Raw genomic sequence first — 57,671 nt, 5'->3', positions numbered from 1 at the left:
GCGGATGTCGAAGTTGTGGGCTTCGACCTTGCTCTGAGCGTTGGCGACGGCGCGCGTGATCAGGCGGTGCTCGATCGGCTCGCCCTCTTCCATACCCAGACGGGTCATCAGGCCCTGGATGCGCTCGGCGCCGAAGATGCGCAGGAGGTCGTCTTCCAGCGACAGATAGAAGCGCGAGGCCCCGGGGTCGCCTTGGCGCCCGGCGCGGCCGCGCAACTGGTTGTCGATGCGGCGGCTCTCATGGCGCTCGGTGCCGATGATGTACAGGCCGCCGGCAGCGATCACTTTCTCGTGCTCGTCGGCGCAAAGCGCGCGATAGCGCGTCATCGCCTCGTCGTAACGGCTGCGGAACTCCTCGGGGGCCTGGTCGATCTGCTCGCGGACGTCTTCCACCGCCTTGGTGTACTTCCGGCGCGTCGCTTCGTATTCGCGCTGGGCCTCAGCTACGGCCTGCTCGTAAGGCTGGCGGTGTTCGAGATAGGCGGCTTCGGCTTCCTTGTAAGCGCGCTCGGCGGCGGCGTAGGCGTCGCGGGCGGCCTCGAAGCCGTCGTCGTCGCCGGCAGTGCGCGTGAGCACCTTTTGCAGGGCGCGTTCGTAGTCGAGCCGCACGCGATCGAACGGGGTGCGAGCGGCGGCCACCGCGGTGGCGCCACCGGCGCCGTTGCGGCCGGCTTCGGCCAGTGCCTCGCGTAGCTCTTGCAGGTTGCGCGCGAAGCGCTGCTGGCCCTCTTCGCCGAAATGCGGTCCGGTGACGCGGTCGAAGGCCTGCAGCGACTCGCCGTAGGCGGTCACGGCTTGCTCGCCGGCCTGGGCCGCGGCGCGCTCCACGGAGGCGGATTCCAGCACCGCCGCCAGGGCGGCATCGTAGTCGCGCCGGGCACGCCAGAAGGAGGCTTCGAGGTAGCTGCGGTGGGCGGCGGTCAATTCATCGAGGGCCTTGGCCTGGGCCTGCTCGAACGGATCCCACAGGGGCTGGTACTGCTTCAAAGCCCGCTGCACGGTTTCGTCGTAACGCTCGCGCAGCTGTTGCAATGCGTCTTCGTAGCGGTGGTGGCCGTCGGGCAGCGCCGCGGTGCGCCGCACCCATTCGTTCTCCAGCTCGGCGCGGGCCAAGAACTCGGGGTTGCCGCCGAGCAGGATGTCGGTGCCGCGTCCGGCCATGTTGGTGGCGATGGTGACGGCCTTGAAGCGCCCGGCCTGGGCGATGATGTTGGCCTCGGCCTCGTGGTTGACGGCGTTGAGCACGTTGTGCTTGACGCCGTCCTTCTTCAGCAGCTTCGACAGGTGTTCGGATTTCTCCACCGACACCGTGCCGACCAGCACCGGCTGCCCGCGCTCGTAGCACTCGGCGATGTCGTCGATAACGGCGATGAACTTCTCGCGCTCGGACTTGTACACCACATCCGGGTGATCGACGCGGACCATGGCGCGATTGGGCGGCACCACAATCACATCGAGTTTGTAGATGTTTTTGAACTCGACCGCTTCGGTGTCGGCCGTACCGGTCATGCCGGCCAGCTTCTTGTACATGCGGAAGTAGTTCTGGATGGTGATGGTGGCGAGGGTTTGGTTTTCGCGCTCGATGCGCACCCCTTCCTTGGCTTCGACCGCTTGGTGCAGGCCGTCGGACCAGCGCCGGCCGGGCATCAGGCGGCCGGTGAACTCGTCGACGATGATCACCTGACCGTCCTTGACGATGTAATCGACGTCGCGCTTGAACAGGGTGTGGGCGCGCAGGCCTTGGTTGACGTGGTGGAGGACTTGGATTTGCGACGGCTCGTAGAGGTTGGCGATACCGAGCATGCGCTCGACCTTGGCGACGCCGCTTTCGGTCAGCACCACGTTGCGGCTCTTCTCGTCCACCGTGTAGTCGCCCTGGGCCTCAACCTCGGCGCGATCCTCCTGGCGCACGTCGCCGCGGACGACGGCCCCGCGCCGCAGCCGCGGGATGATGCGGTCGATGAGGTAATATTTGTCGGTCGACTCCTCAGCCGGGCCGGAGATGATCAGCGGCGTACGGGCTTCGTCGATCAGGATGTTGTCGACCTCGTCGACGATGGCGTAGTTGACCTCGCGCTGGACGTACTCGTCGAGGCTGAACTTCATGTTGTCGCGCAGGTAATCGAAGCCGAATTCGTGGTTGGTGCCGTAAGTGATATCGGCCAGGTAGGCCTCCTTGCGCTCGATCGGGCGCAAGTTCAGCATGCGGTAATCCTTGACCACGTAGTTGGGATCGAAGAGGAAGCTAGTGTCGTGCACGATCGAAGCGACGGTGAGGCCGAGGAGGTGATAGATCGGCCCCATCCACTGCACGTCGCGCCGGGCGAGGTAGTCGTTGACCGTGACCAGATGGACGCCGCGGCTGCTGAGGGCGTTGAGATAGATCGGCAGGGTGGCGACCAGGGTCTTGCCTTCGCCGGTCTTCATCTCGGCGATCTTGCCTTCGTGCAGCACCATGCCGCCGAGCAACTGGGAGTCGAAGTGGCGCAGGCCGATGCTGCGCTTCGAGGCCTCGCGCACCAGGGCGAACGCCTGCGGTAGGAGCGCAGCGAGTTCTTCGCGCTCGCGGGCGTAAATGGCTTTGTCCTGCTCCTCGATCAGGCGGCGCAAGGTCTCGGGGTCGCCGTCATTCCCCTGGGCGCCCGGCTCACCGCGCAACTGCGCCCGGAGGTCGGCCAGCCGCGCGCGCAATTCCGCGCTGGCATCCTGTACCCGAGCTTTGAACTCGGTGGTCTTCTCGCGCAGCTGCTGATCGCTGAGCGCTGCGATCTCGGGTTCGAGGGCGTTGACCTGGCGGGCGATCGGCCACAGGCGTTTGAGCTCGCGGTCGTTCTTGGTGCCGACGATTTTTTTTACCAATCCGAACATGCGCGCGTCATCCGACGTGGGTTGAGAGCCATGGACAACGCAGTATGCTGCCCGCGGCACGGGTAAAGATCAAGGTCGCGCTCGCGGCGTTGGGCCGGCGGCTCAGCGAACCTGCGGCGCGGCCAGGGTGCCCGCGAGCGTGATCGGAGCATCCGGGCGCGCGTTGGCCGGGCGTGGAATCAAGGCCAGCAGCGCCTTGATCTCGGTGGGGGTGGCGGCGCTTTGCTCGAAGGTTATCCGCAGGTTCAGCGCGCTGCTGCCGAGCGGCTCGCGAAAAGTCATCTGGCCGCTGAGCGAGACGCTCAACTGGTCACCGCTGAGGCGCACCTCTTGCAGCTCGAGGCGCTCGCCCTTGAGGTTGAGCTGGCCTTTGGCCTGGGCAAACTGCAGGTCGGGTAGTTTGATGCCGGCGATCCTGGCCCCGATCAGGCCGGGGCGGTTCACCGTCAGCTCGCCCGCTACCTGCGCCGAGCGCTGCTCCCCGCCACCGAGCTGCACGCTGAAGCTTCCAGCCACCTGTCCGCCGAGTTGGCCCTCTTCGAGGTACGCCGTCAGCGGGCGGTAGCGGCCGAGATCGAGCTGCGCGAAGTCAACTTGGCCGGCGCCGCCGTTGCTAGTGATGGTCCACTGCCCGCCGGCACTGCCGCCGTAGAGTTCGCCCTGCCAGGTCAGCCCGCTCAGCTGCCCTCGCAGCAAACCGGCCAGCAGCGGGCGCACGTCTAAGGTGGTGCACTCGAGCAAGGGCGCTGCCTCGGGTGCGGCCGCGGCCGACAGGCGCAAGCCGCGCAGCTCGTAGCCTTTGTGCCAAGCGAAACCCGCGGAGTTGAAATCCAACGCCAGCGGACTGAGGTTGAGCCGGCTGACGACTCTGCGCACCAACACGTCGTGGGGGAAGTTCACCACTAGAAAGACCAGGAAGAGCACCAGGGTGAAGAGCCCGTAGAGCACGGTGGTGCGGTTAATGGCGCCGCCGAGCCACTCGAACGAGGGCCGCGGCAGTCGCAGGCGCAGGCGCGGGAAGCGCATCAGCTGGCCCCGCCAGCGACCGGCGGTGCCGCCGCCGTGCGCGGCTTGAGCAACGACACCGTCGCAACGATATCGAAGCTGCGGGGCTCGTTGTAGCGCTTCTTGACCTGCAGCCGCGCCACCCGCAACGGCTGGTCCCCCTTCTCGATGCGATACAGCATGTTCACCATCTGCTCCAAAGTGATCGCCGACAGCTTAATCTCCACCGTCTGCTCCTGGTACTCGTCGGTGAGGTTCTTGTCGGACGGATTCATCGACTGAATGTGCTCGCGCGAGATTACTTGCGTGACGGCGCTCTGCAGGTGGGCGAAGAGCGAGAAGTTCTGGTCCGTGCGCATGAGCACGGCCTGGCTCGCCTCCATCTGCCGCAACAGCTCGAGGTAGCGCGAGCGTTGGGTTTGAATCGCGGCCATGTCCTGCTCACGGGTGGCGATGCGGCGCTGTAAGGCGGCCCGGCCGGCCACTAGCGGATCCCAGACGAAGCTGTAGAGCGAAATCACCAGCACGGAGCCGAGTGCCAGCGCCAGCAAGAAGCGCTCGCGCGGGGACAGGCGCTGGTAGAAGTTGAACATCTCCCGGGGGTCGAAGGCCATTTAACTTACCGCCTCGGAGTCTTTGGTCATGATCAGGATCAGCCGGAAGCTGACGTCTTTGCCGTCGGGCGACTGCTTGGCGTCCTTCACCTGCACGTCCTTGAACAAAGCGACGGCAGCGAGCTGCTGCTTGATGGTGTCGACGACATCGAACGATTCGGTACGCGCACGGATGCGCACCGCCTCGGGGTCGAGCGCGTACTCGTCGATGTCGAGCTTCACGCTTTCGGGCAGCGCGGCACTGACGGCGCGCAGGATATCGATGCTGGCAACGCCGGAGAGCGAAGCGATGCCACCGAGCAGTTGCATCTTTTGCTCGGCTTTGTCGATTTCGCCTTGCAGCTGCTCGCGTTCATTCACCGGCCGTTGTTCGGGCAGGGTGGCCTTGAAGACCTTGCGTACTTGGGTATCGAGAGCGGCCAGGCGGTTGAGCTGCAACTGATAGTCGGCGAAGATGTTGGCGAAGGCCAACACCACCAACACCCCCGCCAGCGCCGCCAGCCGGGCCAGGGCGCGGCGGACTTCCTGCTGCCCGCGATGGTAAGTGAACTCGCCACGCCGGAAATTGAGGCCGAGCGTGTTCGCCGGCGCCACCTCGCGCAGGGCGAGGCCGAGCGGGGCGGCACAGTTAGGCACGGCGGCGCGGTTTTCGCTGGTTACGGCCTGCAGCGGTTCGGACTCCAGCCGCCGCACCGCCAGCGCCAGCTCACGCTCGAGCAGCGGGGCAATCGCGTCCAACCAGGCCGGCTCACCCGCGAGGTAACAGGGCATCTGCTCGTCCAGCGGCGCCCCGTTGAGCACCATCAGGCTCCATCGCAGCTCGGCGGCGACGCTCTTGGCGATCTCGCCCGTGAGTTGAGCCGCCGCCGCCCCCTCGAGGTGTCCGTTGCCACCCTCGCTGTTGGCGGCACTGGCCGCGCGCACCACCGACAGGGTGCGCACACCTACCAGCTCCAGGTTGCGGTAGAGGGCGACGTTGCCAGCCTGGCCGGTGAACTCGACGAAGGCGAAAGTCGGCGGCAGATCGCGTCCGAGCACGCGCAGCACGTTGAGCGCCGACAGCGGCGCGAAGTCGACCACCTTGGGATCGATGCCCGCCGCCTGCAACAGCGCCAAGTGGGCTTCGAGGTCGGGCTTTTGCACCATCCCGGCCAGCACGGTGGTGCCGGCGCGGTCGCGGTGGAGCACCTGATAGTCCACGACCACTTCGTCGAGGCCGAAGGGCACCTGGGTTTCGAGCTCGAACGGAATGGTCTGGTTCAGTCGCTTGCGATCACGAAACGGCAGGAAGAACACCCGATGCGAGACCAGGCGGCCCGGCAGGGTGGAGACCACCGTATCGCCCTTCAACTCGTGACGCTCGAGGAAGCGCTTGAGCTGCTCCGGCAGCGATCCGCCGTCGGCGCGCAACACGTCGTGGTAAAGCCCGGCGATGCGATAATCGCGAAAGCTGGTTTCCAGGACCGCCGCTTTGACCTCGGCGTCCTCGATATCGAGCGCTAAAATTCTTTGCGGCATGGCCGCCTAATCCTTCTTTCCCCTCACCGTTGGGTGAGAGTGTCGTCCTGCCCGTTATTCTCGCCCTGGGGGCGCACGAGCAGTTCGGCGCCCCCCCTCTTCTGCCAATCAAGTGGGGTCAAAGTCCAGCGCGGCATGTCGGGGGGGGCATTGGCAGCGACCCCGGGCTTGCGGCGGCGATTGACCAGCGCCACCACGGTTTGCCCGACCCCACCCGAGCGTTGCCCGGTCGGGTCGGCGCTGACCATAGCACTGGAATAGATCCGAAAGTACCAACTTCGCGTGCAGAACAGCTGACCCACCTGTGCCTGGTGCTCGACCCCCTGCAAGATACCGTTAACGTCGGCCGGAGTCAGCGGCTCCTCGCCTTCGCGTTGCTGCACGATTTGGTCGACCCGGGCGGAGTCATTTATCACCGCGGCCAAGACCTCGACCGGGGCGGTATTCACATTGATGCAGCTCTGCGGTATCGCCGCGGCGGCGCCCCCGCCTGTGGTCAGGGCCGGCAACGCGGTGAGGAACTTGCTGAGCTTGGTCAGCTTGTTCCCGCCGATGCCGAAAGTGCCGGCGAAATCCTCCAGCGAGCGGAAATCCTCCACCACCGCCACCGGCTGCTGCGCGCCGCCGGGTTTACGCGGCTGATCCTGCACGCCCCAGTAGTCGAGCAGGCGATCGGGGATTTGCACGTCGATTTCGTTGGCCTCGAACAGCCGGCGCAAGGCGTCGCGCACGAAGGCGTCTTGGCTGAGGTTGGGCTGGCCGGAGCGGGGCGGCGGGGTGCCGGCACGCGGGCGGGTGCGGTTGACGTTGATCTTGCCGCCCTCATCGACCACCTGCACGCGCAGGCGTTGGTCCGAGTCGAGGTTGACCACAGCCGCGATATCCGGGTTGGCCCAGTCCTCGAAGTACCAATCGGCTTGGGGGTCGTCGCTGTCGCGCGCCAGCACCGCCTGGCCCAGATTGATGCCCGAGCGCGCCAGCATCGAGGCCTGCATGGCGCTGAGCGAATTGCGCACCAGCTGCTGGTCCACCAGCACGGAATAGCTGAATTCCACCACCGTGATCACCAGCAGTGTTACCACCAACAGGGTAATCACCAGGGCGATGCCGCGCTCGTTGCTCATTACGGGCCACCGCGCCGGGAGGGCGCCACCGTCGGAGTCGGGATGCTGGCGGCCGCCAGCACGAGATCCACCACGGTCGAGAAGTCGTGCACCGCACCGTTGCTGTCGCTCAAGTAGAGCGCCACCTCGGTGGCGGCGGGCAGGCGATTGAGCTGTTCCTTCTCGGTGGAGTCCCACTGCGAGACCCACTCCTCGGTGATGGGATCGAGGTGGCGAAAGCGCAGGCCAACGACGCAGAAGCGGCCTTCGGTGCAGTCGGCCGGGTCCAGGAGATAGATAGCCGTAGCTTTGGGGGTGGGCAGCGCCTCGAGCGTGTCGCCGGCGAGGTCCTCTTCGCCCTCGGGCAACTCGGTCATGAGCGGCACCTCGTCCCGGCGCAGCACGAAGGCTTTACTGCCTTCGCCCAGGGGATCGAGTGAGTAGGTCACCGTCGCCCGTCCACTCTGCAAGGCGATCGGCCGCAGGCCGCTGTGCGTGCGCCGGCTGAACTGCACAGCGTCGACCGGCGGCCGCTCGCCGTGGCTGAGGCCGTGAAAAGCAAGGTCCCCGCGCGGCCTCGGGGGCAACGCGGCCTCGAGGTCGTCGGCGATTCGCAGCACCGCCTCGCGACCGGCGGCGTACAACTCGGCGCGATCCTCGGCGTAGGCCTTAGTGTAGAGCGCCCGCGAGAGCGCCCCGTAGACGGTGAGCAAGATGATGCCGAGGATGGTCATGGCGACCAGCACCTCGAGCAACGTAAAGCCCGCTTCAGCGTGCGGCTTCGGGTTCCCGGTGAACATAGTACAGCAAGTCTGCGCCCTGCCGCGCACCCTCGCCCCACATGACGTGGAGTCGGACCTCGCGTAACTCCTCGAAGGTGGTCGCACTCACATCCCGTTCCCAGCGAAAACCCGGGAAACCGTCGAACTCGCCGGTGGCGGTGCCGAGCTCGGAGAACTCCGGATAGAGCTCGACGCGGGCCACCAACTCGCGCATCAGCAGGGTAGCCGTGGTAACGTTCTGGCCACGCCCCACTAGGGCCAAGTTGCGATTCTGCAGTGCCAGCAACGAGGTGAAGGCAACGGCAATGATCACCACAGCGACCAGCACCTCGATGAGGGTAAAACCCCGGCCGCCGCGCGGCCTAGGCGCCATAATCCACCTCCTGGTAGCCCGGGCTGAGGAAGAGCCGGCCGGTGAGCGGGTTGACCCAGAGGGTGAAGGCATCGGTGCCGTTGTCGATGTGGATCACGGTCAGGTCGATGGTGCCGTCGGGATAGAAGTTGGTCAACCACTGCCCTTCTTGGACCTTGCCGACGCTCTCGGGGAGGACGATGTCGCTGATGCCGACGGGCGACTCCAGGCTGACGCCGCGGGCAAGTGGACCGCCTGCCCGCAGCGGTGCGCTGCTCTCGCCTCCCGGATCACTAACGGTGACCCAGTAGCGTTCGCGGTTGAGATCGTAGCGCAGTTGGCAAATCTGACCGGTCAGAATCGCCTCGCTGCGCAAGAAGCGGAAGGTATTGGTCAAGCGGCGCGCCTGGGCTCCCAGCTCGGCACGCGAGACGCTGCGCAGGCGTGGGATAGTGAGCGCCAGCACGATCGAGATGATGAGCAGGACCAGCGCGACCTCGATGAGGGTGAAGCCGGCCGCGCGCCGGCGCGGCCGATCGTCAATCGAGCGCTCGGCTATCGATGTCGGCATTCTTGCCTTCGCCGCCCTCTTGGCCATCGGCGCCGTAGGACTTAATGATGATGTCCTGGCCGTTGCTAAAGTAAGCGTAGCGGTTGTCCCAGGGATCGTGGGGCACCTTATCGAGGTAGCCCTCGGGGCTATACTTGCGGCAATTGCTGCCGCCGCCGCGGGCCACCAGCGCCTCCAAGCCCTCGCCGGTGCTGGGGTAGCGGCCGCAGTCGAGCTTGAACAAGTGCAGCGCCTCTTCGATGCCCTTGACGTCGGCCTTGGCTTTGACGACGCGGGCGTCGTCGGTGCGGCCCATGATCTTAGGGCCGACAAGGGCGACGAGCAGCCCGAGGATAAACACCACCACCATGATCTCGATCAGCGTGAATCCGGATTGGCCCTGCACGCGCGTCATGTGAAACCGTCCTCCTTGTGGCACGGATTTGAGCGTAACACCGCCCCCAGGGCAGTTCAACGAACCAGCTGGTTGAGTTCGAAGATCGGCACCAGGATTGCCAGCACGATGAATAAGACGACGCCGCCCATCACAATAATCATCATCGGCTCCAAAATACTGGTGAGGGCGCTGACGCTGGCCTCGACGTCGTTGTCGTAGGCATCGGCGGCGCGCGAGAGCATTTCCTCGAGCTCGCCGCTGCGCTCGCCGACGGCGATCATGTGCAGCAGCAGCGGCGGGAACAAGCCGCTCTTGCGCAGCGGCGGCTCGATGCTTTGGCCCTCGCGGATGCTGTTGCGGGCGTTATCTATGGCGTCACTCAGCACCAGATTGCCGACGACGTTCTTGACGATGTCGAGCGAGGTCAGCAGGGCGATGCCGCTGCGCAAGAGCGTGCAGAGCGTGCGCGCGAAGCGCGCCAGCGCCACCTTCTTGAGCAGCTTGCCGAAGTACGGGATACGCAAGGTGTAGGCATCATAGCGCCGGCGCCCTTCCGGGGTGCGGATGGAGACGCGCACCGAGATGACGGCGGCGACCGCCGTGCCCACGATCGCCCACCAGTACTCGGCGCAGAAGCCGCTGATGGCCAGCAAGATCGTCGTCATCACCGGCAGCGCCTGCTTGTTCTCCTCGAAGATGCGGGTGATGCGCGGAACGACATAGGAGATGAGGAACAGCAGAATCGAGCTGCCGAGCACGCCCATCAAGACCGGATAAGTGAGCGCGCTGCGCACTTTGGCGCGCAGCCGCGCCGCGCTCTCGGTGTACTCGGCCAGCCGCATCAGCACGACGTCGAGAGCACCGCTGGCCTCACCGGCGCGCACCATGTTGACGTAGAGATCGGAAAATACGCGCGGATGCTCGCGCAGGGCCTCGGCCAGAGCCCGGCCCTCGACCACTTGCTCGCGCACCCGCGACAGCGTGCGCTTGAGCCGGGCGCTGTCGATCTGCTCGATCAACGCGGTCAGGCACTCGACCAGCGGCAGGCCGGCACCCACCAGGGTCGACAGCTGGCGGGTCATCAGGGCTAGGTCCTGCGGCGAGACCCGCTCGAAGAGCTGCCCGAGCCCGAGATTCAGTTGGAAGCGGCTGGCGGCACTCGGCGTGGCGGTCTTGGTCGTGACTCGGCCGGTGCGATCTTCAGCCAGGTCGGTGGGAAAAACGCCGGTGCGGCGCAGCTTGAGCCGGGCCGCCTTGGGGCTCTCGGCGTCAACGATGCCGTTGACGGCCTTGCCTTCGTTGGTGAGGCCCTTGTAGGCGTAAACCGGCATGTCTGTTTGCTAGCGACGCGTCGCGCCGGCATTCATTCTATCCGCGTTACACCAGGTCCTCTTGCGTGACGCGGAGGATCTCTTCGATCGTCGTGATTCCGTTGATCACCTTGTCCGCCCCGTCCTGGCGCAAGGTGTCCATGCCCTTGCCCGTGGCTTCGCGACGGATGGTGGCGGCATCGGCGTTCTTCATGATCAGGTTGCGGATCTCGTCGTCAACCACCAGCAGTTCGTGGATGCCGGTGCGCCCGCGGTAGCCGGTCTGCTTGCAAGCGGCACAGCCGGAGCCGGTACGATACATGGTGCGGCCGGCGGCGCGGTCGGGGCGGATACCGAGCTCGCGCAACTCCTCGACCGCGGGAACGTAAGGCACGCGGCAGTCGGGGCAGACGCGGCGCACCAAGCGCTGAGCCATCACCGCAATCACCGACGACGAAACCAGGAACGGCTCGATGCCCATGTCGAGCAAGCGGGTCATGGCACCGAAGGAGTCGTTGGTGTGCAGCGTGGAGAAGACCAGATGGCCGGTGAGCGCCGCTTGAATGGCGATTTCAGCCGTCTCCACGTCGCGGATTTCACCGACCATGATGACGTCCGGGTCCTGGCGCAGAACCGAGCGCAGACCGCTGGCGAACGTCAGCTCGATCTTGGGATTGACCTGAATCTGCCCGACCCCGTGCAGCTGGTACTCGATCGGGTCCTCGATGGTGATGATGTTCTTGTCGGTGGTGTTGATTTTGGATAGCGCGGCATAGAGCGTGGTGGTCTTGCCGCTACCGGTCGGCCCGGTGACCAGGATGATGCCGTGGGTCTGCCGTATCAGCTTATCGACCAGGTCATGCTTGTTGCCGATCAAGCCGAGGTCTTCGAGTTGCAACAGTGTGCTGGCGCGATCGAGCAAGCGCATCACCACGCGCTCGCCGAAGGCGGTGGGTACGATCGAGACACGGATATCGACGTCCTTGCCCGCCAGGCGGATGCGAATGCGCCCGTCTTGCGGCAGCCGCTTTTCGGCGATGTTGAGCCCGGCCATGATCTTGACGCGCGAGGTGATGATGGGCTGGAAGCGCTTCGGCGGCGAAAGGATGTCATAGAGGATGCCATCGATGCGGAAGCGCACCGCCAGATCGCGCTCGAAGGGCTCGATGTGAATATCGCTGGCGCGATCCTTGACCGCCTGAAACAGCAACGAGTTAACCAACCGGATGATGGGGGCTTCTTCGTCGGCTTCGAGGAGGTCGCGCGGTTCGTGTTCGAGTTCGGTGGCGAGCAGGTCGAGGCGTTCGCCTTCGAGGCCTTCCATAAGCTCCGAGGCGGAACCCGAGGCCTGGTCGTAGGCGCGGTTGATGGCCGCCTCTACTACCGGAGCGGGCACCACCAGCACGCGCACCGGGTGGCGCAACAGCAGCCGCACATCGTCGATCGGCCCGAAGTTACCGGGGTCGGCGCTGGCGACAGTCAGCCAATCGCCGTCGACACCGATCGGCAGCAGCTGGTAGCGCTTGGCGAAGTTGATCGGCAGAGCACTGATGAGCTTGACGGTCTCGGGATTGTCGGGCAGGCGGTCGGCAAACGGCAGGCCGTAGTGTTCGGCCAGGGCATGAGCCCAGGTGCGGCTATCGATGGCGCCCATTTCCTGGAGCACGTCGCCGAGGCCGCGGCCGTCGCGTTGGCGTTCGCGCGCCTTGTCAAGCGTAGCGGCGGAGACGCCGCCGTGCTCGATGAGAAAGGCCTCCAGCGACCTGGTTGCGACAGCCATGGGGTGTTTAATGCGCCGCGGTCCACGAGTGCGCGTTGCGCGCCGAGGCGTCACTCGCGAGATCGCGCCAGTGTAGCAGCTCGCGCGGCTCGCCGCTCACCCGCAGGCCTTCGGGGTAAACCACCAATGCCTCCTCCTGGGTGGTAAAGGTATCGAGGCAGTGGAAGAAGGCGGTGTAGGTGTCGCTCTCAAAGCGGACGTCCTGGCCCCGGACGAACAGGCCACGCAGCTCCGAGTCCTCCGGCAGCGCCAGCGGCACCAAGCCATTAGCAGCGGCCAGACTTGCCGGTGCCTTTCCGTGTTCCCAGAAGCTCGCCAGCAGCGCGTAGCGAGGCGGCTCCACGGCGGCGCCGTTGAGCGGCGGGGTGGAGCCCGCCGCGGGCGGCTGCCCATTGGAGTTGGAGCCGTTCTCGTCGCTCTTCTCGCCGCCCTTTGCCGGCGGCGGCAGGGTCTCCCACGAGGGCCGGTCGAGCACTTCGGTGCGCTTGTTCGGGATGCGCTGCTCTTCCATGAATGCTTTCAAGCGATCGCGCTGTTCGAGCGACAGGCGGCGCTGGTCTTCTTCGCTGCGCACGATATGCGGCGTCAGGAATATGAGCAGGTTGATCTTCTCGCGGCGCGAGCTGGTGTTGCGCATGAGATTGCCCAAGACGGGAATATCGCCGAGGAACGGCACCCGACTGTGGCTGTTGTCCATGTCGTCGGAGATCAGGCCGCCGATCACCACGGTCTGGTTGTCGCGCGCCACCACCGTCGTGGTTGCCGAGCGAATCGTGGTGGTGGGCCCAAGGGCGATGGCCTGGGCATCCGAGGCCGACGGCACCACCGCCGAGACTTCCTGGAAGAGGTCGAGCCGCACCGTGCCACCCTCGGAGATCTGCGGCGTGATCCGCAGCGTTATGCCGACATCGCGCCGCTCGATGGTATTGAACTGGTTGGCTAGGTTGGTCTCACTGGTCGAGCGGCTGGCGACAAAGGGTAAGTTCTGGCCGACGACGATCTCGGCCTCTTGGTTGTCGGTGGTGAGCAGGTTGGGAGCCGACAGGATGTTCACGTCGCTATCGTTTTGCAGCGCGGTGAACAAAGCGACCTGCGCCGGGACCGTACTGCCGTCGGGCAAGCGCACCGTCTGATTGCTGGCCGCGGCCAGGATCAGACCATCGAGCCCGGCCGGGCTGGTGAGCATTTGGTTGAGGTTACCGCTGAGGTTGATACGGCCGAGGCCGACGCCTTTGGCGAGTCCGGCGCCGCCCTGGAAATCGAAGCCGAGGTCCCGCGCTTTATTCAAGCGCACCTCCAGAATGATGGCTTCGACGTATACCTGGCGCCGGCGCACATCGAGCTTCTCAATAACTTCCTTGATCGTCTCGTAGTCCTGTGGCGAGGCGTTGACGATCAAGGCGTTGGTGGCCGGGTCGGCCGTAATGCGCACGCCGTCAGCTTCTGCGCTGCCGGCACCGCCGATGCCGCCCGCGGCCCCAGAGCCCGCGGCTGCCCCGCCGAAGCCAGTTGCAGCGCTCAGGCCGGCACGGGAGCCCGAGCGGCCGCCGCGGCTGCCGCCGCGCAGCGAGCCGGCAGCGAAGCCACCGCCCATTCCGCCGCCGCCATCGAAGCCATCGCCGAAGCCCCCGCCAAAACCACCTCCCCCGCCGCCGATGCCGGTGCGGCCTGTTCGTCCGCCCCGAATGCCGCCCGCTGCTCCGAGCATCCCACGCGAGCGCAGTCCCGCACCCATGCCTCCCATACCGCCACCGCCACCGCTGCCGATCAGATCGGCGAGTACAGCGACGAGTTCGAAAGCGTTGGCGTACTTGAGGTAGTAGACGTGAATGCGCCCGGTCCCGAGCGGCAACGGCACGTCCAGCCGCGTTACGAGGTCCTTGATCCGGCGCATTTCCAGCGGGCCGGCCAAGACGATCAGCGTGTTGGTGCGCTCGTCCGGAATGATCTTGAAGGAGCGCTGCGGCGTGACCCCGCCGGTAACCGCCCCGCCAGCCGCAGCCGGGGCGCCGCCGCGGGCGGCCCGAGATGCGGCCGGCGGCGGCATGGCGCCTGCTTGCGGGGATTGCCCCTCCTCGAGTACCTGCGCCAGCGTGGCGGCAATCTCGGTGGCAAAAGCGTAGTTGAGCCGCAACACCTCGATCCCACGCTCGCGCCCCTCGACGTCGAGTTCGATCAGGATGCGCAGTAGGCGGGCGGAGTTGGCAGCGGTGTCGATGAGGATCAATGAGTTCGTCGGAGCGTAGGCAGCCAGCAGGCCATCGGGCGACACCATGGGCTGCATGATGCTCACCATGTTGTTGGCATCGACGTGTTCGAGCGGTATCAGGCGCGTGATGAACTCATCGCTGGGTGAGACACCGCCCTTCGGCACGATGGTCCGCAAGGTCGAGGTCTTCGCCTCTTTGGTCGGCAGGATCTTGATCACCGTTCCGCTCGGCACTGTGGTGAATCCCTTCACCTGCAACACCGACTGGAACACCAAATAGGCCTCGTCCACGCTGATTTTCGAGGGCGAAATGATCGTGATCTTGCCCTTGACCTTCTCGTCCACGATGAAGTTCTTGTGGGTGATGTCGCTGATGAACTTCACCAGGACGGCGAGATCGACGTCCTGAAAGTCCATCGTTATTTGCTTCTCATCGCCCTCCGCCTCGGCCTCTTGAGCACGGCTGCCCGCGGGCAGGCTCCACAACAGGCCCATCACCACGGCTAGGACAATGACGGGACGACGCATTAGGGGCATAGTTCCTCGCATGGACGAGTCTGCTACCTGAACTGGTAGCTCAGGGTCTTGGGCTCTTTATTGCGCACGAGGTCGACCGTCACTTCCCGTTCGTTGCGCAGTTCCTGGAACAACCCCATCGCCCGGCCGGGATCGTTGATCTCGATACCGTTGATCCGCTGCAGGATGTCGCCGTTCTTGAGCCCGATCTTGTCGAACAGACTGTCTTGGCGGATGGCGAACAGGCGGAAACCGGTGGAACGGCCGCCCTCGAAGTGCGGCACGGCGCGGACTTGGGTGAAGAGCTGGCTCATGTTTTCCAGCGCGCTGTCGACCTCACTACGATCGATGGCGTACTGGTTCTCACCGACCAGCTGGATGCGATCGTCCCCAGGCCTGGAACCGGCGCCCGCTCCGGGTGCAGGGGCAGCGGGCCCCCCGTGCCCGACGGCCGAGGCGACCAGGCTTGCATGCTTGCGGGCGTCGGGGGTGATCTGCAGGATCTCCTCTCGCCCGTCGCGGGTCAGGATCACTCGTTCCCATTCCACACTGCTGACGGTGGCGTCTTGGATCGTGTCGCCGACTTTATAGAGCTTTTGCTGGTGGGTGTTGAGGTCCTCGATCACGCACGAGGAATTGCCGCCGGCGTGGATCGCCACTCCCCACAAGCGAACCTTCAGCTCGGTTATCGGTGGCGGGCCCTTGGGAACCTCGGGCGCAGGCTTGGTGGAGTTGAAGATATCGCGGGTGCTGATGAGGGCATAATACGAGTTGGGCTTGCGCCCCTCGCGCGCCAACGGCGGTGGGGCATCGCTGATATGCACGGCCGGTGCCGGGATGAGGCGGGAGGCGATCGCCGTCCCAACCACCGCTGACCCCGCATACGCGATCGCCGCCAGCACTACGAGGTTGGCAAGAACGAGGTATCGGGGTGAGATCGTCATGATTGGCCGCGTTGCGCCTGTATAAGCCAAACCCGGCAGTCAATTCAAGCAAGCGCGTTTCGCGTCCAACATCGCCTTGACACAGCGGAATCTCGCGGCTACGGTCTGTGGACGAACGACGCTGTTGAATCTTCACCCGTGGCCGCGCACGAAGGATCAGCCAAAGGATCAGCTTATGGAGCATGCCGCACCGCCTGAAGCCGCCAGCGCCAGCGCGCCGGTTACCCTGACCGAGCGAGCCGTGGCGATGGTGAGAGAGGCCATCGCCCGCGAAGGCCTCGCACAGGACTACGCCCTTCGGGTCGCCGTGGTCGGCGGCGGCTGCTCCGGCTTTCAGTACTCGCTCAACTTCGATAACGCGCCCAAGCCCGACGACCAGGTGATCGACCAGGATGGCGTGCGCATGCTGGTGGACGCGACGAGCGTCCCCTACCTCGCCGGCATCACCATCGATTACGTCAGCGGCCTGCATGGGGCCGGGTTCAAGTTCGTGAACCCGAACGCCACGCGCACTTGCGGCTGTGGCTCGTCGTTCTCCGTGTCGCAAGAAGCTCAGGCCTCACCGGCCGAGCACTGACGTTTCGCCTGCCCCGCCACTCCGGCTCCGATCGGGCAAGTGACTCCGGTACCGCCGAGGCCGCAGTAGCCGGCCGGATTCTTGGCCAGATACTGCTGGTGGTACGCCTCGGCGTAGTAGAACTCGGGCACCGGCAGGATCTCCGTCGTGATCCGCCCGTAACCAGCGGCGCTCAGCCTGCGCTGGTACGCGTCACGTGAGGCTTGCGCCGCTTCTCGCTGTGCCCCGTCGTAGTAGTAGATCCCCGAGCGATACTGGGTGCCGACATCGTTGCCCTGGCGCATCCCCTGCGTCGGGTCGTGGCTCTCCCAGAAGACCTTCAGCAACGTCAGGTAATCGACCACAGCCGGGTCGAAAACGATCCGCACCACTTCGTTATGGCCGGTGAAACCTGTGCACACCTCCCGATAGGTCGGATTGGGAGTGTAGCCACCGGCATAACCGACAGCGGTCGTGTACACACCCGCAACCGTCCAGAACTTGTGCTCGGCGCCCCAGAAGCAGCCCATGCCGAACAACGCCAGCGCGCTGCCCTCGGGAAACGGCGGCTCGAGGCGCGCACCGGTAACGAAATGAGTCGCCGGCACCGGCATCCGGGCCGTGCGGCCCGGATGCGCCTCTTCCGGCGCCGGCATCCTCGGCTGGTGGAAGTCGCTCCGCATTCGGTTCATTTTGGTTCTCTGCGTCCGACACCTTAGCCCGTTTCAGCGTTGGTACCAGCCAGAATCAAGCTACCCTATCCGAAGGTAGCCCACAGCTGGGCGAGCCGTTACTGGCTGGACTTCTCTCGCTGCCAGTCCTGTTTCTGCTTTCGCGGCGTCCGATAGGCAGCGATGCGCCGATCCAATTCCCGCTTCGGCACCGCTATCAGCCGCTTCAGCAGAGCCTCGAATCGCTGAAACGTAACCGGCTCGCTCGAATGGCCTTGCTCCTCGCCTGCCATGCACCCCCCTTTTCCTAACGCGATCCTGCGGCCGCGCCCGCGGCCGGCTAACCCTCGGCGCCGGCGGCACCGCCCAATTCCAGCGCTAACCACAGCCGCCGCAACATGAACCACGCGGTCTTCTGGCTCACCCCCAGCACTCGCTGGACCTGCCGCGAGCTGATGCGCGTTCTACCGTTGGCCAGCATCCAGATCACTGCCAGCCACTTGTTCAGCCCGACGGCGCTGTCCTCGAAGATTGTCCCAACGCGGACGGAGAACTGCCGCTTCTCATGCTTGGTGGCGCATTCCCACAGGCAACGCGTGGCTATGAAGCGTACCCGCTTACCGCCGCACTGCGGGCAGGTCACGCCCCCCGGCCAGCGAACCTTTGCCACCATACGCGCGCACGCCTGCGGATCGGCGAAGTAGCGCAGCGCTCGGGCCAGGTCTTGTGGCTGACTACCAGTGCCCACCATCTCCGGCATACCCGCGCCTCGCTCGTTCTGAGAATACTACGTCAGTATGTTCCGACTTACTGAGTCAACTACGTCAATGACATCATCGGCCTGTTGACGACCCGGTCTTTCGTCCAAGATACTTTGCAAGATCGCATAGCACAGCGCACAACGCAACATCTGATGGCAAGGGGGTGATCGCAATGTGAGGCGGGCGCGACAAGAGGCCAATTCACAACTCGACTCGTGAGTTCAGTGTTATTCTGACCAACTGCCTTGGAGGGGCGCTATGAAGACGTATCGTCAACTAAGGACCACTCGGAGCATTACCAAGACCGCAGGCCGCGCCTGGCGTACCATCGCCGCCTGTACATTAGCGCTAGCCGCCAGCGCCGGCCCGGCCCTGGCCGAATGCGACACCAGCATCTGTAGCGGCGACCCCTGCACGATTACGGGGACGCATTACATCGACTGCCTTTGCGATCTCAACTTCGGCAGCAAGACCGTCACCATCGCCCCCAGCGCCACACTGAGAGCCGATGGCTGCTGCTTCAGCATCGAAGCCGCCAACCTAATTGTCTCGGGCACGCTCAGGGCGCGAGCTGGGTGTATCACCGTCACCACCACCGGCTACGTCACGACGAACATCGTCAGCAATTCCGCCGGCACGATCGACGTGAGCGATGGCGGCTCGGCCGACATCACGGCGGGTGGGGCCGTCACCCTGAATGGCAGGAATGTCGATGCCGACAACAGTGCCGGCTACGCCGGCGACATCGCCATTATCGGCTCTTCGGTCAGCGGCACCAGTGCCGTCCATGCCGATGGCGGCGATGGTGGTGACGGGGGAAATCTAGACATCAGCAGCACAACCGGCGCGGTGAGCCTGACTGGAAACGTCACCACGAACGGCGGTGGCAGCTACGGCTGGGGCGGTTACATTACCGTCGACTCGGCTGACGCGCTTACGGTTGGCACCAGCACTAGACGAATGCAAGCCAAGGGCGCTTCCGGAGGCGACGGCGGCACCATTGACCTGACCGCCGCGGGCAGTGCCGCGATCAACGGCGACATCAACGCCAATGGCGCCGGCACCGATGGCGGCTACGGCGGTGACATCTCCATCGACGCAGCTTACTTCTCCTGCGCCACCGTGAGCGCAATAACCGCCACCGGCGGTTCCGGTGGTGGCGACGGCGGCTACATCGATATAACGGCAACCTGCGGCGCTAGTGTCGACTGTGACATGGATGTGGGGGGTCAGGGTGAAATGGCTTGGGGCGGAGATATCACCATCGATGCCGGTGCGGGCTCCGGCTGCACCGCCCTAGTCACGGCTAACAGCCGACTCGAAGCCGACTCGAGTGGCACCGATGCTTCGGACGGCACCGTCGAGGTGTCCGGCTGCAGCGTAACGCACTCCGGGGTGTTCGATACGCGCAATACCAATCTCGACTCCGGCACCAACATCGTCAGGTACCGCAACAATTTTACCGCCAACGCGGGTTCGTCGATGCTCGCAGATGACGACGGCGGCAACCTCATTTATTGCCGTTGTGTCGACACCACCCCCGCAGATGGCGTGTGCGACACACCTGCCGCCTGCGTCAATAGCCCAACTTTGAACGGCACGGTCAACCCAGCCGCTACCATCATTCCCACGGCCATGGCGGCGTGCAGCTGAACGCACCCAGCATCTGCATCCGATAGCCGCGACATCCCACCCGCCCGTGCGCAAGCGCACGGGCGGGCGGGCCCGTAGGACGGGCTTGCGACGGCGGACTCGACACACGGAGGGCTTCAATGGGTAGACTTGCTAATTATACGGCCGCGTCCTTGATGCTTTTGGCTGTCGGCGGTGTGTTGTTGGCTGCACCTCCCGGCTTGGCTCAGGAGCAAGTCCCTGAGCCTGAGGCCCGCGCAACCCAGCGCGCCGTCGAACGCGCTGAGCGCCGCCGTTTGCGGCTCAATCCGCAGGCGGGCACGCAGACGCGGGACCCGCAGCCGGTCGAGCTACGCGATCCGCTGCCGCTGCCGGTCGAGCTGCGCAACTTGGCCGCGCTACTGGCCACGGGCAAGCCGGTCGGTGAGGCCTGTCCCGGAAGCGAGCCGTGCGTACTCAAGCTCACTCCCGCCGTCCGCGAGGTGGTGGTGATCACCTCCGTGTGGTCTGCCGCCAAGGTCGAGTGCGACGATCTCAAAACCAGTTCGCCCAGCAACGGCACCCCCATCGCACCCTGGTGGAGTTGCAAGCGCCAGCTGCTGATCGAGGGACCAGGAGCCGGCTACACCGGATTTGTCGTAATCAAGTGACGCCGCTCACCAGCAGCCTTGGGCGACTGCATCCGACATGTTGCCTGCCGGGTTGCACCCGCAGTAAGCCCACACGCCGGAGGGCTGAGATGCAATACGAGCAAATCCGGTACGAGGTCACCGATCGCGTTCTAACCATCACGCTGAACCGGCCCGACAAGCTCAACGCCTTCACCCCGACCATGTGCCGCGAGCTGCTCGACGCCTTCGAGCGGGCCGATCGCGACGACGATGTGCGGGTAGTCATCGTCACCGGTGCCGGGCGCGCCTTCTGTGCCGGTGCCGACCTCAGCACTGGCGGCGACACCTTCGACAACACCGCGCGCGACACCATTGCCGATCACCGCGACGGCGGCGGCCTGGTGAGCTTGCGGATCTTCGAATCGACCAAGCCCGTTATCGCCGCCATCAACGGGCCCGCCGTCGGCGTCGGCATCACCATGACCTTGCCGATGGACATCCGCCTGGCCGCCAGCAGCGCCCGCATCGGCTTCGTTTTCGCCCGCCGCGGCATCGTGCCGGAGGCATGCAGCAGCTACTTCCTGCCGCGCATCGTCGGCATCAGCCAGGCGGCCGAGTGGGTGTACAGCGGGCGCGTCTTCGACGCCGCGGAAGCACTGCAGGCTCGGCTCGTGAGCCGCGTACTGGCACCGGAAGCGCTGCTGCCCACCGCTCACGCCCTCGCCCGCGAGATCGCCGACACCACTTCGGCAATGTCGGTGGCGCTTTCACGCCAAATGCTCTGGCGCATGCTCGGGGCCGATCACCCCATGGCCGCGCACCAGCTCGACTCGCAGTGCATCTTCTTCATGGGCAGCTCGCCCGATGCGGTGGAAGGGGTGAAGTCATTTCTCGAAAAACGTCCGCCCGCGTTTACCATGAAGCCCAGCCGCGACCTGCCGCCGTTCTATCCGTGGTGGCAACCGCGGCCCTTCAAGTAGAGCCGGCGTTTCGCCGACGCCTCGCCGCACCGCTCAGGCACCCGCCGGCGGTTTCTCCTCGCGCACAAACAGTGAGTGCAGTAGCAGAATCACTACGCCGGTACTGATGAACGAATCGGCGACATTGAAGGTCGGCCAGTACCAGCCGCGCCAGTGCACGTCTAAGAAGTCAACCACGGTACCGGCGGTCATGCGGTCGATCAGATTTCCCAGCGCGCCCCCGAGAATGCCCCCGAGGGCGAACAGCAGCAGGCGGTGGCCGGGGGCGACTTGGCGCACGAAGTACAACAGCGCAACCACCGCGGCGCTCGAAACCGCGATAAAGAACGGCAGCCGCACCGCCGCGCTGGTCTCGCGCAAGAAGCCGAAGGCACCGCCGCTGTTGCGCACGTATGTCAGGTGGAAGAAGCCGTCGACCAGCGGGATCGACTGGTACAGCTCCATCCGGCTCTGGACCGCCCACTTGGCGGCCTGATCGAGCCCGACCACCGCCAGCGCCAGAGCGCCAACGAAGACGTAACGGCTCATGCGCTCGCCACCACGCCCTGGCAGCGATCGCACAAGCCGGGATGATCCGCGTGTGTGCCCACGGCCTCGCTGTAGTTCCAGCACCGCTCGCACTTGGCGCCGCGCGCCGGCTGCACTTGCACCCTGAGCTCGCGCAACAGCGGGCTGGCTTCCACCTCCAAGCGCTCGACCAACTCGACCTGCGAGACGATGAACAGCGCCGGCAGATCCGCGGCCGCCGCCGCCAGAGCGGGGCGCAGCCCGTCGGCGGCCGCCAGCTGCACGCGGGCATCGAGTGAGTGGCCGATCTGCCCGCTCTGCCGGGCCTCTTCCAAGGCCTTGGTTACTGCCGCGCGAACCTCCAGCAGACGCTCCCAGCGGGCGCCCAGCGCCTCGCTGTCGGTCGCAGCCGCCGCCGCCGGCAAGCCGGCCAGAAACACACTCGCCGTCTTGCCGGCGCTTGCCGGCGTATGTTGCCAGATCTCCTCGGCGGTGAACGACAGGATCGGCGCCATCAGCCGGGCCAAGGCATCGACTACGAGCCACTGCACCGTTTGCGCCGCACGCCGCTCGCGGCTCCCCGCCGCCGAACAGTAGAGCCGGTCCTTGACGATGTCGAGATAGAGCGCGCTGAGATCAACGACACAGAAATTGTTCAGGCTGTGGTAGACCAGATGAAACTCGTAGTTATCATAGGCTTCACGGCAACGGGCGATCAGCGCCTGGGTGCGGTGCACGATCCAGCGATCGAGCTCAGGCATCTCCGCCGGCGGCACACGGTCGCGGTCGGGGGAGAAATCATAGAGATTGCCCAGCAGGAAGCGCGCGGTGTTGCGGATGCGGCGATAGGCCTCCAGCAAGCGCTCGAGGATCTCGGGCGAGATGCGCATGTCGTCGCGATAGTCCGCCGCCGACACCCACAGGCGCAGGATCTCGGCGCCGTACTTGCTGGTCAGCTCCTTGGGCGCCACCACGTTGCCGAGCGACTTTGACATCTTCTTGCCCTCGGCATCGACGAAGAAGCCGTGCGTCAGCACCGCCCCGTAGGGCGCCGGCCGACCGGTGCCGATCGCCGTCAGCAACGAGGTGTGAAACCAGCCGCGATGCTGGTCGCTGCCTTCGAGATAGAGATCGGCGCGCCCGCCGAGCTGCGGGCGGGTTTCCACCACCGCCGCGTGACTCACGCCGGAGTCGAACCAGACATCGAGGATGTCGCGTTCGCGGCGGAACTGCCGGCCGTGACACTTCGGGCAGCGGAGGTCGGCGGGCAGCAATTGCTCGTTGCTGCCGGTGAACCAAATGCCGGAGCCGTGCTCGGCGATCTGCGCCGCCGCGTGCTCGGCCACGCTGGCATCCGCGATCGCTTCGCCGCAGCCCTCGCAGTACACCGCCGTGATCGGCACGCCCCACACCCGCTGGCGCGAGATGCACCAGTCCGGGCGGCTTTCCATCATGCCGCGGATACGGTCGCGGCCCCACGGCGGAATCCACTGCACCCGGTCGATCGCCGACAGCGCCCGGGCGCGCAGATCGTTCTTCTCCATCGGGATGAACCACTGCTCCGTGGCGCGAAAGATCACCGGCTGTTTACACCGCCAGCAATGGGGGTAGGAATGGGTATAGCGCTGCTGCGCCAGTAGCGCGCCCGCGGCCCGCAGCATACCGAGCACGGCCTCGTCGGCTTTAAACACAAACTGGCCGGCCAACTCGGGTACGTCCTTGGTGAACTTGCCGTGGCCATCGACGGGGCAGTAGACGTCCAAGCCGTTGGCGACACCGATTTCGTAGTCCTCGGCCCCGTGCCCGGGCGCCGTGTGCACACAGCCGGTGCCCTGCTCCAGGGTTACGTGGCTGCCAAGTAGAAACACCGAGTCACGGGCGAGCCAAGGATGGCGTGCGCGGCCGCCGTGCAACTCCGCCCCGCTGATGCGCACCAGCTCGCGCGGTGCCGCCCATTTCAGCGCCGCCGCGGTGGCGGCCAGCAGCCCGTGCGCGACCAGGTAGACCCGGCCGTCGACTTCGACGGCGAGGTATTCGAAATCGGGATGGAATGCGATCGCCAGGTTGGCCGGCAAAGTCCACGGCGTGGTGGTCCAGATGATCACCGCCGCCTCGCGGCCGCGCAGTGGCGCCAGCGCCGCCGGTAAGGGCTCGCTCAATTTGAAAGCCACATAGATTGCCGCCGACTGGTGATCGGCGTACTCGACTTCGGCTTCGGCCAGCGCGGTCACGCACGACGGGCACCAGTACACCGGCTTCTTGCGCCGGTAGAGCACGCCCGAGGCCATGAAGCGGCCGAGCTCGCGCACCTCGGCCGCCTCGTATTGCGGGTCAAGCGTTAAGTACGGGTGTTCCCAATCGGCGAACACGCCGAGCCGCTTGAACTCCTCGCGTTGGATATCGACGAACTGCAGCGCGTGCGCGCGGCAGCGGCTGATGACCTCGGCCGGGTCCGCGCCGCCGCGGCCCCGGCCGAGCTTCTTCTCGACTTGCAGCTCGATCGGCAGGCCGTGGCAGTCCCAGCCCGGAATGTAAGGCGCCAAGTAGCCGGACATCGACTTCAGCTTGACGATGAAGTCCTTGAGGATCTTGTTGAGCGCCTGGCCGAGGTGGATGTTGTTGTTGGCGTACGGCGGGCCGTCATGCAGGATGAACTTCGGCTTCCCGGCGTTTGCCTGCTGCAAGCGCTCGTAGATGCTCATCGTCTCCCACTGAGCCAGCATCTCGGGTTCGCGCTGCGGCAAATTGGCGCGCATCGGGAACGAGGTCTTGGGCAAGTTGAGCGTGTGCTTGTAGTCCATGACGAACAGCGGTGTGCGGGACTCTTACCAGCGGCGATGCACGGATTCAATTCGCCCAACGCTTGCGCGCGAGCGAGCAGCACCGGTTGGAGGCCGGAAGGTTTTGTGGTAGCTGGGCGGGCCATGTCGTCTGGCCGACTTGGCGGTCGTAGAGGCCTTTGGCGCGCCGTGTTCTTGGCGGCACTGCTGTTACCTGCGCCGCCGGTTCTTGCGGCACCCGCCGAGTGCCCGGGAATCACCACTCAAGGGGGTGAGACGGGTGTGCCGCTGTTGGGAACGAGCGTGGCCTGCACGGCCAGCGCTTGTCCCTCGGGAGTGGGCAGCTTCGTCGAAGAGGTCATCACGGATCTCTGCAATCTCGGCATCGCACCGGCGCAGTGCGGCAGGTGTGAATGCTGCCGGCACCCGATCACCGACCTGGTGGCCGGTACCGACCTCAGCCCCGTCAAGCCGGTTCCGATCGACTACTGCGGGTTGGGCGGACGAGGGCAGCCGATCGGCGAAGCCGCTTTGTGTCTACTGCGTGACCTGGCCAAGCCGGCTCGCAACCCGTCGTTGGGCGGACCCGGCATCCACCTGAGCAAGAGCCTGCCGATCGTGATCGGCAACATAGCCATCGACCAGCGCGTCGGATTCGTCAACTTCAACCTGCCCGCCCGCCGCATGCGCGGCTACCACTCGGTCAACTTCTGCCTGCCGGTGCTCGGCTGCGTGAACAACCAGACCCAGAACTTTACCGCGGAGTTGGTGCACGATTCCGATGGCCCCATCACTTGTGCCGACTACGCCTTTGAAGACCCGTGGCTGCTGCGGATGAACAGCGACGACCTTGAACACAACCTCACCCTGAAGGTCGGCCCGTTTTCGATCTACACCCCGATTGGGCCGGTGAGCGTGACGCCGCGCCTCGACTACGAAGCCAATTTCGAGGCGGCGACGTCCAACTGGGCCGACGGGAACTTTCGTACCGAGCGTGCGCTGTCGTGCGCCACTCGCCGCTTGCTCGATGTCGGCGATTCGAGCGGCGCACTGCTGGCATCGAATCTGGCAGGGCAATCCCTTGAGCCGACTTCCGGCTGGGATTCGATCCTTGGGCTGGGCGGTCGTGACCCCGATCACGCCAGCCCGGCGTGGAGCCCGCCGCCGGGAAACTTTCCGCCGCGGCCTGACTTCGACTTTTCGGTGGCGCGTGCCGCGGACGAGAAGAAGCCGGCCAACCGCTTTCGTGCCGGGGTCAAGGTTAGTTATGGCCTCGATGCGCTTGGCATCAAGCTGAGCATTCCGCCCTTCAGCCTCGATAACGCCGAAGTGTACGCCACCTCGGATCTCGACGCGGCATTTTCAAGCCAGTTTCAGCTCTCCTTCGAGGAAGGCCGGTTCAAGAGCCTGCCCCCGGACTGCAATCCCGCTCCGGACACCGCCGTCGTGCTGCGCAGCGCCCTCGAGACCTTCGCCGAGCTGCTGGTCAAGGCAGGAATCCGCATCGATTTCTCGATCGACCTCGGCTTTTACACCAAGCACTTCCACATTCACAAAGAGGTTCCGGTCATCAACCCGCAGGTCCAGGACAACGTTGCCCTTGGGCCGCTTGCGGAGGCCAGAATAATCATCGGCGTGCCGCCGCAACCGGGGCCGCAATCATATAGCCAGTTCTCCAGCTTCAGTGCCGGCAATGAAAACGGCCTGGCGTTCGTGTCCGAGTGTCTCAACCAGCCGCCGCCCGCCGATCAACCACCACCGCCGCCGCCGCAGTTGACGCCCGGCGACCCGCGCGACTTGCTCAAGCCGCTTCAGTTCCCGTGTAACATCTGCCTCTTCCTGCCGGACAGCATTTATTCGGCCTGCCTCCCCAAGGCCGGAGTTCCCGCTGATTACGACTGCGGCTTCGGCGTCAACGGGGGCCCGTGCCCCGACCCGAACTGCGAGAACGTCGCCATCGCTCCGCCGGTGGCGGCGAATCTTACCGAGGTTCTCTTTCCGGTCTCGCAGAGCGCGTTGCCATCAGGCCAGCAATGGCTTTGTAACCAGACCGAGAAGAGCGGTTGCTTCGATCTCTGCCAGTACGATCCTAACGCAGCCCAGCCGCTGGTAATCGCGGAGTCGGCGGTCACCAAGTTCGGTGCGGTCTGCCGCGACGGGGTGCCGGGAGGCAGCAGCGGCACCAAGCAAGGTCTGCCCTGTAGCACCTCTGCCGGCTGCGACGACGGCAATCCGTGCACTACCGACCAGTGCATCTTCGTTGGTGAATTCGGTAACTGCCAGCTAACCGCGAGTCAGGGCGCGTGTGACGACGGCTCATACTGTAACGGGGCCGACACGTGTGCTCTGGGCGTCTGCGGCAACCACGCGGGCAATCCCTGCGTCGGGGCCGGCAACTGCTGCGATGAGGTCGGCGATACCTGTCCGGCCACCTGTTCGACCACGCCCTGCGATGGTAAAAACGAAAACGACCCGTGCGACGACGGCAGCGCCTGCACCAGCGGCGACAAGTGCGTCAGCAGCCCCGCCGGCCTACAGTGCCGCGGGGAGCCTTCGATCAGCTGCAATCAAACCGGGGTGTGCAGCTCCAACCTGTGCGTGGATAGCCAGAGCGGGCCGCAATGCGTCGAGCAGTCCAGCGGCGCCTGCCCTCCCGATTGCGGCGATGGCAATCTCGATCCGGGCGAGCAGTGCGACGGCACAGATGACGTCGCCTGCCCTGGGGAGTGCCAGCCGGATTGCGGCTGCCCGCCGCCGCAGCATGACGATGGCGACCCGTGCAGCGATCCTGCCCAGTGTGCTTCAGGCTTTTGCGCCGACGGCGTGTGCTGCAACTCTTCCTGCGGCGGCCTGCGGCAGCAATGCGACGTTGCGGGCCAGGAAGGAACTTGCACGGACCGCACCGTAATCGCGCCGGCAGCCTCGCCTGCGGCACTTCTGGTCGCGGTGGCGGTGACGCTGTTGTTGGGCGTGCGCCGTTGGCGCGCCCGCCACCCAGTGGGGAGCGCGCACCACAAGAAGTGAAATAGTTGCCGGCACTTGGTTGAGAAAGCCCTCAATCCTGCGAAATACGTCTGGGGAGACCCCAAAGGGCATGAGCTGGCAAAGCTGTGCCCTGACAATCTCGGCCACGCGGCGGCCAGCTGCACCTTGTGCCGGGTGAAGTTCCAAGGCGTACGGATTCGGCGGCCTTCGGCCGCGATCGGCGCAGTCTCTGGCGTGGGCGCGGGTGGGCCACCTCTGAGCTGTGGGTCGGCGGTGTGATGGCGGGGGTTTCGGTCGGCGTCGCGGTGGCGGAAGGGGTCACGGTTGGTATGGGAGTCGGCGCCGGCGTGCGGGTCGCCGTGGCTGCCGGTGTCGGCGTCGAGGCATCGGGCGGCTTTGCCATCGGCGTCGCCGGCGTGTGCTGGCTCACTGTCGTCGGCAAGCGGAATGCGCTGGCCGTGGGCGTCACCGCGGGCATGCCGGTGCGCTCGAGGCCGAGCGTGCCGGCGGGCGCCGTGAGGTCGAGCTTGATCCAGTCGATCAGTCCCTGAAAGACGTTGTTGGCGTGATTGGTGACGTTAGCGCCGATGGTGAAGGCACCGTCAGCGGTCTTGATCTGATCTCCGGTGTAGAGCTTGGAGATATCGCTGCTGTAGGATTGACTGCTGTTGGTACAGTTGGCGCTGCCCGACCAACTCTCTCCCGTTCCGCTTCCGTCTGTTCCTTCGTCATCGACGTAGATGTCCGCCGGCACAAAGAACTGGCCCGGTACGCCGCCGGGCTTGTTCGAGCTCCAAACGGCTTTCACTCGATACCAGTGATCCGACACGATCGGGCAGGCGACGTAGTCGGTCAGCACCGGCTTCCATGCACTACCACCGTGAGCATCGACCGGACTAACCCAGAAGGCGATTGCGGCCGTGCCGCTCGGGGCGTTGAACGTGCCGCCCGCCCAGCTGTTGTTGCGCCAGACCGACATCTGGTAATTGCCGCCTCCGTCCCGAGCGAACACACGCTTAACGTATTGGGCGGTGCCGGCCAGGCCGGTGGGCTTGATGCGGGCCTCGATCGTCATGCTCGTTGACGCCTGCAGGCAGGTGGGGTTGTACTCGAAGTCAACGTAGTTATTGACGCCATCGCCGGTGTAGTAGCCATCGCCCGACAGCGTCTGCGCCGGATCGTTGACGGCGCCGAACAGCACCTGCTGTTGGTCAACGATGGCAGCGGTGGCCGCGGGCTCGTCGAACTGGAAGCTGGTTTCGCCGCTGGGGCATCCACCCGCCACCGTAATCGTGACAGCGTCAGTTGCGGCGGCGTTGTCGTACTCGTCGAAGACGGAGGTGCTGGCGGGAGCCAGTGCATCAACTCCGGCGTCATTCGCGGTATCCAGCGGCGCGCTCAAGCGCACGGTTGCCCTACCCGCCCCGGCCCCGTGACTGACGCCGACTATCGTGCGCCCGTCGTCGAGATCGGTGAGGGTGAAATCGTCCGGCTGCAAGCTGCCGCCCGTGGTGGCATAGACGCCTTCCGAGAAGAGAACTTCCAGCTCGTCGCTTCCGTACATCCCCGTGACCGTGCTGATTCGCGGCGCGGACTGCGCATCGACCGCGGCGAAATAGCCGGCGTCCTTGCTCACGTTCCAGACCTTGGCCTCATCGATCATGCCCAGGAAGTTGGTTGCCTCCCAGTCGAAACCTCCGACCGCGAACTCCGAAGCACACCACTGCGCTTGGTAGCAAATGGTCTGATTCCACGGGCTGTTCTCCGAATACGCAAAGATCGATGTCTCGCCGGCTTCCGGCTGCATGCTGTTGCCGGTGGCATCGCTGGTGGTCACGTCCTCCCCATCGACGTAGATCCGCACTCTGCCCACCCGCGGATCGGCCGGATTACGGTCCGGGCCGGCGCCGTCGAAGACAGCGGCGACATGGGTCCAGCGGTTGAGCGGTACGGCGACCGCGCTGTACGCGCCGCGCACCCCGGCGGCGCCGCCCTGAGCGAAGCCGTTGTTGTCGGCCTGCATGTTGAAAGCCGCGCGCAGAGTGGCGCCGACTTGTTTCAGCGAGAAGCCGTACCCCCCCGAGTCGTAGCCGGTGTGTTTACGAAAAATCGTATATTCGCTCTTGCTGTCATCGTTCGGATTGACCCAGGCTTCGAGCGTGGTGGCGTATTTCATCTCCGTATATTTCCAGGTGCCGTGCTTGCCTTCGTCCGTGGACCAATAGTTGTCCTTGGTGCCGACTGCCACGCCGACGTCTTCGCCAAACACTGCCGCCTGGCCGACCCTGCCGGCGGCGAATGAGCCGGCGGCTGAGTACCAGCGACCGTGGAGCCGGAAGCTGCCGGAGTCGTTCAGGCCGCCCTCGAAGCGGAGATCGAGCACGAGCGCTCCGTTCCATGTCCGAGTCGAGCCGGCGCCGCTCGCGTGATACATGCCATGGATAGTGTTGCAATTGTCGCAATCCCGCGGACCCCAATTGCCGGCGTTGTGACAACCGGCGTTACCGCACGACATGCCGGCGTGCCAATCCGAGTAATAGTAGTGGCACGCGTTGCAGAGCGTATTGTGTGAGCGGCCACCGGGGTTGCCGTTGATCGTCGCTCTCATCTTGGCGCCGATTCCGGCCTCGTGCGTAACGTGGCAGTCGCTGCACGACAGCACGAAGTTGACGCCGGCGATCCGCTCCTGTTGGGCGTAAGCGGAGCGCGACCAGACCATCTCGCCGCGCCCTCGCGGAATAACCGGCCAGCACTGCGCCTGAGCGCCGGTGCAATCGTCGCCATCCCAGCCCTCCGCCACGCCGAACGAGAACCAGTTCGGGGCGGCGCCGCCCCCGTTGGGGACGTTGGCAGAGACGAGCCCATGGTTGTCACTGGACCAGCTGATGCTGCCGTGCGGCCCGAACTCCGCCTGCGGAGTGGAGTGGCAATCGAGACAGAAGGTGACGTAGTCTGGGAGTTGCGTGCCATCCATAACATCGCCGCTCGGCGTCTGATACTTGCCGCTGCCGGCGTAGTTGCTCATCTTCTGGCCGTTCTTGTCCCCCCACACCGCGGTATTGTTGGTGAACCTGGTCAGTGCTGAGACATTGGGATTCGCCGCCGACGTCAGTCCGGTCACGATGTGGACATTGTGGCAAGAGACGCATTCGAGGGAATAGCTCTTGCCGCCGGTTGCGAACTCCACATGAAGAGCGTGACCGGCGTGACCGCTGTGGCATGAATCACAGAGGCCTTCCTTGTTGGCTTTCGTCATCGCAGCGGACGAGGTTCCGTGCACCTCGTGGCAATCGGTACAGAGCGCGCCGGCGTGGGCCGAGGTCTCGAACGCTGCGGACGTCGTGTAGAAGTCCGGAGAGTGGTGCGCGGGGCCTCCCGGTTCGTGACATTGGGTGCAGAGCGTGTTGTCCTGGTTGTTCGGATAACGCAACCGCTCGCTGCTGGCACCGATGTGTGGCGCGCTGGCGTCGTGGCAATTGGTGCAGCTCTGGTTCGCTCCGGGGTTGCCGCTGTCACCTGAGGTGGCTTGCCACGACATCGCCGGGTATGTTGCCGGCCGGCCGTGTCCGGTGACGTAGTACCCGTAGCTGCTGTTGTTTCCCACCTTGTTCGGCGCGCTTCGGCCTTGGACGACCGAGGGTACTTCGTCGTGGCAGGTGATGCACCAATGCTCCTTACCGGGTTTCAACTCCGCCCCGGCATAGACCCCGGTCTCCCAGTTGTTCTTGGCGCCGACCACCGTATCGTTCACACCGTCGTAGCTGCCACCGGGGCTATGGCAGGGGCTGCAAGCCGTAGTGATCGCCAGGTCTTGCGCGTCATTGAAGAGCGGCAAGTTGGCGGTGTCGTGGCAGGTGGCGCAGCCCAACCCCAACTGCGGCCCCACGTGGATTGCATGCGAGCCTTGGGTGCCGTGGCAGGTGGTGGCCGTACCGCAGCTGCCGCCGGTAGCGCCGGTGTGCCCGGCAAATGCAAACCCAGCCGCGTGAGTGTGGCAAGTGGTGCACTTGCGTCCAGCCCCGCCGCCGATGTTGGCGTGGTTCTGATCGGGGGCGCTGCCGTCGTTGCGGAAGTGGCCGGTCTGCGTGTGGCAGATCTCGCAAATGCCGTCGTAAGTACTGTCGCCGTCGGCGAAGGAGTAGGAGCCGGTATCGGCAAAGAAGCGCACCGCTCGCGGACCGCTGCTGGGCGTCGTGACGGTGGCCCGGATGAGCCCGCCGTAAGCAATCGCGAAGGCGTCGCCCGGGCGACTACGCGCCTGATCGACTGTCCCTGTGACGGTGAGGGTGTCGATCGTGTTTGACACAATGTGATAGTTAACGGAGCGATCCGCGATATCGCCGATGACGATGTTTCCCGCCCAACGGTCGGGAGTCCAACCGGCGCCCGCCATCGTCATCGTCTGCGGCGACACCGCCGTCAACACGCCGGCGAACAGGTCGCTCGCACTACCGTAGCTCTGGAGCTGCCGCTGCTTGTGGACCTCGTGGCAAGTTGTGCACTCGACACTCCAACTGCCGTACTTGCTGCCGACCGCTAAGCTCGAGTGCGTCTTCACGAATGGGGCCACAATGTCGTTGTGACAGCTCCAACACCAGGAGTTGCGCGGGGTGTTGTCGAGGTTCTCGGGCACGTGCTGCACCGAACTTGGCAGCCAGCTTGGCAGGACTCCCTGGTGCACCTGATGGCACGAGCGACAGTCAATACTGTTGGCGGCGTTATGGGGATAGTCGAGTGCCGCGATGGGAAGCGCCCCGCCGCTCAGCAGGAGAAAGACGCACAACCGCGCAAGCAACAGCGGCGCTGGCCGTCCGATTGCGGGTAAGCGCTGCTGGGCGCACGGCAATTCGCCGGTCATGGCGGCGCCCTCTTGCTCACGGGGCGGTGGCGGCGATGCCGTTGCCCAGGCTGCTCGGCCCCAGCGCAATCGTGGCCGCCGGCGCGGTGAAGCTGTAGCCGGCTTTGGTCACCGTCAGTGTGTATGTGCCCGGCTTGAGCGAGCCGGCCGAGAACGTCCCATTGGCCGCCGTATAGACGGTCCTGACAACGCTTGTGCCCTTCTTCACCTGAACGCTGGCCGAGACCACGGCCGTGCAGGCTTGCTGCGTCGAGGCGAAGGTGTGACTGGCGTAAGCCGTACCTATCGGCTTCTCGCAGCGGCCGGCGCTCGCATTCCAATTTGCCCCGCAGCCGGGTGGATTTGCGCCGGCGGTTCTGGCGCAGACCGTCTGGGTCGAACACTGGATGGTGCACTGACCACCGGCCCAAGTAGCGGTGGCGCTCTTCACGACGGTACCGGCAATAGTGAAGTAGGCCGGGCTGACGGTAAGGGCCTCACTGTCCTGCTGGCCCAGCGTGTCGATGGCTTTGTGGGTAATCGTGAACGGACCGACGTTCAAATAGGTGTGGGTAAAGGTATCCCCTGCCGATCCCGTCGCCAGCATGGTGCCGTCACCCCAGTTCACCGTCACCAGGCGCACGCCGTCGTCATCCACCGAGGCATCGACGAGGGTTGCCGTCCAGGTGTCGGCGCCGAAGCTGAACACGGAACTCGCCAGCGGCGGCAGGTCGGCGGCCACGACCGAAATCGGCGAGGACTTGGTGTGCTGGGTGAAGTTCACGTTGTCCAGCACCGTGGCGCGCACGCTGAAGGTGCCGGCGGCGCCGTAGGTGTGCGACGGCGCCACTCCCGAACCGGCCGACAAATCGCCGAAGTTCCACGAATAGGAGCAGTTCCCGCTCGGGCAGTAGGAGGCGGAGGCATCGAAGGCGACGCTCAGCCCGTTGAGAACGTAGGAGAACATCGCGGTAGGTGAAGGGACACCGGCGACGGTGGGGTCGGCGTAGGCGGCGCGGCCCAGAAGCTCGTCTTGATTGAGAGTGTTACGAATGGTGCTCCCGGGGGAGCCGGACAAATCGATGACCACCGCGCTCCCGGTATCACTCTTGGTGTCAAACACGGCCTTGATGCGCTCGGCCGCGGTGGCACTGCCGGCGATATTCACGGCGGTTTGTACGATCCCGGCGCCGCCGTCCGTGGGCTGACCGAAGAGGGTGAAGGTCTTGTCGAAGAAGCCCACCGACTTGATGCTGTAGTCGGGACTATTCGGATCGCTGCTGGAGTGGCACATGACGCAACCGCCGCCGGCCGGCGAGCCGAGAATCCTGCCGGACGATTTCGGCGCCACGTTATGATTGACGGTCTGCTGCTCGAAGGACAGGTTCATGACCGGCTCCGCGACGCCGCCGGTTCGCAGCCGCGCCACCATGTCGGTCACTTCCGGAGCCGTGTTGACGATCAGGGCAACGTCGCCCCCTTGCGCGCGGTTCAGCGGCCAATCGTAGGTACCGTTGCCGTCGCTGTCACCGTAAGCGGCACGCAGGGCCTCAGCTGCCACTTGCGCCGTGCGCTGTAATACCGGCCGCTGCGCCGCCGCGCTGCCGTCGAGGTTCCACGAGAGGGCGTCGCCCCACCAGGCAACGCTGACCACGGATACCGGCACAATGTGCATGCCGCTGCCGTCATGGGTCTTGGTCCGCCAGACATACAGCGGCTTGAAGCCGATGCCCGACGGGGCCGCGCTGCGCTGCTCGCGCGCGCCCTGCTGATAGTAGCCGGCGGTGAAATCAACCGTGTCCAATTTCATCGGCCCGTTCACCAGCGGGATGTGACAGGTCTTGCAATCGATGCGATCGAAATGCAGGGCAGGAAAAGCCGCGTGCGCGGAAGCCGGGTCTGGTGCGGAGCCGGTGTTGGGGTGGGTGCGGTTGATGTGGCAGCTCTGGCAGGTCACCGTGTTGTCGAACTGGTCGGTCCCGGCTCCCTCCGGCTTGCTGTTGCCCCGGGCGAACTGGTGATCGATCTTGAAGACCTCGCGCGCCGGCTGAATGAGGTTGCCGCTACCGTCGGTCACGGCGGGGAATATCTCGGGGGTCGCGGGCGTTACCGGATCGGTGAACGGAGCGCCATAGAACTCGGTGTGACAGACGAGGCAGGGGTCCTGATAGTTGCCCGCGGCGCCCAAGAGATAATGGCAGGTCGAGCAGTTGGTGCCGGCGTCAATATGCGCGTCGGGGTTGTTGGCATCGTTGATGGACATGCCCCGCTTGTCGCTGCCGGCGCGGCCGTGGAAGATCCTCCAGTCCACGCTGTTCTTGCCTCCCGGCAGCACCATGTCGGCGTCGTCAACGGTTCCCGCGAGCAGGATCTTTTGGAAGGAACTATAGCCCAGAGGCTGGCCCGCGGGACCGTTGCCGGTGACGCTCGCGTCGGCGAAGTGGCACTGGGCGCAAGCCTCTTTCGGAGGGATGGGGCGGGCGTCCTCGATGTAGACACCTGAGACGCTGGTGTAAGTGAGCCAGCTGAAGAACCAGTTCTGCTCGTTCCACGTCATGCTGCTGACATCGGGGTTCACACCGTTACCGCCCAAGGCCGGGATGCTCAGGTATCCGCTCGCGCCGTCTGGACCCGCGAGTCCGAACGAGGCGGCGTATCCGGGGGCTTTTCGTTCCGACAGCGCATGACTGCGCGCCAGATGGCTGTAACCGTACGCTGTCTCGGTGTGGCAAATGAGGCAGTCGATTTCCCCAGCGCCGCCGGCTTGCCAGTCCGGGGCCTTGGAGACGAGTGTGCCGGTATTAGGGTCGAAGCTGTAGTAGTCACCTTCCTTGGGGCTGGGGTTGGGTCCGCTCTGGAACAGCCCGCCAACCCCGTCGTAGCGGAATCCTTCCCGGTCATACTCCATGTTACCGCCGCCGGGGTGACACCAGGCGCACTGCGAAGTGGCGAAGTCATACGCGCTCATATCGAAGAGCGCGGGCGAGCTGTCACTAGGGGAGGCGAGCTGGCGGCCGAAAATGTCCTTGAAGCCGCCGAACATCCCATGGGAGCTGGCGAATCCCGGCAGCCGGAAGTAGTTCCGCGGGGCCTCGCCCGACTGGGCATCGCGCCCCTGCTGGAAGTGATAGCCGGCGGAGATACCGTGGCGCGCGAAGGGCACGGCATACGCAGGCGAGCCCGCCCCGTGGTCCTTGGAGGCGCTGGCCGGATCGCTCTCGTATAAGGCGCCGAGAACGGGGAACCACATACCGCCAGCGGTGTTGCATGCGTCCTGAGTGGCCGCGCTCACCGTGATCCAAGCGGGTGCCCCGGCATCGAAAACCTTGCACTCTCCGTCGTTTTGGCTCAGACCGTAGCCATTTATGATGCTGGCGTGGCAGCCGGCGTTGCCGATCACGGGCGGGGAACCGAAGAACTGCACGGCGTCCGCAGTCGCACCGGAGCACGTCATCTTCGGGCTGTACGGCGTGCTACTACCCGCGGCGACGGCGCTGCCGCTTGGATCTTTGAGGTAGATCGGACCCCGCGCGAAAGCGCTACTAGCGAGCGTCAGGGCCGACACAGCGACTCCTATACCCAGAAGGGATAGGATGAAGAGCGGCTTGGTATTCTGTGTGCCCCTGTTCATCTTGCGGCAACTCCAGCCGGGTGCGAAATCCGGGGACGAGTCGCAACAGCTTCAACGTGTCTCCCGATCACGCCTCCTCGCCGGCTCTTCGGACTTCTCGGCCTAACATCCCAGCCAGTTTGCGGGAGCAACAGTCATGCCCCACAGCCATCCGCGTACGCACTCGGACCGCTGGCGTGGCAACCGCGACCGGTCTTGGGTGAATCCCCTCTTCGCTGGGGGAAATCCCCCGAAGCCGGCGCGTGCTTTCGCGCACCTCCGCACCTCCGGAACGGTGGCCACTGTAGAGCCGCGGCCGGATTTCAGGCCAGGCGGTCAACCAGGGTGGCCCGTTTGCGAGATGCGACGTGGCGGACTCCGGCCGGTATCGGCGCCGGCGCTACGATTGTGAATTACGGCGGGACTTGAGCGACAGCGTGGGGGCAGCCTTCTCGGCACGGGCCAGGCCGCGGGAGATGCTGGCGTCGCCGAAGCGTTCGACGATGGCGTCAACCGCGCGGTTGAGCGCACCGCGCTTGCGGGCAAGTTGCGCCGGCGCATCATCGAACAGCGAGAGCTGCGGCGGGCCGGCCTCGCTGATGCCGCTGGCCGAGACCCCGATCAGCCGAATCGGCCGCTTCAGCGCCCATTTCCGCCACAGCCCCAGAGCCGCGTCGCCGATCACCTTGCCGTCATCTGTTGCTTCCGGCAGAGTCAGCCGCCGCGTCAGCAAGGGATAACGGCCGGGGCCGATGCGCTCCGCCAGCTTCACTTTCAAGGTAACCGTGCGGCCGCGCCGTTGATCGCGCCGCAGCCGTTGCGCCACCGCTTCGGCATGCGCGATGATGGTCTGCCGCAGCGGCTCGCCATCGCTGACGTCGCGCTCGAAGGTGTTCTCCTCGCCGTACGACTTGCGCTCGCGTTCCGCCTCGACCCGCCGGCCGTCTTCGCCGCTGGCCAACTGCCACAGCTCGACGCCGAATCCGCCCAGCCGCTCGTGCAGCACCGCCGCACCCGCACGCGCGATATCACCAATGGTGTGTAAGCCGGCGCGCCGCAGCCGCTCCTGCGCTACCGGCCCCACCCCCCAGAGCTGTTCGATCGACAATGGCGCCAGAAACGCCGGCACCTCCCCGGGCTGGACTTCGAGCAAGCCGTCGGGCTTGCTCAGCGCGCTGGCGATCTTCGCCACCATCTTCGACGGCGCGATCCCGACCGATACGATCAAGCCCGTGCGCGCGCGCACCCGCGCCTTCAGCTCCCGGCCGATATCCGCGGGCGCCCCCAGCAACCGCAAGGAGGCGGTGACATCGAGAAACGCCTCATCGAGCGACAGCGGCTCCACCTCCGGGGTGAACTCCTCGAAGATCGCCTGAATCTCGCGCGAGACCGCGACGTAGTGCGCCATGCGGCCCGGCAGGAACACGCCCTGGGGGCACAACCGGCGAGCCGCGACCGCCGGCATGGCGGAATGAACCCCGAATGCCCGCGCCTCATACGAGGCCGCGCTAACAACGCCGCGCGGACCGAGCCCGCCGACAATCACCGGCCGGCCGCGCAACTCCGGGCGATCGCGCTGCTCCACCGCCGCGTAGAACGCATCCATGTCGGCATGCAGAATGACACGAGCCATCGGCCGACCCCCGGGGAAGCCTGCTCACTGCTCTCCGCTTCCGGACTTCTGTTCCTGATAGCGCCGCTTGAGGCGCTGGCGTTGATCGGGCGCTAGTTGGCGGTAACGCTCGTAGTTCTGGCGAATGCGGCTGCGCTCCTGCTCCGGCATCTCGCGCCAGCGCTGGTAGTTGCGTTCAATGTCCTGCTGGCGCTCCGCCGGCAGGGTCTCGTGGCGGCGATAGTTCTGCAAGGCGTCGTAACGCTCGCGCGGGCTGTACTCTTGCCAGCCCTGCGCCAGCCCGCCCGGGGGTGCGGCAACCGCGCTGGCCGCGAGCACACTGCACAGGGTGAGAAGTAAGAAGTGAGAAGTAAGACATGAGCCGGGGGAAGAGGGACGGGGGAAGAGAGACGGGGGACCGGAGACGGGAGTGACGCTCATCGCTTGCTGCCGATCTAGCCTTGGTTGGCTTCGGGGGTTACCGGGGCCAAGATCGTATCGGTGTCGGCGGTGTGAAACCGTTCGAGCACCTCCAGCTCTTCGATCACCGCGTATTCCTTGAATAGGTCGGGCTTCTCCTCGAGCTTCTTTGGCGGCGACTTCACTCCGGTGCTGATCAGCAAGGCATCGTGGTCGCCGAGCGTGGTCACGCCACCCCACACAACGGCCAAGGTGACTGCGAATGCCAACGCCGGACGCCACAGCCAACGCAGGCTGAGCGACCGGCGCGCCGGCTCCGGCTCGGCCGCCAGGCGCAAGCGCATCCGGCGCCATAGATCGTCGACATCGACCGTCTCGGCGCCAGTCAGCGAGCGTAGCAGCGTCTGCTGCTGCCGCGCGCTAGCGCGCACGCTGGCGCCCTCGCTCGCGCACTGCTGGCACGCGTCGAGGTGACGGGCGAGCTGTCGGGCGCGGCGCGTGGGCAGCGCACCATCAACCCACGCCACCAAATCGGCGCGCGCCCCGTCACAGCGCATAGCCAGCCAGCCGAACATCACCGCGTCTCTCCCAAGCGTTCCCGTAGTGTAACCGTCGCCCGATGGATCAGGCTCTTCACCGCCGAGAGCGAGCATCCGAGACTCTCGGCCACGTCTTCGTACGACATTCCTTCGGCGCGCGCGAGCAGCAGGGCGGCCCGCTGTTGCGGCGGCAATGCTCCGAGCACGGCGAGGATATTCTCGGCCGCCTCACGGCTCAATAAGACCTCCTCGCTGCTATGAGCCTCGGGATCGGCCCATTGCATCGGCCGCTCGCTGTCATCGAGCGCGGCGTCGTACGACTGAACGCGGCCATGGTACTCGCCGCGGCGGACCTCGCTCAGGCACATGTTCGTGGCGATACGGTAAAGCCAGGTGGAAAAGCGCGCCCGCGGCGCATATTGCCGGCGCGTCCGGTAGACTTGCAGGAAAACGTCTTGCACCAATTCCTCCGCGCGCGCTTGGCTGCCGACGAACTGCCGTGCGAATCCGACCAGCGGGCGCGCGTACTTGCGAAAAAGCATCTCGAAGGCGCTGCGGTCATCACGCTGCACCGCCAGCATGAGCTGCACATCGGGGTCGTCGGTCGGCGTCACCAGCGCGCTCAGCGTCACTAACCCGCCAGTGGGCGGGAAGTTGCTCGGTCACCGCGAACTCTCCCCGGGCGATTGCGCACAGCATAGGCCCACCAGCGCAGGTACTTGGGAAACCATCGCAGCAATTGAAAGCGCGACGAGCCCGCCGGCCGGTCGGCGTGGGAGACGCAGGGCACCTCCTCCACTCGATATCCGGCTGCAAACGCCTTGACCACCAACTCCATGCCGATCTCGAAGCCGCCATCGCTCTCGATCGTAACGGCGTCGAGCAACTCGCGGCGGTAGGCCTTGAACGAGTTGGTCACGTCGAGCGTGGGCAGCCCGACCAAGTGGTGCAGGCTCCAACCTGCCAGACGCGACAGCCGCCCTTTCAGCCACGGACCGCCGATCTGCCGGCCGCCCGGGCTGTAACGCGAGGCACATACCACCATCGCGCCGGCGCGGGCCTTTTCGTACATCAGCGGCAGGGCGCGCACGTCATCCGAGAGATCCGCCATCATCACCACTGCCACACCGCCGGCGGGTGCCAGCAGGCCGGTGCGAATCGCACTGTGAGCGCCGCGACCGAAACGGTTGCGCAGCAGATGCAACTCCGGCAGCTGCGCCTGGAGAGCGCGGACCACCGGCAGCGTGTCGTCCTCCTCGAAGTCGTAAACGACGTAAACGCGCTTGGGGACTTGAACCTGGGCGTAGAGGCTTTCCAAAGTGGCGCGGATATTGGCGCCCTCGTTGAACACGGGAATGACTATGGACAGGTCTGGGTCCGTCGGTTCACTCAAGCGGCAGGTCTCGTTTTCGGTACACGATTTCACCATTGCCGAACATATTCCAGATGTCGCACACCAGCGCGTCATCCTTCAACATGGCGCGGAAGCGGCGCCGGCCAAGCTCGCGATAGACGTCGTGGTTCATGGCCACGAACACCAAGTCCGCTTGGCGCACCACCGGCTCGATTTCCCCCGGGGCAAAGTAGGGGTCGTGCAGCAACGTGTGGCAGCCTTCCGCGGCCAGGATCTTGCGGACCTTGTACGCTAGGGAGTTGCGGTTGTCGTCGATGTTGCGTTTGAAGGCGAGACCGAGAATCGCCGCGTTCAACCCGCTCAGGTCGCGCTCGCGCTTGATCCGCTCGATGAGGAAGCCGGGCACCGTCTCGTTGATCTTCCAGGCCACGGAGATGAGGTCGGCGAAGGGGACTCGATCGACCAGGAAGAAACCATCCTTGTACAGGCACGGCCCGCCGGTCAGCCCGGGCAGCTTGAGCCCGGCGCGCTTGTAGTTGTGGTTGACGAGGTTGACGACCTCGTAGATGTTGGCGCCGTGCTGCATGGCGATGACCATGAACTCGTTGCCGATGGCGAAGTCGATGTAGCGGTGCATGTTGCAGAACAGCTTGGCCAGCTCGGCGGCAGTGGCGTCGCTGTGGAGGAGTTCGGGCGCGATGCGACCGAAAAGGTCGGAGGCGCGGCGTGAGCTTTCGGGATCGAGGGCGCCGACGATCTGGGGAATCTCGGCGATTTCCGGGATCGCTTGGCCCTCGGCAATGCGCTCGGGGCAAAAGGCGATAAAAAAATCGCGGCCGACGACCAAAGCGGTCTCGCGCTCGATGAAGCGGCGCAAGTAGTTCGTGGTACCCGGGGCGACGGTGCTGCGCAGGATGAGCGTCTGCCCCGAGCGGAAGTGCGGAATCAAGCCGGCGACCACACGCTCGAGCTGGGTGTAGGCCGGATTCATGTGCTCGTCCACCGGCGTGCCGAAGGTCAACACCACGTAGTCGGCCTGGCCGACGGCAGCCGGATCACCGCCGGGACGAAAGCTCCGGCCGGCGTGACGCGCCAGCAGCTCCGCGGCGCCTTCCTCGATGAACGGCAACCTGCCGGCCTGCAACGCGCTGAGTCGGGCCGGATCAACTTCGACCCCCAGCACCCGGCAGCCGTGCTCGGCAAACACCAGCGCCAGCGGCAAGCCGACGCGGCCGAGCCCGACCACGGCTACGGTGGTGCCATCGTCCTTCTTCATCTTCGCATCCGATAGGCGGCAATCACTTCCGCCAACCCGTCCCGCAGCGCAATCTGCGCCTGCCAGCCCAACTTCTCGCGGGCCTTGCCGACCGCCGGCACCCGCCGCTGTATGTCGTGCTGCAGCGGCTCAACGTGCCGGACGCTAAACGGCACGTCCGGGCGGCAGAGATCGTGAATCAGCCGCGCCAGCTCGATGATCCGGGTCTCCTCGCCGGTACTGAGGTTGAAGTCTTCGTTGACGGCGGCCTCGGATTCCATGGCGGCGACGATGCCGCGGGCGATGTCGCGCACGTGGGTGAAGCAACGCGTCTGCTCGCCGTTGCCGAGTAATTCCAGCGGCTCGTCGGAATCGCCGAGATCGAGCGCCTTCTTGATCAAGTCGGGGATGACGTGGGCGAGGCCGACCTCGTCGCCCGGGAGTTCCTCCGGCCCATAGGCGTTGAACGGGCGGATGATCGTGTACGGGAGGCCGAACTGGTCATGAAAGGCGCGGCAGTAGTACTCGCCGGCCAACTTGCTGAATCCGTAAGCCGTCAGCGGTGGTGCGATTTCCCAGACATCGCGCTCGTGACTGGGGAAACTAGTCGCCTTCTCGAACACCATAGACGACGAGACAAACACGATGCGGCGAAAGCGCAACCCGGCGGCGGCGCGGAAAGTGGCGGCGTAGATGCGATCGTTTTCGGCCAGGATGTCAGCGGGAAACTTGTGGAAGTAAGCAATGCCGCCGATCTTGGCCGCCAGGTTGATGCAGACGTCGTGACCCGTGAAGGCAACACGCGTGCGCTCCGGATCGGTGAGGTCGATGCGCTCGAAGTGTGCGCCCACCGGTGGCGCCGCCCCTTCTTTGCTCAGGTCGTCGACAACACTGACGATGTAGCCGCGGCGCAGTAGCTCCCCGACCACCGCACGGCCGATGAACCCGGCCCCGCCGGTAACTACGACACGGGTGGCCATCGCAACCAATCCCATCGCCGCTGACTTCCCGGCCACGGCTGGCCGGGCGCTAACACATAGGGCGCACTCATCGTACGGCGCCCGGGACTCGCTTCCACTCGTGACACCTCCTCCACCGAGCGCACGCCGAGGTGCACATCCGGCAGAATCAAGCGATGCGCTCCGGTATCGTCGAACAGCATGAATGTCAACGGATTGCGCGCCACCACCAGCTCACGGGTGCCCGGATCATGATCGGCAATCCATTCCACCGTATAGAGCCAGCGAGCCGCTGAGCGCGAGAATTCGCGAAGGAAATCGAAATCCCGTTGCGCCCGGGCGCTGCCCCAGGTCACCCCCACGTGCACCAGCAGGACGACGCCGGCGCACGCCGCCGCAGCCGCTACCCCGCGGCGCGGTAGCGCCGCCAACGCCGCCACCGCGGCGAGGGCCAAGCCCAAGCCGGCGATGCCAACGTAGTACCCGTAGGTGTGATCACGCAGGCCGAGTACCGGCAGCAATGCCACGGCGAACAGAGCCAACCCGAACGCCACGGCCCGTTTCTCTGCCGAAATCCGACGCCCCGGCCGGGCCAACACCGCCGCCACCACGGTCGCCGCGGTCACGACTCCGCCAATCCCCGTGATCGGCCAACTCGTCCCCGGGGGGCCGGGGTCGATTACGGCAAACAGCAGGTTGAACCCGAACGCGGCGTAGCGACCGAGGTGGTCCAGGATCCCCCAAGGATCGGCATGCCAACCGTAGGCTCGCAGCGTGGCTGCTTGCCGAAATGGGTCGGGGAACGAAAATGGGAACACGAAGCGCAGGTAGTACAGCTTGGCCGCCGCGTACGCTAGCGCCACGGCATAGAAAGGAGCCTGGGCCAGCCAATCCCGCCGATTCGGCCATCTCCCTTCGAGCAAGACCACGCTGAGGCTGAGCACTACCGGCAAAGTAACCGCGTGCTCGCCACAGCCGAGTGCGGCCAGGAACAGGGGTAGACACAGCGCCAACCGGGCGCGACCATCCCACCGCAGCCACAGGCAAAGGCACAGCAAGTAGAAGAAAGCCGTGCCGGTCATGCTGAAGAGCGCCATCCAAAACACGGCGATGGCGTGCCCGGGCGCGCTGGCATAGACCAAGGCCACCGCTAGCCCGAGCAGTCGGGACCGCAAAACCGTCGATGCGATCGCGTAACCGAGCAGCCCATTGAGGCAATGAAAGAGGACCTGCACGGCGTGATAGCCGGCCGCATCGTAGCCGAACGCGGCGTGCAAGAGACGGAAGTAGACCACCGTGGACAGCGGCCGGTAGAGCACGAAGCCGTTTCGACCCGGAACAAAGAACTGCACGATATCCAGCGGCCCGCGCAGATCCACGGCCGCGGCCTCGCTCAGCACCCAGTAGTCGTCGTAGTGGAAGAAAGCGCCGGTGGCGTCGCAGTATGAGAGCCCGTAGAAAAGCGCCAATACCGCCACCGGGGCGGCACCACGCGCCCACGGCCCCTGCCCTAGCCGTACTAGCCTGGCCGCCCATCTCCGGGAAGCCAACCTGCGAGTGGCTGCTACTGGCGTAATCGTGTCAGCTGCGGGCGGCGCGCCGCCTGGTTGATCGCGCCCGCGTCGAGCGGGTCCGCCGCGCCGGGGGCCGTGCCGTCTTCTTGCGTTGCGCCGGACGGCGCAAGAGCTGGTACTTCACTTTGCTCTGCAACTGCCCGAAGAGCATCCCCAACCGGTCGATGTCGTGGCGCCGGATGGCTTCCTCGATCCGCTGCTTGTGGTCTTCCAGATAGGTAATCTGGTACGGCCGCCCTTGCACACGGATCCGTTCGGGAACTTTCGAGCGCGCTTGGATGATACGAGCGATCTCGTGCAATATGGAAGAATCAATCTTAGCGAGCACCGGCCTAGCCTCCGGCTCCCGGCTTCACCACCACTGCCTCCCGGGAGTGCCAATCCCGTTTACCACGAAAGCCAACAATGGCAAAGCCACTTTCTTGCCGGCTGCATGTCGGCCCGATCGCAGGGGCGGCCCTACCCCGCTGGCTCGCCTGCCCCGTCAGCGCACGTGGCGGCGCAACTCGTCGACCTTATCGGACCTCTCCCAAGTGAAGAATCCACCTTCAGGAGCGCGCCCAAAGTGGCCATATGCCGCGGTTTTTTTGTAGATGGGCCGCTTCAGGTCGAGACTTTTGATGATCTCCGCCGGCTTCAACTTGAAGGACTGTAGCACGGCATCCGCGATGACCTCGTCGGGGACGGTGCCGGTGTCGAAGGTATCTATCAGCACCGATACCGGATCGGCCACGCCGATGGCGTAGGCGAGCTGCACCTCACAGCGGTCGGCCAGACCGGAGGCCACGACGTTGCGGGCGATGTAGCGCGCCATATAGGCCGCGCTGCGGTCGACCTTCGAGGGGTCCTTGCCCGAAAAGGCGCCTCCTCCGTGCCGACCGTAGCCGCCGTAGGTGTCGACAATGATCTTGCGCCCGGTCAACCCGCAGTCCCCCTGGGGACCGCCGACCACGAAGCGGCCGGTGGGGTTGACGTGGTAGATGGTGTCGGCGGTCAGCAATTCCCGCGGGATGACTTGCTTGATAACCTCTTCGATGACCGCCTCGCGCAGCCGCTCGTAAGCGACGTTGGGAGTATGTTGGGTTGAAACCACCACGGTGGTGACGGCGACCGGCTTGCGATCCTTATACTTGACCGTGACTTGCGACTTGGAATCCGGGCGAACGAACGGCAAGGCACCGGCCTTGCGCAGGTCGGTCAGCCGTTGCACCAGCCGATTGGCCATGAAGATCGGCAGCGGCATCAGTTCCGGCGTCTCGTTGCAGGCATAGCCGAACATCAGGCCCTGATCGCCCGCCCCTTGTTCCTTGTGGAGGCCCTCGCCTTCGGTCACTCCCTGGGAGATGTCCGGCGACTGCCGATCGACAGCGGTCAGAATCGCGCAGGTATTGCCGTCAAAACCCATTTCCGACGACACGTAACCCACCTCGATCACCGTATTCCGCACCACATCGGCGTAATTGATGATGGCGTTGGAGGTGATTTCGCCGGCGACCACGACCATACCGGTCTTGGCCAGTGCCTCACAGGCAACGCGGCTGTCGGGGTCCTGCGCTAGCAAGGCGTCGAGAATGCTGTCCGAGATCAGGTCGCACATCTTGTCCGGATGGCCTTCTGAAACCGACTCGGAGGTGAACACGAAATCCTTCTTCATAGTAAGAGCCTCTCCAGGTTCGGGCCGTTGGCCGGCCGAACTCACAGGGGTGCCTTGATATCAGGTTGCGCTTCGGGCTGTAAACCCTCGATCCAGGCGTTGGCCGAGCTGACGACGGCGTGCATGGGCACGTCGAGCAGGCCGATGGGCAAGTCCTCCACCAACTGCTCGGCAAACGCCACCCCGATCCGGTATCCCTGCCCGCCCAGAGGAGGCGCAACCAGGGTGCGGTCAAAGTAACCCTGGCCGCGTCCAAGGCGGCCACCGCGGGGTGAGAACCCCAACCCCGGCACGATGATAACGCAGTCACGAGCCTCGGTCGCGCTTAGGTCTTCATCAGACTGCGGCTCCAGGAATGGCTGTATGCTGGCGCGCCATTCGGTATCCGCGTGCACGCGCACGAAGCGCAGCGGCTGATTCGGGCCGCGCATCCGGGGGAAGAACGTCCGGCATCCCCTCGCCTCAGCCTCGCGCCACAGCGCTGTAACGTCCACTTCGCTCGGCAACGGTCGATACAGCAGAACGGCCGGTGCCCGGCGAAATACTTCCCGGGCGCTCACCGATTCGCAGATCCGGCGGCTCTGCGCCGTCCGCTCCCCCGGCGTCATAGCGGCCAGCCGCGCCCGCAGCCGGACCCGCCATTCCGCCTTGGCGCGCAGCAGCTCGCTCACATCTGATTGCGGTCGATCCACTTCTTCTCCGGTGCGGGCGGCTTAAAGGCCAGGAACGCCTCGATCAAGCCCGCCGGCTCCGGCGCCACCAAGAGCAGTTGGCGATGTTCCGGGCGCAAGAAGCGCTCGCTCACTGCGTGGTCCAAGAGCGCTATGAGAGGGTCGAAGTAGCCGCCGACGTTGAGCAAGCCAAGGGGCTTATCGTGCAAACCAAGCTGGCGCCAGGTGGCGACCTCGAACAGCTCCTCCAACGTCCCCAAGCCGCCCGGCAGGGCAATGAAGCCATCCGCCAGGTCGGCCATCAGGGCTTTGCGGCCGTGCATGCTCTCCACCACCCGCAGGTCGGGCAACCCCACGTGCGCCACTTCGAGGGCCCGCAGGCTTTCTGGAATGACCCCGATCACGTGCCCCCCGCGCGCGAGCATAGCGTCGGCCAAGATTCCCATCAGCCCGACGTTACCGCCGCCGTACACCAACTCGATACCCCGCCGCACCAGGCAAGCGCTCAACTCCACCGCAGCGCCGGCGTAAGCCGGCCGGGCTCCCGGCGACGAGCCGCAGAAGACGCACAGGCGGCGAATCGTCATGGCTCACTCACCGAGATACGCGGCGCGTACTTCCGGGCTCTTGAGCAAGTTGGCGCCGGTGTCTTCGAGCACGATGCGTCCGGTCTGCAAGACGTAGCCGCGGCCGGCAACGTGCAGCGCCATGTGGGCATTTTGCTCCACCAGCAGAATGGTGGTGCCCTGGCTGTTGATCTCACGGATGATGGCAAAGATCTTCTGCACCACCAGCGGCGCCAAGCCCAGCGACGGTTCATCGAGCAACAGCAGCTGCGGCCGCGCCATCAAGGCCCGGCCAATCGCTAGCATCTGCTGCTCGCCGCCGCTCAACGTTGCCGCCGATTGCTGCACCCGTTCCTGCAGCACGGGAAAGAGCTCAAACACCCGCGCCATGGTCTCGCGCACTTCTTCCCGGTCTTTACGTTGATAGGCCCCCAGCTGCAGGTTTTCCCACACCGTCAGATTGGCGAACACCTGCCGCCCTTCGGGCACCTGGCTAATGCCTTCGCGCACGATTGTGTGCGGCGGCAGCCGGTCGAGCCGCACCGTCTTGTCGAAGACGATTTCCCCGGCCGCCGGCGCCACCAAGCCGCTGATTGCACGCAGCAGCGTGCTCTTGCCGGCACCATTGGAGCCGATAAGCGTAACGATCTCTCCCGGCGCTACCGACAGCGACACCCCCTGCAAGGCGTGGATGGCGCCGTAGAAGACGTTGAGGTTCTTGATCGAGAGCAGCATCTCAGCCGCCCGCTTGCTCGCCGAGGTAGGCCTCGATCACCTTGGGATCACGGCGGATGACCTCGGGCGGGCCGACGGCGATGGTCTCGCCGTGATCGAGCACCGTAATGCGCTCGCAGATCTGCATAATCAGGGGCATGTCGTGCTCGATGATGAGGATGCCGAGGCCGAGGTCATCGCGCAGCCAGCGAATCTTCTCCATCAGCTCGACCTTTTCCTGCGGGTTGGTGCCGGCAGCGGGCTCATCGAGCAGGAGCAGTTTCGGCCGCGTCGCCAACGCCCGGGCGATCTCCAGGCGGCGCTGCGAGCCGTACGGCAGCGAGCGCGCGGGCGCGTCGAGCTGCGACTCCAGGCCGACCATTTGCAGCAGCTTGCGACACTCGGCCTCGATCCGGCTCCGTTCCGCTTGCGCCCCGCGCGTGCCCAGCATCGTCCCCAACAGCTGGTGATGGGGATGGCGATTGTAGCCCACCATCACATTCTCGAACGCCGTCAGGTTGGCGAACAGCCGAATCCCCTGGAACGTCCGCGCGATCCCGCGCCGGTTGATCTGAAACGGCGCCAGCCCGGCGATGCGAGCGTTTCCCAGCCGGATGTCGCCCGCGTCGGGCGCGTAGACGCCGGTGATGAGATTGAACACCGTCGTCTTGCCGGCGCCGTTGGGTCCGATCAGCCCGACCAGCTCGCCCGGGTCGAGCGCGAAGTTGAACCGGCTGACCGCCTTCAAGCCGCCGAAGCTCAGCGAGCAGTCTTGAGCTTCCAGAAACGCCATTGGGTGATCTCTTGGCTGCCCAGCAATCCAGCCGGCCGGGTCAGCATCATAACGATCAGCAGCAGTGAGTAGATGATCATGCGGTATTCGGCACCGAAGCGCAGCAACTCGGGCAACACGGTGAGCGCAGCGGCCGCCAGCAATGCACCGCTGATGCTGCCCGAGCCGCCGAGCACGACCATCACCACGATCTCGATGCTCTTCAGGAAAGTGAACGAGTTGGTGTGGATGTAGCCGATGAAATGCGCAAACAGGCCGCCGGCCACGCCCGCCCAGAACGCGCCCAGCGTGAAGGCGATGATCTTGTAGCGGGTGGTATCCACGCCCATGGCGGCGGCGGCAATCTCGTCCTCACGAACAGCCCGAAACGCCGTCCCTTTGGGCGAGTGCACCAGCCGCCACAACAAGCCGACACAGAGCACGGCGCAGACGTAGGTGGAGGTAAACGTCGCCGCCGCCGGAATGCTCAAACCGCGTGCCCCGCCCACGGCCTCGGTGTTCAGGATCACCACCCGGATGATTTCACCGAATCCCAGTGTCACGATCGCCAAGTAATCGCCGCGCAGCCGCAGCGTCGGCATCCCGACCAGCAGTCCGGCCGCCGCTGCGGCACAGCCGCCGGCGAGCAGCGCCGCCGCCAGCCCCATTACACCCACGCCGTACGGCCAAGCGTAAATCGTGAAGGCGGCACCGACGTAGGCACCCAGCGCCATGAAGCCGGCGTGACCGAGCGAAAACTGCCCGGTGATACCGTTGATCAGGTTCAAGCTCACCGCCAGCATGCCGTTGATGCCGATGTAGACGACGATCTGCAGATAGTACGGATTGAGCGCTCGGTTGAGCAACAACCCGAGCGGCCACTGCAACAGCACCAGCAGCGCCAGGACGGCGTTGCGCCGCAGCAACGACACCAAGCCGCCCATCAGACCTTCTCCACCGTCACCTTGCCGAACAGACCGGTGGGCTTGACCAGCAACACGCCGATGAGGATGACGAACGCCACCGCGTCGCGATAGGTCGAGCTGAGGTAAGCCGCCACCAAAGTCTCCGTCACTCCCATCAGCACGCCGCCGACGACGGCACCGGGAAAATTGCCGATGCCACCCAACACCGCCGCCACGAACGCCTTGACCCCCGGCAGTAAACCCATCAGCGGATCGATCTTGGGATTGCGCAGCCCGACCATCGCTCCGGCGGCGGCGGCCAGCGCCGAGCCCAGCATGAACGTCAGCGACAGCACGGTGTTGACGTTGATGCCCATCAGCGCCGCCGTATCGTAGCTGAAGGATACCGCGCGCAAAGCCATGCCGACGCGGGTCTTCATCACCACCCAGCGCAGCCCGATCATCAGCACCAGCGAGACCACGATCACCAGCGCATCGAGGTTGGTGAGCACCACCCCGCCGGCGCGAAACAGCGAGTGCGACTCGATCAACTGCGGAAAGAATTTCGGATCGGGACCGAACACGCGCTGGCCGCCGAACTCGAGCAGCATCGAGACGCCGATCGCGGTAATCAGCATCGAGGAGCGCGGCTGGTGGCGCAGCCGCCGATACGCCACCAGCTCGATCAGCGCCCCCAGCGCGGCACAGAGCGCCATGGCGACGATCATCACCACCACGAAGCCTTGCAGCGAGGGCGCGCTGGCAAAGCCGAGCCAGTGCGCGACGTAGTAGGCCGTCATCGCCCCGATCATGTAAACGTCGCCGTGCGCGAAGTTGATCAGGCGCAAGACGCCGTAGACCATGGTGTACCCAAGCGCGATCAAGGCATAGATCGCCCCCCACGCCAGCCCGTTGATCAGTTGCTGGATGAACTGCTCCACCGCGTCAGGCTCCTAGCACTCGGACGCGTAGGCCGCTGCGGTCACGGCGCAATCGACTCGACGAAGCGGAACTCGCCGTTGTCGATCTTCAGCACCACAATCGCTTTGCGCGCGTTGCGCTCGCCGTCGATGGTGATGCGGCCGCTGACGCCGGGGAAGTCCTTGGTGGCCGCCAGCGCAGCACGGATGGCCGGGCCATCGCTGGAGCCGGCGCGAGCGATGGCCGCCGCCAGCATCCGCATCGCGTCGTAGCCCAGCACGGCCATAGCATCGGGCACCTTGCCGCCGTAGGCCGCGCGGTAATCGGCGATGAACTTCTGCACCTCCGGCCGCTGCTCGTCGGCGGAGTAGTGGTTGGTGAAGTACGTCCCGTCCACCGCTTTGCCGCCGATCTCAGCCGTCTTCGGGCTGTCCCAGCCGTCGCCGCCCAGCAGGGTGGCCGTCAGCCCCAATTCGCGCGCTTGCCGGGCAATCAGGGCGCATTCGGTGTAGTAGCCGGGCACGTAGATGGCCTCGGGATTCACGGCCTTGATCGCCGTCAGCTGGGCCTTGAACTCGATGTCGCCCTCGCCGTAGCTCTCCTCGGCCACGATCTCGCCGCCCAAGCTCTTCACCGTGTCGCGAAAGAACTGCGTCAGCCCGACCGAGTAGTCGTTCTTGGTATCGGTCAGAATCGCCAGGCGACGCACCTTGAGGGTGTTAATGGCGAACTTGGCCATGGTGGAGCCCTGAAACGGATCGATGAAACAGGCGCGGAAGATGTAGTCGCCGACCTGTGTCACCTTGGGATTCGTCGACGAGGGCGACAGCATCGGAATCTTGTTCGCCTGACACACCGGCGCCGCCGCCAGACTGCGGCTCGAGGCCACCTCCCCCACCACCGCCACCACCTGATTCTGCTTGATCAGCTTGAGCACGGCGGTGACGGCCTCTTCGGGCTTGCTCTGGTCGTCCTCGGTGATGACCGTGACCCGCTTGCCCAGCAGCCCGCCGCCGGCGTTGATCTCTGTCAGCGCTAGCAGCACGCCCTCGTGCGTCGAGGTGCCGAAGGTGGCGGTGCCGCCGGTCAACGAGCCGTACTCACCAATCCTGATTTCGTCCGCTTGCTGGCTGCAGGCACTGCCCCACAGCGCCAGCACCACCGCGATCAGCAGGCTCCTAGTGCGTTTCACGATTCCTCCCGCTATCATGCCGACAATGGCAGCGCGAGCGCTCGATCCTGGCAGTGGCCGTTGCGATCCGGGCAAGAGCCGTTGCCAACAGTTCACGTCCCGCACAACGGCGCGCACCATACACAGAGTCCGCAAGCACGGTCAATGTGGCCCGGGCAGGTGACATGCGCGGCCGCAGTTCCCTTTACCTCGCAATGACATGTCCGCTATGAGACACGAAGGGTGGAGAAGCGGTGATGCCTGACGACAAGAGGTACCGGCGAGTCACACCGGGGCTGCGCGAGCAGCGCCCGCACCGGCTCGGTCTCGTGCTCTCCGGCGGCGGCGCCCGGGGCGCCTTCCAGGTCGGCGTTTACGAGCGGTTGTTGAAGGACCAGCGGTTCGCCTCCGGGCCGACCGTGCTTTCCGGCACTTCCGCCGGCGCCATCAACGCCGCGCTGATCGCCGCCGGTAAGTCACCGCGGGAGATGATGCAGTTTTGGAATGCGATCGCCGACAATCCGCCGGTGGTCGCCAGCGCCCGATTCTTTCGCACTGCCGCACGCACGCTCATGCGGCTGACTTGGGAAGAAGGCGCCCGCTGGCTGCAATCGACCGCGCCGCTCCTCTCCTTCCTGCAGCGCGCGCGCAACCACTGGCCGCCGCGCCGCGGCAGCCTCTTGGCCCTGTGCGTCGAGTACCTGCTCGCCACCCGCTTCGAGCTGGTCAGCCGCTTCTTAGCCGGTGTCGGCGAGCCCTTCCTGGCCGACACCGCCCAGCTGCGCGACCGCCTGGTGGAGGTGTTCGGCGGCGACAGCATCCCCAGCAACGGCCTGCGCCTAGCCATCAACACCGTCGATGCCCACAGCGGCCAGGTAGTGCGCTACGTCAACGCCGAGACCGCGCTCACCCGGCCACCTGACTACCACATCGTCGACGCCATCACCGTCGACATGGTGCTGGCCAGCGCCAGTATCCCCCTGCTCTTCCCGCCAGTGCAGATCGGTACCTACCTGTTGTGGGACGGCGGCTTGCTGGTGAACACGCCGCTGGCGCCGGTGGTGGCGCTGGGAGCCGAGGAGATCATTACCGTGCTGGTGACCGAGCCGCCCGACCCGCAACGCGGCCCCCTGCCCCACCTCGGCCGCGCCGTCGAGCGCACCGTCGATAGCTTGCTCGAAAACGCTTACAACGTTGACCGCAAGTTGTTGCTCGAACGCAACCGCTTGGCCCGCCTCGATGGCAGCCACTACCGCTCCGTCACCCTCTACGACGTGCTGCGGCCCGCGCGCAACGCCTGCTTTGATACCGGTTCGTATCTGTTCTTCGAACGCGGCGTGATGGCAGCCATGCATGCCGCCGGCCGGCGTGCCGCCACCGCCTGGCTGGCCGCCGGACCGGTAGTGGATCACCTCGAAGAGCCCGCTACCGGCGCCGCCGCGTGAATTCTCCGCCTCTCTGAGTCCCGCATTCAGACGGCTTGGACAGCAATTGGTCTGAGCCCTAGACGGCGCCCCCCAACAACCCCTCGCGGAAGCGCCCCTGCTAGCCCCAGGCCCTTGGCACAGAGCCTGCTGCTAGCAGGGTTATGATGGGCCGCCTGGACCGTCGCTATTCACTTCTTCCGCCTGCACTGGCGGCGCAGGGGTAGACCATGACGCAACACCTCCTCATCGTTGACGACGAAGCCTCGATTCTTTTCGCCCTCCAAGACTACTTCAGCTTCAAGGGCTATCGGGTCGATTGCGCCGAGGACCGCCAGAGTGCTCAGGCCTTGCTAGCCAACGCCCGACGCGCCGGCACCGGTTACGACGTGGTGGTCACCGACTTGAGCCTGAACGGCAGGGACAGCACCGATGGCCTCGACGTCATCGAGCACGCTTGCGCCCACGCCCCGCACTGCCGCGTCATCTTGCTCTCCGGGAACTTAACTAAACAGCTCGAACGCGAGGCCTACGCCCGCGGGGTCCACGGCGTCTTCAACAAAGGAATCCCACTGCCGGAGTTGGAGATCGCTGTTGCCGCGTTGATTGGAGGAAACTCATGAACCTCGCCGGCACACAGGGCACCGGCGAGCCGCTTGCACCGATCATCGCCGGCGAGCGTCAGCCCACGGGAAATCGCGACTCCGGCACTTCGGCGGGCTGCGTTCTGATCATCGACGACAATCCCAGGAATATCTTCGCCACTCAGGCCCTGCTCGAGTCGGCGGGCTTCACCGTTGTCAGCGCCACCACCGGCTACGAGGGGCTGCGCCTCGCTCGCACCCATCAGCCCGACGTCATCTTGCTCGACGTGGTGCTGGCCGATGAGAGCGGCCTCACCGTCTGCCGCCGCATCAAGAGCGACCGTACGTTGACCGGCATCCCGGTGTTGCTGATCTCCGCGCTCGACACCTCCTCGCACAACCACACCCAGGGTCTAGAAGCCGGCGCCGACGGCTACGTCAACCGGCCGGTGGATAACCGCGAGCTGATCGCTTGGGTGCGTGCGATGTTGCGCATCCGGCTGGCCGAGCAGCGCTCGCGCGAGAGCGAGGCTCGTCTGGCCGGCATCATCGACTCGGCCATGGACGCCATCATTACGGTGGACGCGAGCTGGTGCATCGTGCGGTTCAATGCCGCCGCCGAGCAGATGTATCAGTGCCCGGCGGCCCTGGCCATTGGGCAACCGCTCAACAGCTTCATTCCAGAGCGCTTTCGCGAGGAGCACACGCGGGCGACACAAGCCTTCGGCCACAGCGGCTCAACCAAGCGCCGCATGGGCGCACCCGGGCGGGTCATCGGCCTGCGGGCCAGCGGCGAGGAGTTTCCCGCCGAGGCCTCGATCTCTCGGGCCGAGGCGGCCGGGCAGATGCTGTACACGGTCATTCTGCGCGACATCTCACATCGTGTTAAGGTGGAAGCCGAGCTGCAAGCCAGCGAGGCCCGCTACCGCGACCTCTTCGATAACGCCAACGACATGATCTATGCCCACGATCTCAGCGGCAACTTCATGTTCATCAACACCGCCGCTGAACACCTCTCGGGCTACACCCAAGCCGAAGCCTGCAACATGAACATCGCTCAAGTTGTTGCACCGGAGCATATCGATCTGGCACGCTCGATAATCGCCCGCCGGCTCGCCGGCGAGTCACTGCCGCCCCATGAGCTGGACATCATCGCCAAGGACGGCCATCGGGTGCGGGTCGAGGTCAACACGCGCCTGATCTACCAAGGCGACACGCCGGTCGGCATCCAAGGCATCGCCCGCGATATTACCGCGCGCCGCGATGCCGAGGCCGCGCTGCGCGAAAGCCGCGAGCAACTCCAGTCGATCCTGGATCACGCCCCCGCGGTCATTTTCATCAAGGATTGCGACGGCCGCTACCTGCTCGTCAACCGCGAGTTCGAAGCCTGTGTCGGCATCACCCGCGATGACGCTGTCGGCAAGACCGACAGCAATATCTTCCCACCAGAGGTGGCCGAGGCCCTGCGGGCAAACGACCGCACGGTCCTCGAACGCTGCGCTGCCCTGTCGCTGGAGGAGACCGTTCCACGTGACGGCGAGCCGCGCGTCTACCTCTCCAACAAGTTCCCGCTCTTCGACGCCAAGCCCTATCCCATTGCGGTATGCGGCATTGCCACCGACATCACCGAGCGCAAACAGGCCGAGGCCGAGATCCAGCGCCTGAACGCCGAATTGGAACAACGGGTGCACGAGCGCACGGCCCAGCTAACCGCGAGCAACCAGGAGCTGGAAGCCTTCAGCTATTCCGTGTCCCACGACCTGCGCGCACCGCTGCGCGCCATCGACGGTTTCAGCAAGATGCTGCTCGAAGACTACCACGACACTCTCGACCAGCAGGCCAACCACTACCTCACGCGCATCCGCGCCGGCACCGAGCGCATGGGAGAGCTGATCGAAGACATGCTCACCTTGTCGCGTGCCGGCTCCGCGCCGATGCATGCGCAAGCGGTCGATCTCAGCGCATTGGCGGAACGTCTGGCAAGCCAGCTATGTCAGTCGCAGCCGGAGCGCCGGGTCGAGTTCGTCATCCAGCCGGGCATGGTGGCGCAGGGCGACCCGCGCCTGCTCGAGATCGTGCTCGACAACCTGCTCAACAACGCCTGGAAGTACAGCAGCAAGCACGACACTGCCTGCATCGAGTTCGCCGCCGTGGCGATTGCGGACTCGCAACTGCCGATTGCGGAACGGAGCCTCCCGCCTCCAGCCTCCAGTCCCCACCGCGAAGCGGTCTTCTTCGTACGCGACGACGGCGCCGGCTTCAACCCGGCCTACTCCGAGCGGCTGTTCACCCCCTTCCAGCGCCTGCACACCGAGACCGAGTTCGACGGAACCGGCGTCGGCCTGGCCACGGTGCAGCGCATCATTCGCCGCCACGGCGGCCGCATCTGGGCCGAAGGCAACATCGAGCAGGGCGCGACGTTCTACTTTACCCTGTGAGCCGCGCCGGCCACCCGAGTTCAGGAACAACTGACTCTGCCCGTGGCCCTGCACCACTTCTGCACTCAGCGGCGGTCTGTGGTAGATGATCGCTCATGAAGCAGAAGTACACTGCCAAGGACATCACCGTTCTCGAAGGCCTGGAGCCGGTGCGCAAGCGCCCGGGCATGTATATCGGCGGCGTCGATGCCACCGGCCTCCACCACCTGCTGTGGGAGTTGGTCGATAACGCGGTCGACGAGGCCATGAACGGCCATTGCGACAAGATCAGCGTTACCCTGCACAAGAACGGGCAGACAGTCACCGTCAGCGACAACGGCCGCGGCATTCCGGTCGACCTGCACCCCAAGTACAAGCGCTCGGCACTCGAGTTGATCCTGACCACGTTGCACGCCGGCGGTAAGTTCGAGAACCAGAACTATTTCCACTCCGGCGGCCTGCACGGCGTCGGCGCCTCGGTGGTCACCGCGCTGTCGTCGTCGCTCACCGCCAACGTCAAACGCGACGGCTACCATTGGGAGCAAAGCTTCGCCCGCGGCACCGCCACCGGCAAGATGAAACGCGGCGCTGCTGCCCGCGGCTCCGGTACCAGCATTACGTTCACCCCTGACCCGCAGATCTTCCCCCAGCCCACCTTCCAGCCCGACCTCATCCGCGAGCGGCTCGAAGCCCGCTCCTACCTGCACCGCGGCCTGACGCTGGTGTTCGACAACCAAGTCGAGCAGCAGACCGGCACCTTTCTCCACCAGCGCGGCATCGCCGAATACATCGACAAGCTCATCGCCGACAGCGGCAAAAAACAGGTGGCCGAGCCGTTCTACGCCGAGCGCAAGGACGGCCTGATCGTCGAGTGTGCGCTGGCCTGGACCGAAGCCACCGACGAGCGCATCCTCTCCTTCGTCAACGGCATTCCGACTCCGATGGGCGGCACCCACGACAACGGCTTGAAAAACGGCTTGACCAAGGCGGTGCGCAACTATCTTGGCGTCCAGAACCTGACCCCGAAAGGCCTGACGGTGGCGGCCGAGGACATTCGCGAGGGCCTGGTGGCGGTGCTCTCCGTTTATCTGCAACACCCGCAGTTTCAAGGGCAAACGAAAGAGCGGCTCAACAACCCGGAGGTGGCGGCACCGATCGACAACTTCATCCGCAGCGCGCTGGAGAACCACCTGTTGCAGAACCGCACCCAGGCCAACGCCGTGGCCGCCCGCGTTGTCCTCGCGGCCCGCGCCCGCACCGCCTCGCGCGCCGCCGCCGAGAGTGTGCAGCGCAAGACCGCGATCTCCCACCGCCTCAATTTGCCCGGCAAGCTGGCCGACTGCAGCTCGACCAACCCGGCCGAGAGCGAACTGTTCGTGGTCGAGGGCGACTCCGCCGGCGGTTCGGCCAAGCAGGGCCGGGCGCGTGAATTCCAGGCCATCCTGCCGCTGCGCGGCAAGGTGCTCAACACCGAGCAGGCCTCGACCGCGAAAGTGCTCAGCAACAAGGAGCTCAGCGACTTGGTCTCCGCGCTCGGCTGCGGCGCGGGTAAGACTTTCGATGCCGCCAAGCTGCGCTACCACAAGATCTGCCTGCTGATGGACGCCGACTCCGACGGCCACCACATCTGCACCCTGCTGCTCACCTTCTTCTACCGCCACCTGCCCGACTTGATTCGCCAGGGCTACGTCTTCATCGCGCAACCACCGCTCTATCGTGTCGACATCGGCAAAGAGACGCGCTGGGCCCTCGACGACTCCGAGCGTGACCGCATCCTGGCCCAGGCCGGCGGCAAGCACGCCACTGTCCAACGCTTCAAGGGATTGGGGGAGATGAACCCGGCCACGCTCAAGGAGACCACCCTCGACCCCGCACGCCGCACGCTACTGCAGGTCGCGGTGGTCGATGATGCCGCCACCGAGCAGGCGATCCAAACGCTGATGGGCAAAGAGGTGGAGCCGCGCTTCCGCTTCATCATGGAACGCGCCCCCAAGGTCGCCGAGGTCGACGTGTAGCCGCTCGCGAACCTCAGCCTGCCGGGTGCGCGACAAATTCGTGGGTAACGTGGTTCGGTGTTATCGCCGTCATTCCCGCTTTCGCGGGAATGATAAATTGCGTCCCTTTCGGCATGGGCCTCGGCCTGACAGTACACAGTACTGTCAGACTGGTGAGGATTTGCCCGGTCGGCTGCACGTTACCCACAGTTTTGTCGCACACCGCTACACGATCTCGTCATAGAGGTCTCGCCAGTCCGGGTTCTGAGCTTCGATCAGCTCGATCC

Annotated in this window: 46 protein-coding genes (1 of these 46 running past the window's edge); 9 read left to right on the top strand and 37 right to left on the bottom strand. The window is 65.3% G+C overall.

The genetic code is table 11. The annotated features are described in order from the left end of the window. The 13 genes from secA to HY699_09565 form a co-directional block, all read right to left on the bottom strand. A protein-coding gene (gene secA / locus HY699_09625) for a preprotein translocase subunit SecA (protein MBI4516059.1) crosses the window boundary here: on the bottom strand, positions 1 to 2,868 show its 5' portion. 750 nt of this gene lie to the left of the window's left edge; the window shows 2,868 of its 3,618 coding nt (coding positions 1-2,868); the start codon lies at positions 2,866 to 2,868; its stop codon lies beyond the left edge, outside the window. A 102-nt stretch (positions 2,869 to 2,970) separates the two neighbouring features. After that, positions 2,971 to 3,894 (bottom strand): type II secretion system protein GspN, encoded by a 924-nt coding sequence (gene gspN, locus HY699_09620; GenBank protein ID MBI4516058.1) that lies wholly within the window; start codon positions 3,892 to 3,894, stop codon positions 2,971 to 2,973. Continuing rightward, positions 3,894 to 4,487: a type II secretion system protein M gene (locus HY699_09615; protein ID MBI4516057.1), complete on the bottom strand. Its 594-nt coding sequence runs from the start codon at positions 4,485 to 4,487 to the stop codon at positions 3,894 to 3,896. Before HY699_09615 ends, gspN begins: the two co-directional genes overlap by 1 nt. Next, positions 4,488 to 6,005: a pilus assembly protein PilM gene (pilM, locus tag HY699_09610; protein MBI4516056.1), complete on the bottom strand. Its 1,518-nt coding sequence runs from the start codon at positions 6,003 to 6,005 to the stop codon at positions 4,488 to 4,490. A gap of 23 nt (positions 6,006 to 6,028) precedes the next feature. Next, positions 6,029 to 7,129, bottom strand: a complete 1,101-nt coding sequence (locus HY699_09605; protein ID MBI4516055.1) for a general secretion pathway protein GspK — start codon at positions 7,127 to 7,129, stop codon at positions 6,029 to 6,031. Then, complete coding sequence (locus tag HY699_09600) at positions 7,129 to 7,908, bottom strand: prepilin-type N-terminal cleavage/methylation domain-containing protein (protein MBI4516054.1); 780 nt, start codon at positions 7,906 to 7,908, stop codon at positions 7,129 to 7,131. The genes HY699_09605 and HY699_09600 overlap by 1 nt, the downstream gene beginning before the upstream one ends. Next, the gene (locus HY699_09595) at positions 7,877 to 8,263 is read right to left on the bottom strand and encodes a prepilin-type N-terminal cleavage/methylation domain-containing protein (GenBank protein ID MBI4516053.1); all 387 of its coding nucleotides are present in this window, start codon (positions 8,261 to 8,263) and stop codon (positions 7,877 to 7,879) included. The genes HY699_09600 and HY699_09595 overlap by 32 nt, the downstream gene beginning before the upstream one ends. Further along, entirely contained in the window at positions 8,253 to 8,813 is a 561-nt protein-coding gene (locus HY699_09590; protein MBI4516052.1) for a prepilin-type N-terminal cleavage/methylation domain-containing protein, read from the bottom strand. Before HY699_09590 ends, HY699_09595 begins: the two co-directional genes overlap by 11 nt. Continuing rightward, positions 8,782 to 9,207 (bottom strand): type II secretion system major pseudopilin GspG, encoded by a 426-nt coding sequence (gene gspG, locus HY699_09585; GenBank protein MBI4516051.1) that lies wholly within the window; start codon positions 9,205 to 9,207, stop codon positions 8,782 to 8,784. The genes HY699_09590 and gspG overlap by 32 nt, the downstream gene beginning before the upstream one ends. Positions 9,208 to 9,263: 56 nt before the next feature. Beyond that, positions 9,264 to 10,520 carry a type II secretion system inner membrane protein GspF gene (gspF, locus tag HY699_09580; protein MBI4516050.1) on the bottom strand — a complete coding sequence of 419 codons (1,257 nt, stop codon included), beginning with the start codon at positions 10,518 to 10,520 and terminating at the stop codon, positions 9,264 to 9,266. A gap of 46 nt (positions 10,521 to 10,566) precedes the next feature. Further along, the gene (gene gspE / locus HY699_09575; protein MBI4516049.1) at positions 10,567 to 12,279 is read right to left on the bottom strand and encodes a type II secretion system ATPase GspE; all 1,713 of its coding nucleotides are present in this window, start codon (positions 12,277 to 12,279) and stop codon (positions 10,567 to 10,569) included. 7 nt (positions 12,280 to 12,286) lie between these two features. After that, positions 12,287 to 15,016, bottom strand: a complete 2,730-nt coding sequence (gene gspD, locus HY699_09570; GenBank protein ID MBI4516048.1) for a type II secretion system secretin GspD — start codon at positions 15,014 to 15,016, stop codon at positions 12,287 to 12,289. A gap of 32 nt (positions 15,017 to 15,048) precedes the next feature. Next, the gene (locus tag HY699_09565) at positions 15,049 to 15,906 is read right to left on the bottom strand and encodes a hypothetical protein (protein MBI4516047.1); all 858 of its coding nucleotides are present in this window, start codon (positions 15,904 to 15,906) and stop codon (positions 15,049 to 15,051) included. A 217-nt stretch (positions 15,907 to 16,123) separates the two neighbouring features. Here HY699_09565 and erpA point away from each other — a divergent pair, with 217 nt between their 5' ends. After that, complete coding sequence (gene erpA, locus HY699_09560) at positions 16,124 to 16,525, top strand: iron-sulfur cluster insertion protein ErpA (GenBank protein ID MBI4516046.1); 402 nt, start codon at positions 16,124 to 16,126, stop codon at positions 16,523 to 16,525. Here erpA and msrA read toward each other — a convergent pair. The 3 genes from msrA to HY699_09545 form a co-directional block, all read right to left on the bottom strand. Beyond that, positions 16,501 to 17,187, bottom strand: coding sequence for a peptide-methionine (S)-S-oxide reductase MsrA (gene msrA, locus HY699_09555; GenBank protein MBI4516045.1), 687 nt, complete (start codon positions 17,185 to 17,187; stop codon positions 16,501 to 16,503). The genes erpA and msrA overlap by 25 nt on opposite strands. Before the next feature lie 107 nt (positions 17,188 to 17,294). Continuing rightward, complete coding sequence (locus HY699_09550) at positions 17,295 to 17,468, bottom strand: hypothetical protein (protein ID MBI4516044.1); 174 nt, start codon at positions 17,466 to 17,468, stop codon at positions 17,295 to 17,297. Positions 17,469 to 17,515: 47 nt separating this feature from the next. After that, positions 17,516 to 17,935, bottom strand: a complete 420-nt coding sequence (locus tag HY699_09545; GenBank protein MBI4516043.1) for a transposase — start codon at positions 17,933 to 17,935, stop codon at positions 17,516 to 17,518. A 259-nt stretch (positions 17,936 to 18,194) separates the two neighbouring features. Here HY699_09545 and HY699_09540 point away from each other — a divergent pair, with 259 nt between their 5' ends. From HY699_09540 to HY699_09530, 3 genes are all read left to right on the top strand, one after another. Continuing rightward, positions 18,195 to 19,589 (top strand): hypothetical protein, encoded by a 1,395-nt coding sequence (locus tag HY699_09540; protein ID MBI4516042.1) that lies wholly within the window; start codon positions 18,195 to 18,197, stop codon positions 19,587 to 19,589. Between the two features lie 182 nt (positions 19,590 to 19,771). Continuing rightward, entirely contained in the window at positions 19,772 to 20,218 is a 447-nt protein-coding gene (locus HY699_09535) for a hypothetical protein (protein MBI4516041.1), read from the top strand. A gap of 89 nt (positions 20,219 to 20,307) precedes the next feature. Next, the gene (locus tag HY699_09530) at positions 20,308 to 21,159 is read left to right on the top strand and encodes a crotonase/enoyl-CoA hydratase family protein (protein ID MBI4516040.1); all 852 of its coding nucleotides are present in this window, start codon (positions 20,308 to 20,310) and stop codon (positions 21,157 to 21,159) included. Positions 21,160 to 21,192: 33 nt separating this feature from the next. Here the strand turns inward: HY699_09530 and lspA are convergent, their stop codons facing one another. Next, positions 21,193 to 21,687, bottom strand: a complete 495-nt coding sequence (lspA, locus tag HY699_09525; GenBank protein MBI4516039.1) for a signal peptidase II — start codon at positions 21,685 to 21,687, stop codon at positions 21,193 to 21,195. After that, a complete protein-coding gene (ileS, locus tag HY699_09520) occupies positions 21,684 to 24,467 on the bottom strand; it encodes an isoleucine--tRNA ligase (protein ID MBI4516038.1) in 2,784 nt (927 codons plus the stop codon). The genes lspA and ileS overlap by 4 nt, the downstream gene beginning before the upstream one ends. 261 nt (positions 24,468 to 24,728) lie before the next feature. Between ileS and HY699_09515 the strand changes: the two genes are divergently transcribed. Further along, positions 24,729 to 27,470: a hypothetical protein gene (locus HY699_09515; protein MBI4516037.1), complete on the top strand. Its 2,742-nt coding sequence runs from the start codon at positions 24,729 to 24,731 to the stop codon at positions 27,468 to 27,470. A 31-nt stretch (positions 27,471 to 27,501) separates the two neighbouring features. On the opposite strand, the gene HY699_09510 is transcribed toward HY699_09515, so the two are convergent. From HY699_09510 to HY699_09420, 19 genes are all read right to left on the bottom strand, one after another. Further along, a complete protein-coding gene (locus HY699_09510) occupies positions 27,502 to 32,289 on the bottom strand; it encodes a hypothetical protein (GenBank protein MBI4516036.1) in 4,788 nt (1,595 codons plus the stop codon). 16 nt (positions 32,290 to 32,305) lie between these two features. Then, positions 32,306 to 35,833 (bottom strand): PKD domain-containing protein, encoded by a 3,528-nt coding sequence (locus HY699_09505; GenBank protein ID MBI4516035.1) that lies wholly within the window; start codon positions 35,831 to 35,833, stop codon positions 32,306 to 32,308. A 445-nt stretch (positions 35,834 to 36,278) separates the two neighbouring features. After that, positions 36,279 to 37,511 (bottom strand): DNA polymerase IV, encoded by a 1,233-nt coding sequence (locus tag HY699_09500; GenBank protein ID MBI4516034.1) that lies wholly within the window; start codon positions 37,509 to 37,511, stop codon positions 36,279 to 36,281. A 24-nt stretch (positions 37,512 to 37,535) separates the two neighbouring features. Then, the gene (locus HY699_09495) at positions 37,536 to 37,829 is read right to left on the bottom strand and encodes a DUF3106 domain-containing protein (GenBank protein ID MBI4516033.1); all 294 of its coding nucleotides are present in this window, start codon (positions 37,827 to 37,829) and stop codon (positions 37,536 to 37,538) included. A 116-nt stretch (positions 37,830 to 37,945) separates the two neighbouring features. After that, on the bottom strand, positions 37,946 to 38,488 hold the full coding sequence (locus tag HY699_09490; protein ID MBI4516032.1) for a zf-HC2 domain-containing protein: 543 nt from the start codon (positions 38,486 to 38,488) through the stop codon (positions 37,946 to 37,948). Beyond that, positions 38,485 to 39,063, bottom strand: coding sequence for a sigma-70 family RNA polymerase sigma factor (locus HY699_09485; protein MBI4516031.1), 579 nt, complete (start codon positions 39,061 to 39,063; stop codon positions 38,485 to 38,487). Before HY699_09485 ends, HY699_09490 begins: the two co-directional genes overlap by 4 nt. A gap of 17 nt (positions 39,064 to 39,080) precedes the next feature. After that, positions 39,081 to 39,878: a glycosyltransferase family 2 protein gene (locus HY699_09480; GenBank protein MBI4516030.1), complete on the bottom strand. Its 798-nt coding sequence runs from the start codon at positions 39,876 to 39,878 to the stop codon at positions 39,081 to 39,083. Then, complete coding sequence (locus tag HY699_09475; GenBank protein ID MBI4516029.1) at positions 39,835 to 41,079, bottom strand: nucleotide sugar dehydrogenase; 1,245 nt, start codon at positions 41,077 to 41,079, stop codon at positions 39,835 to 39,837. The genes HY699_09480 and HY699_09475 overlap by 44 nt, the downstream gene beginning before the upstream one ends. Next, on the bottom strand, positions 41,076 to 42,038 hold the full coding sequence (locus tag HY699_09470; GenBank protein MBI4516028.1) for an NAD-dependent epimerase/dehydratase family protein: 963 nt from the start codon (positions 42,036 to 42,038) through the stop codon (positions 41,076 to 41,078). Before HY699_09470 ends, HY699_09475 begins: the two co-directional genes overlap by 4 nt. After that, positions 42,020 to 43,495 carry a hypothetical protein gene (locus HY699_09465; protein MBI4516027.1) on the bottom strand — a complete coding sequence of 492 codons (1,476 nt, stop codon included), beginning with the start codon at positions 43,493 to 43,495 and terminating at the stop codon, positions 42,020 to 42,022. The genes HY699_09470 and HY699_09465 overlap by 19 nt, the downstream gene beginning before the upstream one ends. 103 nt (positions 43,496 to 43,598) lie before the next feature. After that, positions 43,599 to 43,919 carry a hypothetical protein gene (locus HY699_09460; protein MBI4516026.1) on the bottom strand — a complete coding sequence of 107 codons (321 nt, stop codon included), beginning with the start codon at positions 43,917 to 43,919 and terminating at the stop codon, positions 43,599 to 43,601. A 156-nt stretch (positions 43,920 to 44,075) separates the two neighbouring features. Beyond that, complete coding sequence (locus tag HY699_09455; GenBank protein ID MBI4516025.1) at positions 44,076 to 45,245, bottom strand: methionine adenosyltransferase; 1,170 nt, start codon at positions 45,243 to 45,245, stop codon at positions 44,076 to 44,078. A gap of 41 nt (positions 45,246 to 45,286) precedes the next feature. Beyond that, the gene (locus tag HY699_09450) at positions 45,287 to 45,916 is read right to left on the bottom strand and encodes a 5-formyltetrahydrofolate cyclo-ligase (protein MBI4516024.1); all 630 of its coding nucleotides are present in this window, start codon (positions 45,914 to 45,916) and stop codon (positions 45,287 to 45,289) included. Continuing rightward, positions 45,913 to 46,503 carry a TIGR00730 family Rossman fold protein gene (locus HY699_09445; protein ID MBI4516023.1) on the bottom strand — a complete coding sequence of 197 codons (591 nt, stop codon included), beginning with the start codon at positions 46,501 to 46,503 and terminating at the stop codon, positions 45,913 to 45,915. The genes HY699_09450 and HY699_09445 overlap by 4 nt, the downstream gene beginning before the upstream one ends. A gap of 3 nt (positions 46,504 to 46,506) precedes the next feature. Continuing rightward, positions 46,507 to 47,217: an ABC transporter ATP-binding protein gene (locus HY699_09440; protein ID MBI4516022.1), complete on the bottom strand. Its 711-nt coding sequence runs from the start codon at positions 47,215 to 47,217 to the stop codon at positions 46,507 to 46,509. Between the two features lies 1 nt (position 47,218). Next, a complete protein-coding gene (locus HY699_09435; GenBank protein ID MBI4516021.1) occupies positions 47,219 to 47,989 on the bottom strand; it encodes an ABC transporter ATP-binding protein in 771 nt (256 codons plus the stop codon). Further along, a complete protein-coding gene (locus HY699_09430) occupies positions 47,956 to 48,912 on the bottom strand; it encodes a branched-chain amino acid ABC transporter permease (GenBank protein MBI4516020.1) in 957 nt (318 codons plus the stop codon). The genes HY699_09435 and HY699_09430 overlap by 34 nt, the downstream gene beginning before the upstream one ends. Further along, positions 48,912 to 49,814: a branched-chain amino acid ABC transporter permease gene (locus tag HY699_09425; protein ID MBI4516019.1), complete on the bottom strand. Its 903-nt coding sequence runs from the start codon at positions 49,812 to 49,814 to the stop codon at positions 48,912 to 48,914. The genes HY699_09430 and HY699_09425 overlap by 1 nt, the downstream gene beginning before the upstream one ends. Positions 49,815 to 49,855: 41 nt before the next feature. Then, on the bottom strand, positions 49,856 to 50,986 hold the full coding sequence (locus tag HY699_09420; protein MBI4516018.1) for an ABC transporter substrate-binding protein: 1,131 nt from the start codon (positions 50,984 to 50,986) through the stop codon (positions 49,856 to 49,858). 236 nt (positions 50,987 to 51,222) lie between these two features. Here HY699_09420 and HY699_09415 point away from each other — a divergent pair, with 236 nt between their 5' ends. From HY699_09415 to HY699_09400, 4 genes are all read left to right on the top strand, one after another. After that, the gene (locus HY699_09415; GenBank protein ID MBI4516017.1) at positions 51,223 to 52,410 is read left to right on the top strand and encodes a patatin-like phospholipase family protein; all 1,188 of its coding nucleotides are present in this window, start codon (positions 51,223 to 51,225) and stop codon (positions 52,408 to 52,410) included. Between the two features lie 209 nt (positions 52,411 to 52,619). Beyond that, positions 52,620 to 53,012, top strand: a complete 393-nt coding sequence (locus HY699_09410) for a response regulator (GenBank protein MBI4516016.1) — start codon at positions 52,620 to 52,622, stop codon at positions 53,010 to 53,012. Continuing rightward, entirely contained in the window at positions 53,009 to 55,411 is a 2,403-nt protein-coding gene (locus HY699_09405; GenBank protein MBI4516015.1) for a PAS domain S-box protein, read from the top strand. The genes HY699_09410 and HY699_09405 overlap by 4 nt, the downstream gene beginning before the upstream one ends. Positions 55,412 to 55,506: 95 nt before the next feature. Next, entirely contained in the window at positions 55,507 to 57,405 is a 1,899-nt protein-coding gene (locus tag HY699_09400; GenBank protein MBI4516014.1) for a type IIA DNA topoisomerase subunit B, read from the top strand. The last annotated feature ends 266 nt before the right edge of the window (positions 57,406 to 57,671 follow it).

Source organism: Deltaproteobacteria bacterium, from assembly GCA_016210005.1.
Taxonomy (GTDB): Bacteria; Desulfobacterota; Binatia; order HRBIN30; family JACQVA1; genus JACQVA1.
This window is presented reverse-complemented; position numbering and strand designations above follow the sequence as displayed.

Bases quoted from the DNA above. Each gene is read 5' to 3' on its own strand.
- gspN (MBI4516058.1), bottom strand. From the start codon at position 3,894: ATGCGCTTCCCGCGCCTGCGCCTGCGACTGCCGCGGCCCTCGTTCGAG.
- HY699_09615 (MBI4516057.1), bottom strand. From the start codon at position 4,487: ATGGCCTTCGACCCCCGGGAGATGTTCAACTTCTACCAGCGCCTGTCC.
- pilM (MBI4516056.1), bottom strand. From the start codon at position 6,005: ATGCCGCAAAGAATTTTAGCGCTCGATATCGAGGACGCCGAGGTCAAA.
- HY699_09605 (MBI4516055.1), bottom strand. From the start codon at position 7,129: ATGAGCAACGAGCGCGGCATCGCCCTGGTGATTACCCTGTTGGTGGTA.
- HY699_09600 (MBI4516054.1), bottom strand. From the start codon at position 7,908: ATGTTCACCGGGAACCCGAAGCCGCACGCTGAAGCGGGCTTTACGTTG.
- HY699_09595 (MBI4516053.1), bottom strand. From the start codon at position 8,263: ATGGCGCCTAGGCCGCGCGGCGGCCGGGGTTTTACCCTCATCGAGGTG.
- HY699_09590 (MBI4516052.1), bottom strand. From the start codon at position 8,813: ATGCCGACATCGATAGCCGAGCGCTCGATTGACGATCGGCCGCGCCGG.
- gspG (MBI4516051.1), bottom strand. From the start codon at position 9,207: ATGACGCGCGTGCAGGGCCAATCCGGATTCACGCTGATCGAGATCATG.
- gspF (MBI4516050.1), bottom strand. From the start codon at position 10,520: ATGCCGGTTTACGCCTACAAGGGCCTCACCAACGAAGGCAAGGCCGTC.
- gspE (MBI4516049.1), bottom strand. From the start codon at position 12,279: ATGGCTGTCGCAACCAGGTCGCTGGAGGCCTTTCTCATCGAGCACGGC.
- gspD (MBI4516048.1), bottom strand. From the start codon at position 15,016: ATGCGTCGTCCCGTCATTGTCCTAGCCGTGGTGATGGGCCTGTTGTGG.
- erpA (MBI4516046.1), top strand. From the start codon at position 16,124: ATGGAGCATGCCGCACCGCCTGAAGCCGCCAGCGCCAGCGCGCCGGTT.
- msrA (MBI4516045.1), bottom strand. From the start codon at position 17,187: ATGCGGAGCGACTTCCACCAGCCGAGGATGCCGGCGCCGGAAGAGGCG.
- HY699_09550 (MBI4516044.1), bottom strand. From the start codon at position 17,468: ATGGCAGGCGAGGAGCAAGGCCATTCGAGCGAGCCGGTTACGTTTCAG.
- HY699_09545 (MBI4516043.1), bottom strand. From the start codon at position 17,935: ATGCCGGAGATGGTGGGCACTGGTAGTCAGCCACAAGACCTGGCCCGA.
- HY699_09540 (MBI4516042.1), top strand. From the start codon at position 18,195: ATGAAGACGTATCGTCAACTAAGGACCACTCGGAGCATTACCAAGACC.
- HY699_09530 (MBI4516040.1), top strand. From the start codon at position 20,308: ATGCAATACGAGCAAATCCGGTACGAGGTCACCGATCGCGTTCTAACC.
- lspA (MBI4516039.1), bottom strand. From the start codon at position 21,687: ATGAGCCGTTACGTCTTCGTTGGCGCTCTGGCGCTGGCGGTGGTCGGG.
- ileS (MBI4516038.1), bottom strand. From the start codon at position 24,467: ATGGACTACAAGCACACGCTCAACTTGCCCAAGACCTCGTTCCCGATG.
- HY699_09510 (MBI4516036.1), bottom strand. From the start codon at position 32,289: ATGACCGGCGAATTGCCGTGCGCCCAGCAGCGCTTACCCGCAATCGGA.
- HY699_09500 (MBI4516034.1), bottom strand. From the start codon at position 37,511: ATGGCTCGTGTCATTCTGCATGCCGACATGGATGCGTTCTACGCGGCG.
- HY699_09480 (MBI4516030.1), bottom strand. From the start codon at position 39,878: ATGGTGAAATCGTGTACCGAAAACGAGACCTGCCGCTTGAGTGAACCG.
- HY699_09475 (MBI4516029.1), bottom strand. From the start codon at position 41,079: ATGAAGAAGGACGATGGCACCACCGTAGCCGTGGTCGGGCTCGGCCGC.
- HY699_09470 (MBI4516028.1), bottom strand. From the start codon at position 42,038: ATGGCCACCCGTGTCGTAGTTACCGGCGGGGCCGGGTTCATCGGCCGT.
- HY699_09455 (MBI4516025.1), bottom strand. From the start codon at position 45,245: ATGAAGAAGGATTTCGTGTTCACCTCCGAGTCGGTTTCAGAAGGCCAT.
- HY699_09445 (MBI4516023.1), bottom strand. From the start codon at position 46,503: ATGACGATTCGCCGCCTGTGCGTCTTCTGCGGCTCGTCGCCGGGAGCC.
- HY699_09440 (MBI4516022.1), bottom strand. From the start codon at position 47,217: ATGCTGCTCTCGATCAAGAACCTCAACGTCTTCTACGGCGCCATCCAC.
- HY699_09435 (MBI4516021.1), bottom strand. From the start codon at position 47,989: ATGGCGTTTCTGGAAGCTCAAGACTGCTCGCTGAGCTTCGGCGGCTTG.
- HY699_09430 (MBI4516020.1), bottom strand. From the start codon at position 48,912: ATGGGCGGCTTGGTGTCGTTGCTGCGGCGCAACGCCGTCCTGGCGCTG.
- HY699_09415 (MBI4516017.1), top strand. From the start codon at position 51,223: ATGCCTGACGACAAGAGGTACCGGCGAGTCACACCGGGGCTGCGCGAG.
- HY699_09410 (MBI4516016.1), top strand. From the start codon at position 52,620: ATGACGCAACACCTCCTCATCGTTGACGACGAAGCCTCGATTCTTTTC.
- HY699_09405 (MBI4516015.1), top strand. From the start codon at position 53,009: ATGAACCTCGCCGGCACACAGGGCACCGGCGAGCCGCTTGCACCGATC.
- HY699_09400 (MBI4516014.1), top strand. From the start codon at position 55,507: ATGAAGCAGAAGTACACTGCCAAGGACATCACCGTTCTCGAAGGCCTG.